This is a genomic window from Paenarthrobacter sp. TAF1, from assembly GCF_052113825.1.
GTDB lineage: Bacteria > Actinomycetota > Actinomycetes > Actinomycetales > Micrococcaceae > Arthrobacter > Arthrobacter nicotinovorans.
Genome location: NZ_JBFRDO010000008.1, coordinates 1 through 57,094, shown reverse-complemented (window position 1 = coordinate 57,094; position 57,094 = coordinate 1). Strand labels below are relative to the sequence as shown.

At 64.1% G+C, this 57,094-nt stretch carries 49 protein-coding genes, 3 tRNA genes, 1 pseudogene and 1 riboswitch (1 of these 54 cut by a window edge); of the genes and pseudogenes, 30 read left to right on the top strand and 23 right to left on the bottom strand.

The window, feature by feature from the left end:
- Window positions 1-221, top strand: the end of a protein-coding gene (locus tag AB4Y81_RS12605) for an MFS transporter (protein WP_275777998.1). It extends 1,219 nt beyond the left edge of the window; the window shows 221 of its 1,440 coding nt (coding positions 1,220-1,440); its start codon lies off the left edge, out of view; it ends in the stop codon at window positions 219-221.
- 111 nt (window positions 222-332) lie between these two features.
- Here AB4Y81_RS12605 and AB4Y81_RS12600 read toward each other — a convergent pair.
- A tRNA-Ser gene (locus tag AB4Y81_RS12600) sits at window positions 333-420 on the bottom strand.
- 143 nt (window positions 421-563) lie between these two features.
- Window positions 564-2,831, bottom strand: coding sequence for a prolyl oligopeptidase family serine peptidase (locus AB4Y81_RS12595; protein ID WP_441996013.1), 2,268 nt, complete (start codon window positions 2,829-2,831; stop codon window positions 564-566).
- A 60-nt stretch (window positions 2,832-2,891) separates the two neighbouring features.
- On the opposite strand from AB4Y81_RS12595, the gene AB4Y81_RS12590 reads away from it, so the two are divergent.
- Both AB4Y81_RS12590 and cycA read left to right on the top strand, forming a co-directional pair.
- Window positions 2,892-4,829 (top strand): FAD/NAD(P)-binding protein, encoded by a 1,938-nt coding sequence (locus tag AB4Y81_RS12590; protein WP_441996012.1) that lies wholly within the window; start codon window positions 2,892-2,894, stop codon window positions 4,827-4,829.
- Between the two features lie 75 nt (window positions 4,830-4,904).
- Window positions 4,905-5,003: riboswitch (glycine riboswitch) on the top strand.
- Window positions 5,004-5,149: 146 nt separating this feature from the next.
- Window positions 5,150-6,610, top strand: coding sequence for a D-serine/D-alanine/glycine transporter (gene cycA, locus AB4Y81_RS12585; protein WP_441996011.1), 1,461 nt, complete (start codon window positions 5,150-5,152; stop codon window positions 6,608-6,610).
- A 78-nt stretch (window positions 6,611-6,688) separates the two neighbouring features.
- Here the strand turns inward: cycA and AB4Y81_RS12580 are convergent, their stop codons facing one another.
- The 4 genes from AB4Y81_RS12580 to AB4Y81_RS12565 all read right to left on the bottom strand — a co-directional run bounded on the left by AB4Y81_RS12580 (window position 6,689) and on the right by AB4Y81_RS12565 (window position 13,141).
- Window positions 6,689-11,221: an ExeM/NucH family extracellular endonuclease gene (locus AB4Y81_RS12580; protein ID WP_441996010.1), complete on the bottom strand. Its 4,533-nt coding sequence runs from the start codon at window positions 11,219-11,221 to the stop codon at window positions 6,689-6,691.
- Between the two features lie 183 nt (window positions 11,222-11,404).
- A complete protein-coding gene (locus tag AB4Y81_RS12575; protein ID WP_018777932.1) occupies window positions 11,405-11,896 on the bottom strand; it encodes a septum formation family protein in 492 nt (163 codons plus the stop codon).
- A 178-nt stretch (window positions 11,897-12,074) separates the two neighbouring features.
- Window positions 12,075-12,860: a VOC family protein gene (locus AB4Y81_RS12570; RefSeq protein ID WP_018777931.1), complete on the bottom strand. Its 786-nt coding sequence runs from the start codon at window positions 12,858-12,860 to the stop codon at window positions 12,075-12,077.
- Between the two features lie 190 nt (window positions 12,861-13,050).
- Window positions 13,051-13,141: transfer RNA gene (locus AB4Y81_RS12565), tRNA-Ser, on the bottom strand.
- Window positions 13,142-13,242: 101 nt separating this feature from the next.
- Here AB4Y81_RS12565 and AB4Y81_RS12560 point away from each other — a divergent pair.
- The 7 genes from AB4Y81_RS12560 (at window position 13,243) to AB4Y81_RS12530 (ending at window position 19,613) form a co-directional block, all read left to right on the top strand.
- Window positions 13,243-14,226 carry an NAD(P)H-quinone oxidoreductase gene (locus AB4Y81_RS12560; protein ID WP_039239742.1) on the top strand — a complete coding sequence of 328 codons (984 nt, stop codon included), beginning with the start codon at window positions 13,243-13,245 and terminating at the stop codon, window positions 14,224-14,226.
- Between the two features lie 30 nt (window positions 14,227-14,256).
- Window positions 14,257-14,814, top strand: coding sequence for a PadR family transcriptional regulator (locus AB4Y81_RS12555; protein ID WP_055973252.1), 558 nt, complete (start codon window positions 14,257-14,259; stop codon window positions 14,812-14,814).
- 158 nt (window positions 14,815-14,972) lie between these two features.
- Window positions 14,973-17,243: a carbon starvation CstA family protein gene (locus AB4Y81_RS12550; protein ID WP_039239745.1), complete on the top strand. Its 2,271-nt coding sequence runs from the start codon at window positions 14,973-14,975 to the stop codon at window positions 17,241-17,243.
- Window positions 17,243-17,434 (top strand): YbdD/YjiX family protein, encoded by a 192-nt coding sequence (locus AB4Y81_RS12545; protein ID WP_018777927.1) that lies wholly within the window; start codon window positions 17,243-17,245, stop codon window positions 17,432-17,434. The genes AB4Y81_RS12550 and AB4Y81_RS12545 overlap by 1 nt, the downstream gene beginning before the upstream one ends.
- Window positions 17,435-17,513: 79 nt before the next feature.
- Entirely contained in the window at window positions 17,514-18,167 is a 654-nt protein-coding gene (locus AB4Y81_RS12540; RefSeq protein ID WP_039239748.1) for a bacterial proteasome activator family protein, read from the top strand.
- Between the two features lie 8 nt (window positions 18,168-18,175).
- The gene (locus tag AB4Y81_RS12535) at window positions 18,176-18,616 is read left to right on the top strand and encodes a hypothetical protein (protein ID WP_416429541.1); all 441 of its coding nucleotides are present in this window, start codon (window positions 18,176-18,178) and stop codon (window positions 18,614-18,616) included.
- Window positions 18,617-18,773: 157 nt separating this feature from the next.
- On the top strand, window positions 18,774-19,613 hold the full coding sequence (locus AB4Y81_RS12530; protein ID WP_055973260.1) for an aldo/keto reductase: 840 nt from the start codon (window positions 18,774-18,776) through the stop codon (window positions 19,611-19,613).
- Between the two features lie 56 nt (window positions 19,614-19,669).
- On the opposite strand, the gene AB4Y81_RS12525 is transcribed toward AB4Y81_RS12530, so the two are convergent.
- The 7 genes from AB4Y81_RS12525 to AB4Y81_RS12495 form a co-directional block, all read right to left on the bottom strand.
- Complete coding sequence (locus AB4Y81_RS12525) at window positions 19,670-19,987, bottom strand: putative quinol monooxygenase (protein ID WP_018777923.1); 318 nt, start codon at window positions 19,985-19,987, stop codon at window positions 19,670-19,672.
- Between the two features lie 69 nt (window positions 19,988-20,056).
- Window positions 20,057-21,229, bottom strand: coding sequence for a Gfo/Idh/MocA family protein (locus AB4Y81_RS12520; protein ID WP_441996009.1), 1,173 nt, complete (start codon window positions 21,227-21,229; stop codon window positions 20,057-20,059).
- 28 nt (window positions 21,230-21,257) lie between these two features.
- Window positions 21,258-22,073 (bottom strand): sugar phosphate isomerase/epimerase family protein, encoded by an 816-nt coding sequence (locus AB4Y81_RS12515; RefSeq protein WP_110505053.1) that lies wholly within the window; start codon window positions 22,071-22,073, stop codon window positions 21,258-21,260.
- Complete coding sequence (locus AB4Y81_RS12510) at window positions 22,070-23,221, bottom strand: Gfo/Idh/MocA family protein (RefSeq protein ID WP_413303775.1); 1,152 nt, start codon at window positions 23,219-23,221, stop codon at window positions 22,070-22,072. Before AB4Y81_RS12510 ends, AB4Y81_RS12515 begins: the two co-directional genes overlap by 4 nt.
- Window positions 23,222-23,227: 6 nt before the next feature.
- Window positions 23,228-24,214, bottom strand: a complete 987-nt coding sequence (locus tag AB4Y81_RS12505; RefSeq protein WP_039239756.1) for an ABC transporter permease — start codon at window positions 24,212-24,214, stop codon at window positions 23,228-23,230.
- 3 nt (window positions 24,215-24,217) lie between these two features.
- On the bottom strand, window positions 24,218-25,726 hold the full coding sequence (locus AB4Y81_RS12500; protein WP_018777918.1) for a sugar ABC transporter ATP-binding protein: 1,509 nt from the start codon (window positions 25,724-25,726) through the stop codon (window positions 24,218-24,220).
- A 55-nt stretch (window positions 25,727-25,781) separates the two neighbouring features.
- Window positions 25,782-26,942 (bottom strand): substrate-binding domain-containing protein, encoded by a 1,161-nt coding sequence (locus AB4Y81_RS12495; protein ID WP_441996008.1) that lies wholly within the window; start codon window positions 26,940-26,942, stop codon window positions 25,782-25,784.
- Window positions 26,943-27,271: 329 nt separating this feature from the next.
- On the opposite strand from AB4Y81_RS12495, the gene AB4Y81_RS12490 reads away from it, so the two are divergent.
- The 3 genes from AB4Y81_RS12490 (at window position 27,272) to AB4Y81_RS12480 (ending at window position 31,381) form a co-directional block, all read left to right on the top strand.
- On the top strand, window positions 27,272-28,348 hold the full coding sequence (locus tag AB4Y81_RS12490) for a LacI family DNA-binding transcriptional regulator (protein WP_441996007.1): 1,077 nt from the start codon (window positions 27,272-27,274) through the stop codon (window positions 28,346-28,348).
- 333 nt (window positions 28,349-28,681) lie between these two features.
- Window positions 28,682-30,346: an alkaline phosphatase D family protein gene (locus tag AB4Y81_RS12485; protein ID WP_441996006.1), complete on the top strand. Its 1,665-nt coding sequence runs from the start codon at window positions 28,682-28,684 to the stop codon at window positions 30,344-30,346.
- Window positions 30,347-30,424: 78 nt separating this feature from the next.
- Window positions 30,425-31,381, top strand: coding sequence for an Lrp/AsnC family transcriptional regulator (locus AB4Y81_RS12480; protein WP_079581514.1), 957 nt, complete (start codon window positions 30,425-30,427; stop codon window positions 31,379-31,381).
- Here the strand turns inward: AB4Y81_RS12480 and AB4Y81_RS12475 are convergent.
- Window positions 31,362-32,810 carry an amidase family protein gene (locus AB4Y81_RS12475; RefSeq protein WP_441996005.1) on the bottom strand — a complete coding sequence of 483 codons (1,449 nt, stop codon included), beginning with the start codon at window positions 32,808-32,810 and terminating at the stop codon, window positions 31,362-31,364. The genes AB4Y81_RS12480 and AB4Y81_RS12475 overlap by 20 nt on opposite strands.
- Before the next feature lie 275 nt (window positions 32,811-33,085).
- Here AB4Y81_RS12475 and AB4Y81_RS12470 point away from each other — a divergent pair, with 275 nt between their 5' ends.
- The 5 genes from AB4Y81_RS12470 to AB4Y81_RS12450 are packed head-to-tail and all read left to right on the top strand — an operon-like array spanning window position 33,086 to window position 38,641.
- A complete protein-coding gene (locus tag AB4Y81_RS12470; protein WP_441996004.1) occupies window positions 33,086-33,862 on the top strand; it encodes a DUF5058 family protein in 777 nt (258 codons plus the stop codon).
- Between the two features lie 29 nt (window positions 33,863-33,891).
- Window positions 33,892-34,620 carry a hypothetical protein gene (locus AB4Y81_RS12465; RefSeq protein WP_018777911.1) on the top strand — a complete coding sequence of 243 codons (729 nt, stop codon included), beginning with the start codon at window positions 33,892-33,894 and terminating at the stop codon, window positions 34,618-34,620.
- Between the two features lie 48 nt (window positions 34,621-34,668).
- Window positions 34,669-35,895, top strand: coding sequence for an amidohydrolase (locus AB4Y81_RS12460; protein WP_441996003.1), 1,227 nt, complete (start codon window positions 34,669-34,671; stop codon window positions 35,893-35,895).
- A gap of 18 nt (window positions 35,896-35,913) precedes the next feature.
- Window positions 35,914-37,140, top strand: coding sequence for a CaiB/BaiF CoA transferase family protein (locus AB4Y81_RS12455; RefSeq protein ID WP_441996002.1), 1,227 nt, complete (start codon window positions 35,914-35,916; stop codon window positions 37,138-37,140).
- Complete coding sequence (locus AB4Y81_RS12450; RefSeq protein WP_441996001.1) at window positions 37,133-38,641, top strand: carboxyl transferase domain-containing protein; 1,509 nt, start codon at window positions 37,133-37,135, stop codon at window positions 38,639-38,641. The genes AB4Y81_RS12455 and AB4Y81_RS12450 overlap by 8 nt, the downstream gene beginning before the upstream one ends.
- 10 nt (window positions 38,642-38,651) lie before the next feature.
- Here AB4Y81_RS12450 and AB4Y81_RS12445 read toward each other — a convergent pair whose 3' ends face one another.
- The 3 genes from AB4Y81_RS12445 to AB4Y81_RS12435 all read right to left on the bottom strand — a co-directional run bounded on the left by AB4Y81_RS12445 (window position 38,652) and on the right by AB4Y81_RS12435 (window position 40,377).
- Window positions 38,652-39,896 (bottom strand): type II toxin-antitoxin system HipA family toxin, encoded by a 1,245-nt coding sequence (locus AB4Y81_RS12445; RefSeq protein WP_052247107.1) that lies wholly within the window; start codon window positions 39,894-39,896, stop codon window positions 38,652-38,654.
- Window positions 39,893-40,150 carry a helix-turn-helix transcriptional regulator gene (locus tag AB4Y81_RS12440; protein ID WP_079581508.1) on the bottom strand — a complete coding sequence of 86 codons (258 nt, stop codon included), beginning with the start codon at window positions 40,148-40,150 and terminating at the stop codon, window positions 39,893-39,895. The genes AB4Y81_RS12445 and AB4Y81_RS12440 overlap by 4 nt, the downstream gene beginning before the upstream one ends.
- A gap of 154 nt (window positions 40,151-40,304) precedes the next feature.
- Window positions 40,305-40,377 (bottom strand) — tRNA-Thr (locus AB4Y81_RS12435).
- Window positions 40,378-40,593: 216 nt separating this feature from the next.
- Here AB4Y81_RS12435 and AB4Y81_RS12430 point away from each other — a divergent pair.
- On the top strand, window positions 40,594-41,325 hold the full coding sequence (locus tag AB4Y81_RS12430; RefSeq protein WP_441996000.1) for an HAD family hydrolase: 732 nt from the start codon (window positions 40,594-40,596) through the stop codon (window positions 41,323-41,325).
- Here the strand turns inward: AB4Y81_RS12430 and AB4Y81_RS12425 are convergent.
- From AB4Y81_RS12425 to tmk, 3 genes are read right to left on the bottom strand one after another with little or no spacing between them, the layout of a single operon-like run.
- Window positions 41,322-42,959, bottom strand: a complete 1,638-nt coding sequence (locus AB4Y81_RS12425) for an alpha/beta hydrolase (RefSeq protein ID WP_039239774.1) — start codon at window positions 42,957-42,959, stop codon at window positions 41,322-41,324. The two genes, AB4Y81_RS12430 and AB4Y81_RS12425, sit on opposite strands and share 4 nt — an antisense overlap.
- Window positions 42,960-42,967: 8 nt before the next feature.
- Window positions 42,968-44,119, bottom strand: a complete 1,152-nt coding sequence (locus tag AB4Y81_RS12420) for a DNA polymerase III subunit delta' (protein ID WP_055973292.1) — start codon at window positions 44,117-44,119, stop codon at window positions 42,968-42,970.
- Window positions 44,116-44,775, bottom strand: a complete 660-nt coding sequence (gene tmk / locus AB4Y81_RS12415; RefSeq protein ID WP_039239777.1) for a dTMP kinase — start codon at window positions 44,773-44,775, stop codon at window positions 44,116-44,118. Before tmk ends, AB4Y81_RS12420 begins: the two co-directional genes overlap by 4 nt.
- Before the next feature lie 83 nt (window positions 44,776-44,858).
- Between tmk and AB4Y81_RS12410 the strand changes: the two genes are divergently transcribed.
- Window positions 44,859-46,043, top strand: a complete 1,185-nt coding sequence (locus tag AB4Y81_RS12410; protein WP_441995999.1) for a trans-sulfuration enzyme family protein — start codon at window positions 44,859-44,861, stop codon at window positions 46,041-46,043.
- 10 nt (window positions 46,044-46,053) lie between these two features.
- The gene (locus AB4Y81_RS12405) at window positions 46,054-46,395 is read left to right on the top strand and encodes a DUF2516 family protein (protein WP_018777902.1); all 342 of its coding nucleotides are present in this window, start codon (window positions 46,054-46,056) and stop codon (window positions 46,393-46,395) included.
- A gap of 17 nt (window positions 46,396-46,412) precedes the next feature.
- Here AB4Y81_RS12405 and AB4Y81_RS12400 read toward each other — a convergent pair whose 3' ends face one another.
- Window positions 46,413-47,252: a class I SAM-dependent methyltransferase gene (locus AB4Y81_RS12400; RefSeq protein ID WP_441995998.1), complete on the bottom strand. Its 840-nt coding sequence runs from the start codon at window positions 47,250-47,252 to the stop codon at window positions 46,413-46,415.
- A gap of 131 nt (window positions 47,253-47,383) precedes the next feature.
- Here AB4Y81_RS12400 and AB4Y81_RS12395 point away from each other — a divergent pair.
- Window positions 47,384-47,956: pseudogene (locus AB4Y81_RS12395) on the top strand (2,3-bisphosphoglycerate-dependent phosphoglycerate mutase); the annotation flags it as partial.
- 49 nt (window positions 47,957-48,005) lie between these two features.
- Here AB4Y81_RS12395 and phoU read toward each other — a convergent pair.
- Entirely contained in the window at window positions 48,006-48,659 is a 654-nt protein-coding gene (gene phoU / locus AB4Y81_RS12390) for a phosphate signaling complex protein PhoU (RefSeq protein ID WP_018777899.1), read from the bottom strand.
- Window positions 48,660-48,858: 199 nt separating this feature from the next.
- Between phoU and AB4Y81_RS12385 the strand changes: the two genes are divergently transcribed.
- Together AB4Y81_RS12385 and AB4Y81_RS12380 are read left to right on the top strand one after the other, a co-directional pair.
- Entirely contained in the window at window positions 48,859-50,142 is a 1,284-nt protein-coding gene (locus tag AB4Y81_RS12385; protein WP_231375235.1) for a sensor histidine kinase, read from the top strand.
- On the top strand, window positions 50,139-50,819 hold the full coding sequence (locus AB4Y81_RS12380) for a response regulator transcription factor (protein ID WP_020608526.1): 681 nt from the start codon (window positions 50,139-50,141) through the stop codon (window positions 50,817-50,819). Before AB4Y81_RS12385 ends, AB4Y81_RS12380 begins: the two co-directional genes overlap by 4 nt.
- A 139-nt stretch (window positions 50,820-50,958) precedes the next feature.
- Here AB4Y81_RS12380 and AB4Y81_RS12375 read toward each other — a convergent pair whose 3' ends face one another.
- The gene (locus tag AB4Y81_RS12375) at window positions 50,959-51,537 is read right to left on the bottom strand and encodes a hypothetical protein (protein WP_441996047.1); all 579 of its coding nucleotides are present in this window, start codon (window positions 51,535-51,537) and stop codon (window positions 50,959-50,961) included.
- Between the two features lie 291 nt (window positions 51,538-51,828).
- Here AB4Y81_RS12375 and AB4Y81_RS12370 point away from each other — a divergent pair, with 291 nt between their 5' ends.
- From AB4Y81_RS12370 to rlmB, 6 genes are all read left to right on the top strand, one after another.
- The gene (locus AB4Y81_RS12370) at window positions 51,829-52,311 is read left to right on the top strand and encodes a CarD family transcriptional regulator (RefSeq protein ID WP_011690592.1); all 483 of its coding nucleotides are present in this window, start codon (window positions 51,829-51,831) and stop codon (window positions 52,309-52,311) included.
- Window positions 52,312-52,396: 85 nt separating this feature from the next.
- Window positions 52,397-53,179 (top strand): 2-C-methyl-D-erythritol 4-phosphate cytidylyltransferase, encoded by a 783-nt coding sequence (gene ispD, locus AB4Y81_RS12365; RefSeq protein WP_055973335.1) that lies wholly within the window; start codon window positions 52,397-52,399, stop codon window positions 53,177-53,179.
- A 14-nt stretch (window positions 53,180-53,193) separates the two neighbouring features.
- Window positions 53,194-53,733, top strand: coding sequence for a 2-C-methyl-D-erythritol 2,4-cyclodiphosphate synthase (gene ispF / locus AB4Y81_RS12360; RefSeq protein ID WP_441996046.1), 540 nt, complete (start codon window positions 53,194-53,196; stop codon window positions 53,731-53,733).
- Window positions 53,726-54,082 (top strand): hypothetical protein, encoded by a 357-nt coding sequence (locus tag AB4Y81_RS12355; RefSeq protein ID WP_055973300.1) that lies wholly within the window; start codon window positions 53,726-53,728, stop codon window positions 54,080-54,082. Before ispF ends, AB4Y81_RS12355 begins: the two co-directional genes overlap by 8 nt.
- 35 nt (window positions 54,083-54,117) lie before the next feature.
- Window positions 54,118-55,584: a cysteine--tRNA ligase gene (gene cysS / locus AB4Y81_RS12350; protein WP_441995997.1), complete on the top strand. Its 1,467-nt coding sequence runs from the start codon at window positions 54,118-54,120 to the stop codon at window positions 55,582-55,584.
- An 80-nt stretch (window positions 55,585-55,664) separates the two neighbouring features.
- On the top strand, window positions 55,665-56,654 hold the full coding sequence (rlmB, locus tag AB4Y81_RS12345) for a 23S rRNA (guanosine(2251)-2'-O)-methyltransferase RlmB (RefSeq protein ID WP_018777891.1): 990 nt from the start codon (window positions 55,665-55,667) through the stop codon (window positions 56,652-56,654).
- The last annotated feature ends 440 nt before the right edge of the window (window positions 56,655-57,094 follow it).

The window sequence follows — 57,094 nt, the reverse complement described above, 5'->3', positions numbered from 1 at the left end:
TCGTTCAGTTGGCAGCCGCGGCCGGGATCGCGGTGGGAGCTTTGTTCCTGCGCCTCTTCGAAGCCACGGGTCTTTTCGGGACGGACCAGGTGGGGGCATACAAGGGTGCTTTCATCGCCATGGCCGTCCTGATGCTCATCAGTACGGTGGACAGCCTGACCCTCCACCGTCACGCAGGAGCCGAGGTCAGCGGTACCTCAGCCGGGGCAAAGCGCGCCTGAACCCTGCCGGCGGGCGTCCCGGCTTGGTCGCTGGCGCTGCCACGGGCGCTGCCACGGCCATTGGCTCGCTTAAACGCAAAAGGCCCCGGTTCGAAAACCGGGGCCTGTTCGCGGAGACGGGGGGATTTGAACCCCCGGTGGAGTTGTGCCCCACACTTCATTAGCAGTGAAGCCCATTCGGCCGCTCTGGCACGTCTCCCTTTGCTATTGCTAGCCCACCAAGGATACGCAGAACCTGCCGTCCAGCGCAAAACACGCCAGAGCCGGGTGTCCGTTTCGATGTTCCGCTGCTATTCGTGCCGTGCGCGTGGCCTTGTGCGCAGGGAACCATCGAAACAGGCGTCAGTTGCTTCCGGCCAGGGAAACCCACAGGAAGTGGTTGCTCCGTGCCTGCAGTGCTGCAGCCTGCCGGTTGTCCGAGGCTCCCGCGTGCCCACCTTCGAGGGCTTCGTGGAACCAGACGTTCGGAATCCCCATGGCCTGCATCCGTGCCGCCATCTTCCGGGCCTGCACCGGCCCCACCCGGTCGTCAGAGGTTGCCGTCCAGATGAAGGTTTCGGGGTACTCCACGCCGTCCCGAAGCAGGTGGTACGGCGAGAACGTCCGGATGAAATCCCATTGTTCCGGCACATCCGGGTCACCGTACTCGGCAATCCAGGAGTAGCCCGCCGAGAGCTTGGTGTACCGGCGCATGTCCAGGAGGGGCACACCACAGGAGACAGCGCCAAACAGTTCCGGGTACTGGGTCAGCATGTTGCCCACCAGCAGGCCACCATTGGAGCCGCCGACGCAGCCCAGGCGACGACGACTGGTCACGCCACGCGAGATCAGGTCCTTGGCTACTGCGGCGAAGTCCTCGTAGGCACGGTGACGGTTCTCCTGGAGTGCTGCACGGTGCCACGAGGGGCCATACTCCCCGCCGCCGCGGATGTTGGCAACCACGTACACGCCGCCGCGTGAGTGGGCGGCAGCCCCGTCGTCGGACGCTATGCCCGCAGTACGGCGCTCCAGCCAGGCGCGCCCGATCGTCCCGCTGTACGCCGGGGTACGGGAAACTTCGAACCCGCCGTAGCCGGAGAGCTGGGTGGGGTTCTCCCCGTCCAGTACCAGGTCCTTGGAGGCCACCTGGAAGTACGGAACCTTGGTGCCATCCAAGGAAACCGCGAAGTGCTGCTGGACCTCGTAGGCGGCTTCGTTGAAGAACGACGGCGACCGCTTCACCTCGGTGTGCCGGCTCACCACGCCACCGTCGGCCACGCCACCGTCGGCCGCGTCCTGCGCTGCTGCAGGCGAAAGCGTACCCCGGGTCAAAGTGGTGGGTGTCGTGAAGCCTGTGGCCACCAACCAGAAGTCGTTCCCGGCTCCGGAGTCGGAGACGTCCTCATCATCCACGGCGTAGGCATTGACGTCATGCAGGGGAGGGCAGGCGTCCAGGACGGTGGAGGCCCACGAGCCTGAGGCGTCAACAGCCGACGGATCCAGGACCCTGATCTCGGAGGAGACGTCCCGGAGGAGGTTCAGCAGCAGGTAATCCTTGGTCCAGCTCCAGGACTGCAATGACGTGTGCGCATCAGGGGTGAACAGGACCAGCAACTCAGCCGGGCCAGCCAGGTAGCTTTCGAAATCTGCGGCCAGCAGGGAGCCGGCCGGGTACGTGACCCCCGCTGCTTCCCAGTCGCCCTGGGGGCGGAAAAGCAGCCAATCGCGGTGGACGCTGATGTTGACATCGGTGGGCACGTCAATGGCCACCCACGAGTCGTCGCGCAGCAGCCACGTACTGCGGTTGTAGAAATCGATGTAGTCAACGGCGAAGGTTCGCTCGAAACCGGGGGTGGAATCGTGCGCCACCGTGGCCAGCATGTGGTTCTCCGGAATTTCGAACAGGCGCTCAGCGTCCGCGAGCGACTGCCCGCGGCGAAGCTTGACGCCGGTCCGTGCATAGGAGGACGACGTGGCGGGCAAGCCTTCAGCTGTGCTGGACACGAGAAGGGTGTCGGCATCCAACCAGCTGATGTTGCCTTTGGCTGTGGGAATGTCGAAGCCACCTGCTGCCGGGTCCACGAAGGTTCGCGTTTCGACGTCGAACTCGCGGTGGCGGTCGGCGTCGCCCCCGTCGGGGGAGAGCGAAACCATGGCAAAGCGGTACTCTGCGCCGTCCGAAGGACGGAGGAAACCGGCACCGTGGAACACCCACTCAACACCTTCAGCAGCGGCAAGGGCATCGACGTCGAGCAGTACATCCCACTCGGGATCCTCGGTGAGGTAGCTCTCCCAGGTGGTGCGGCGCCAAAGGCCCTTGGGGTGCTCCTGGTCCTTCCAGAAGTTGTAGTAGAAATCGCCGCGTTTGTTGACCATGGCAATCCGGTCCGTGGAGTCCAGGACTTCCAGGATGCCGGACTCGACCGCCGCGTAATCGGCGTCTTCGAGCAGTTCCTCGGTGCGGGCGTTCTGTTCCCTGACCCAGGCCAACTGCTCTTCGCCGTGGATGTCCTCAAGCCAGGCGTTTTCATCCGTGGGCTCAGGTGCGGACTCCGCCGCGTGGCGCGGTCCGGAGGCCGGCGCGGTGTCATTCCCGGAAAGTGGCGACGGATCAGCTTCTGTGGTGGTCATCGCCCCATCCAAGCAACACACTTCGACGGTAAGCAAGTCACGCAGAAGTTAGGCTGGAGCGTGGCTAAATCCCAAATCAACCGTGTTGCCCTTGTGGGGGCAGGCCCTCGGGGCACCAGTGTCCTCGAACGGTTGCTCGCGAATTGGGCTGCGAAGAGAGCTGAAGGCGCCGCCCTGCAGGTCCATGTGGTGGATCCGTACCCCGCCGGCTCCGGACACGTGTGGCAGCCGGAACAGTCGCGCCTCTACCTGATGAACACCCAGTCGTTCTATCCCACCCTCATCCCCGAGGATTCCGGATTGGCGGCACCGTTGGCGGGTGGTTCCTTCGACCAGTGGCGCGAGGCCCGGCGTCGCGACGGTGCCGGGCTGAACGACGCCGAAATGGCAGAGCTGGCCACGCTCGAGTCCCACGATTTCCCCAGCCGTGCGCTGTACGGGCGGTACCTGCGCCAAACCCTGGCCGGGTTGCTGGAGCGGAAGCCCGACGGCGTGGAAGTCACCTTCCATGAAACGCTCGCCGTTGCGGCGCGGCCCGTGGACGGGATGTTCGACGTCGAACTGGCCGACGGCGGCACGCTCACCGTCGATTCGGTGGTGCTGGCTCTGGGGCACATCGAATCACGGCTGAATCCGGAGCAGAAATCATTCAAGCGCGCAGCTGACGAGTTGGGCCTGCTGTACTTCCCGCCGGCACCGCCCGCCGACGTTGACTGGCAGGTTGTGCCGGACAATGAGCCGGTTCTTGTCCGCGGCATGGGCTTGAACTTCTTTGATGTGATGGGCCAGCTGACCGAAGGCCGCGGCGGCAAGTTCCTTGAAGCCGGAGCGCCCGGTGCCGGGGTGTTGGAGTACCGGGCCTCGGGCCGGGAGCCCAGGATCATCGCCGCGTCACGCAGGGGAACGCCGTACCGGGCGAAGGCCGGTTTGGAGGGCTATTACCCGCGCAGCATCACCATGCGCTACCTGACCGAGGACGCAGTGGACCGGTTCCGGGCCGCAGGCATCCAGCCCGGCTTCGACCATGACCTGTGGCCCTTGCTGCACCGGGACGCGCTGTGGGCCTACTACTCGACGCTGGCCCGGTCCCAGCCGGCCGCGATCAAGGACCCGGCGCAGTTCCTGGCCGACCTCGAAGACGCGCTCCAACCGCATGCCCACACCACGGCAAACTGGGAAAGCGACGTGGAGGTCCTGGTTGAAAAGCATGTGGCGGCATCACGGCGTTTGAACCTGCGCGGGCTCGCGGCGCCGTTGGCAGGCCGGACGTTCGCGTCACGGCGTGACCTGGATGCTGCGATCACCGCGTACCTGGACGACGACGCGCGGCGTTCGGCGCTGGGCGAATCGGACCCCGTGAAGATGGCCATCGGCGCGCTCCACACCGGCCGTGCCATCCTCAAGACCGTTGTAGCCGACGGCGGCATCACCGACGAGTCCTGGCTGGCAGGGCTGCGCGGCTGGTTCGAGTCGTTTGTCGAAGGGTTGGCCAGCGGACCTCCTGCGCTGCGTTCGGAGCAGCTGGCCGCCTTGGCGCGTGCCGGCGTCGTGAGTTTTGTGGGACCGGACCCCAAGTTCAGCGTCGATCGTGGCGCCAAAGTGTTCCGGGCGGCGTCACCCTGGGTCCACGAGGGACCCGCTGAAGCACGCACCCTGATCGAAGCGATGTCACCCGCCAACAGGGTGGGCATCAACATTTCTCCGCTGCTCGAGCAGCTCATGGCCGACGGCCTGGTGCGGACCAAGATCATGATGAGTGTGGAGGGGACGCCCATGCAAACCACCGGCCTGGACGTTGAGCCGCACCCTTACCGTCCCATTGCCGCCAACGGATCCATCACGGAAAACATGTACGTTCTGGGCTTGCAGTTGTCCGCGTCGCAGTGGGGCAATGCCATTGCCGCCGAAGCCCGTCCCCGCTCCGGGCGGGCCTATGCCAGCGGCCAGCGGACCTTGCGCGACGCTGACGAGATCGCCCGCAGCATCCTGGGCCTCTAGCCGTCACAGGCTTGCGTTGCCTGCCAGCCTTCGTTACTGTGTGAGCTGCATCACCCGCAAGGGTGTGCGCGCTTTTGATCTGCGGCGGGAGAGTCCTGCCGGTACATCCCGTCAGGCGCCGTAGGAGCAAACCCTCCCCAGGAATCTCTCAGGCCCATGTACCGCCGCGGCGAGGCAACTCTGGAAAGCAGTCCGGCCACACCGGACTCACCGAAGGTGCAAGCAGGCCCATGCCCGCGGAAACTCTCAGGTCCACGTACAGAGCGGGGAGGAACCCGAATCAATGCGGCACCTTGTGCCGCCTGAACGACGGAGTTCCTTTGACGATTCATCCTTCCGCGAGTGCCGGTTCACCCCATCTCGAACGCCAGCTCAGCAACCGCCACATCCAGCTCATAGCCATCGGTGGAGCGATTGGCACCGGCCTTTTCATGGGCTCGGGAAAGACCATTTCCGCAGCCGGCCCATCCGTCATTTTTGTATACATGATCATCGGCTTCATGCTGTTCTTCGTCATGCGTGCCATGGGCGAACTGCTCCTCAGCAACCTGAACTACAAGTCCTTCAGCGATTTCGCCGCCGACCTCCTGGGCCCTTGGGCCGGGTTCTTCACCGGCTGGACCTACTGGTTCTGCTGGGTCATCACCGGGATCGCCGACGTGATCGCCATCGCCGGCTACTCCAAGGAATTGTGGCCTTCCCTGCCCTTGTGGGTTCCGGGACTCATCACCATCGGCATTCTCCTGCTCCTGAACCTGGCCACCGTGAAGGCCTTCGGTGAGACGGAGTTCTGGTTCGCGCTCATCAAGATCGTGGCCATCGCTGCGCTCATCATTGTTGGCCTGTTCATGATCTTCAGCGGCTTCGAGTCCGACGCCGGTCCGGCCGGTTTCTCCAACCTGTGGAGCTATGGCGGCTTCTTCCCGAACGAGTTCATGGGCTTCGTGGCCGGTTTCCAGATCGCCGTGTTCGCGTTCGTGGGCATCGAACTGGTGGGCACCACCGCTGCCGAAGCCAAGGACCCGGAGAAGAACCTCCCCAAGGCCATCAACTCGATCCCCATCCGGGTTCTGCTGTTCTACGTCGGTGCCCTCATCATCCTCATGTCCGTCACACCGTGGACGCAGTTCGCCGCCGGCCACAGCCCGTTTATCGCGATGTTTTCCCTGGCAGGCCTCGGCGCAGCGGCCACCATCGTCAACCTCGTGGTGCTGACATCGGCCATGTCCTCTGCCAACTCCGGCATCTATTCCACGTCCCGCATGGTGTTTGGTCTCGCCCAGGAGGGCGACGCGCCTAAGGTGTTTGGCGCCCTCTCCGGACGCAAAGTACCCCGCAACGCCCTGTTCCTGTCCTGCGTCCTGCTGCTGTCCGGCGTCGTGCTCATGTACGCCGGCCAGGACGTTGGCAAGGCCTTCGACATGGTGACCACAGTGTCCGCGGTGTGCTTCGTGTTCGTTTGGTCGATCATCCTGGCCAGCTACCTTGCCTTCAGGAAGCGCCGGCCACACCTGCACGAGTCGTCAGCGTTCAAGATGCCCGGTGGCGTGGTGATGGTGTGGGTGGTGTTCGCGTTCTTCGCTTTCGTGCTGTGGGCCCTTACCACCCAGCCGGACACCCTGATTGCCTTGCTCGCCACCCCAGTGTGGTTTGTGATTCTGGGGGTCGCGTGGATCATCCTTCGGCGCCGGCCCGCGCACCTGGCACGCTACGCGGCGTTCCAGGCCGAATTGCAGCGGGATGCTGAGAGGACGGCCGAGCCGGAGCCGGCCACCAAGTAGGCTTCCCGAACGCAAAAGCAGGGCCCTTCACGCTGGCTGCGTGAAGGGCCCTGCTTATGTTGCTTTTGCCGGGAGTGGTCAGCCCCTCAAGCACTTCTGGTAGTCCAACCAAGCGAAGGCATACCGCAGCCAGCCCACGATGTCGTACCACTTGGACGGCTTGGTGGGTGGGGTGCACTGGGGCGGTTGCGGTCCGCTGTCCGCCACAGTGATCAGAGCCTTCACCACCGTTCCACTTTCGACGGCGGTCAGCACCAGGGTGCCGGTACCTGCAGCTGCCGCCGCGGGAACCTTGAGGTTCACCGTGGCCGCGCCTGCCGTCACCGGCACGGAACCGAGCGCCACAGCGGCGCCCTTGCTGTCCACGAAGACGGCGTTCAGCGAGGCGTTGGCCGGGCTGCCGATCGACGTCAGGTTCAGCTTGGAAACAGCCAGGGTGATTGGCTCACCGGACTTCACCTGGGCCGCCGTCGAGTTGGCGACGGCAACCGAACGGCGCCCGAAGTCCGGGGACACCGGGTTGTGTTCGCGCAGGTACTTGATCCACGCATCACGGTCCACCAGGCCGGTGTCCTTGGTGTTGCTGCCTTCCTTGAAGACCCGGAAGTTGTCACCGCCGGTTGCCAGGAAGCTGAAGGTGCCGATCCTGTACTGCTTGGCGGGGTCGATCACGGCGCCGTTCACCCAGATGCCGGTGATGCGGTCACCTGCAGGGCGGGCGGCGTCATAGGTGTAGTTGACGTTCTTGGACAGACCCAGCTGCTGGTACGGGCGGCTGGGAACAGTGCCGTCCGGGTTGGTCTGCCACTGCTGTTCAAGAAGTGTCTTGAACTGCGTGCCGGTCAGGGACGTAGTCCAGAGGTTGTTCACGAACGGCAACACCGCGTTGGCCTCGGCGTAGGTGATGGTGCCGTCCGGTGCGTAATAGAGCTCGTTGCGCAGGCCGCCGGGATTTACGACGCCGATCTCCGCCGAGCCCAGTTCAGGCGCCTTGAGCGTGTCCACCAGTGAGTCCGCCACCAGGTTTCCCAGCGTGGACTCGCTCGCGCGGTCGTCACGCTTGGGAGCCCCGCCGGCGGGGTCCGGGGTGAAGGCGGTGGTGATATCAGCGGTCACTGCACCCACGGGCTGGTTGCCGATCTCGGCAGCCTGGGCAAGGGCCTTGTCCACGATGGTCTTCACTGCCGCCACCCGCGGGTAGTTGGCCACGAGGCTCTCGGCGGTATCGGTCGTCCGGTCCACCACGGCGGCCTTGTAGGCGGTGACGGACTTGCTTGCGGTGTCTACCGTGAGCGTCACGCTGCCCACGTTTTCGCCGTAGTTGCCGGTCTGCACGATCGGCCGGGTCTTGCCTGTGGGCTGGCCGTTGGCGTCCAGGACCGGTGCGTCCCAGGCGTACTCCTTGTGCGTGTGGCCGGTGAAGATGGCAGCGACGTCAGGAGTGGTTTCGTTGACCAGTTTGGCGAACGGTCCGCCTGCTGCGACTTCCTGTTCCAAAGTGGCGCCTTCGGGCGTGCCGGAAGCGGCGCCGTCGTGGTTCTCCACAATGATCAGGTCTGCTTGGTTCTCAGCCTTGATTTTTGCCGCCACCCGGTTGATGGCTTCCACGGGGTCCCCGAACTCAAGATCGGCAATTCCGGCCGGAGTTACCAAGGAGGGAACTTCCTGGGTGACGGTGCCGATCACGGCCACGCGCATCCCGTTCATGTCCAGTACCTTGTACTCCGGCAGGACCGGGGTGGTGGTGCCCTTCTGGTAGACGTTCGCACCCAAGTAGGCGAACTTCGCGTTGGTTCCTCCGGCGATGACTCGATCGCGCAAGTCCTGCCAACCGCCGTCGAACTCGTGGTTGCCCACAGCGGAAGCCTGCAGCTCCAGCGCGTTGAGGACGTCGATGGTGGGCTGGTCCTTCGCCACTGACGACGCGAACAAGGAAGCGCCGATGTTGTCACCAGCGGAGATGAACGCCGTTGCGCCCGGTGCTGCAGCGGCACGGAGTTTCTCCACGGTTCCTGCGAAGAGCACGGTGTTGGTGTCGATGCGGCCGTGGAAGTCGTTGATGCCCAGGAACTGCAGGTCAACGGTGGCCGGTGCGTCGGGAGTCAGGTTCAGTCCAACCACCACGGGGTCGTGGTCGCTGGCCCGGAATTCGTCCGCGGCGTAGTAGTTGGTCACGTTGTTGTTATACCTGCTGTATTCCAGCGCGACGGACTCTACGGAGTTGATGTTCCAGATGTCGGTCCCGGTGACTTTTTCCGCAGCCGCCGGGGAAGCGAGGATGTGGTCAAGCGAACCCACCAAGCCACCGAACAGGTAGGAGTGTTTGCCGGTGCCGGCCTCAAGGTCGGTGTAGCCGGCGCCCGTCAGGACGTTGATGGGATCTTCCTTGGCGTAGGCGTTGAAGTCACCGATGAGGAAGACCTTATCCGTGCCCTTGGAAGCCTGCAGGTCCTTGGAGAATGCGAGCAACGATTCGGCCTGCCTGGTGCGGGCGATGTTTGAGGCACCCTGGCCCTTGTCGGTATCGTCCGGGGTGGCCGCGGAACCCTTGGACTTGAAGTGGTTCACGATTGCTATGAACTTCTTGTCGTCGGCAGCGCCCACCGGCTTGAATACCTGTGCCAGCGGCTTGCGGGCACTTGCGAAAGCCACGGTGTCGTTGTGGATGATGGACTCGCCCACGGGCTCGGCAGCGGCCTTCTTGTAGATGAACGCGGTGCGGATCATGTCCTCATCGCTCAGCGGGGGAGCGTTGGCCGGAGTCCGCACGTAGTCCCAAACACCCGGAGTCTTGACGTTGAGCGCGTCAACCAGCTTGGACAGGGCATCGTCGCGGTTCTTGCCGAACTGTGCCGAGTTCTCGATCTCTTCAAGGGATATGACGTCCGCGCCGGACTTGGTGATGGCTGCTACGATCTTGGCCTGCTGGCGCTCGAAGTTCTCCGCGTTGGCGGCTCCGCGGGCGTTGCAGCCTTCCTTGACCGTAATCGGGTTGCCCTCGCGGTCGGTGTAGAAGACGCAGCCGCTCAGCTGGTCACCGGTGGTGGGGAAGTAATTGAGCACGTTGAAGGACGCCAGTTTAAGGTTTCCACCAACGTTGGCCGGACCGTCGGGCCGGGTGGAGGTGAACGACGCAGGCTGGACTGAGTCCGCGTTGGCCGGGGTCAGCGCGGTCAGCGGCTGGAATTTCCAGGAGTTGTTGCCGTAGCCCAGGATCACGTCGGTGCGGAACTGTGCCGGCGATCCCACCCGCACCGGATCAGAGGTGCTCAGGTAGGGCAGTTGTTGTGCCTTGGTGGTGGCGTCCTTGAGGAAGTTCGTGGACGCGCCGTCGTCGAGCTTGATGGCCCGCAGGGCGTTATCGGCAACCACAGCGGCATACTCCGGCGAACCGTAAGTTGCCACTGCCGTCGGCTGCACCAGTGGTGATGTGCCGGCCGCCAGGCCGACCTCGCCGTACTGGTTGAGGGAGTAGTTGTCCGTGACGGTGAACTCGCCCTGCGGAGCGACGAGCATGCCCTCCAGGCTCTCACGGGCGGCTTCATTGGCCGGCAGGGAGAACGGGGTGGACTTGACCTCGGGCGCAGCCTCGCTGAGCTTCTTCAAGCCTGCGGCTTCGACCGTGATCTGCGTCTGGTTGGCGAATTCGCTCACCGCTCCGGTGAGTTCCAGGTAGTCACCCGGCTGTACCGTTGCCGCCGTCGTAGGCGAGTAGACGAACAAAGCGTCCGACGCCGTCCTGGCCGCCCCGCCGGCGTCGCCGCCGGTTCCGGGGGTCTGGACGTAGTAGCCGTTGAATCCGCCGGTTGCGTAGACGGCCGTGACCTTGCCGCGCGTCGTGACGGTGCTGCCTACGAACGGGCTTGCCGTGCCGGTGCCTTGGATCTCTGCGATGGTCTTGACGCCGGGCTGCGGACCGGGGTCCGTGGGCGGGGTTCCGCCGTTGGAACCTGTCGGGGTGATGGTGGTGCTGAGGCTGAAATCGGCGGCGTTGGAGTCGGTGTCCACACCGTTGGTTCGATTCAGGCTCTTGACGTCTGCGTTGCCGGCAGGTGCGCTGGCTGCGGCGGTCTCGAAGGTGTTGGAGGTGCCGTAGCCAAGGAGGTCGGCAATGGCGGGGTTTCCGGTGACCGAGCCGGCAGGGAGCGGTGAGACCGCGTTGGCTTGCTTGGCCAGGACCAGGGTTCCCGTGGTGCCACTGGGATTCATAGTGCCGGTTGCCTGCACATCGGGCGTTGGGAGGTTCGGGGCCGTGGAACTGCCGTTGTTCGTGGCTCCCTGAACCAGGTAGTAGCCCTTGGCCGGGATGCTGCCCGTCAAGGGAGTGATGCCGGTAGGTGCCGTAGTGGCGGTGGCTGATCTGTACTGCAGGGACCATCCGGCCAGGCTGACGGGAGTGTCCGAGGAGTTGTAGAGCTCCACGAACTTGTTCTTGAAGGCGGCGCCGGTACTGCCGCCGCTGAGGTACGCCTCATTGATTACCACTGGCGAAGTGCCGGTGGGTGCTGCCGGATCGTCCGCCGCGAAGGCGGGTGCCGCGGTCAGCGGGGCTGCAAGCAACCCGACTGACAGGACCGTTCCCGCAGCTGATTTCCAATATTGATGTTGCATCCGCTCTAACTTTCATTAGGGAGCCCTGTGGGGCCCTGTGGACGACGCCCGCTGTCTTGTGAAGTGGGCGATATGCCCGGAAGTTACTCCGGGGTAAAGCTGCCTCGGGCATAGCTGAACACGAACGGATGAATGGGAGGTGGCGCATCGGTGGCCGGAAGGTTCTCCCGGCCACCGAGGCTCCTACTTGGCCGCGCCCTTGAGGGTTCCGGTGGTTGCGGCTCCAGCAGCAGCGCCGATCAGGCAGACGATCTCACGATCGCCGGTCTTCCAGGAATCGCTGGTGGGGTGGAGGAAAGTGACATCCAGGGCGGACTCTTCGAAGGGTACGCCTACGAAAGTTGCGAACTGGGCACCGCAGAACTCCTCTGCCTTGGTGCCCACTTCGGTGTCACCGGGGAACGCGGACGTGTCCATTTTGGTGACGGCGTAGGCCTCGAGGTCGTGGCTCTGGTCGCACGGAATGATGGTGACGTCCACGACTTCCTGGGTATCAGGGTTGGCGATGCAGTCGCCCAGTTTCACTTTGAAGGCGTCAGCTTTGGACGATTCCGTTGCTTTGCCGGATTCATCCCGCTTGGCGTCCCCGCTGCTGATGAGCGAACATCCCGCCAGTGCCAGCGATGCCATGGTCAGCACGGCAGCAGCCCTGAGGGTCTTTGAAAGGTGGAGCATTCTGGTCCTCATTCCAGAAGGAGCACAGGATTCCTGATCGGAAAGGCCCTGTGGTCAACGATGAGGGACCCAACAAGGTATTCCCACGCCGGTCGATCCCCCAAGGCCGACGATGAGAGGCTCCAGCCGGACTGCCCCTGGGTAGGAGGCAGACCGGCCGGACCCGAATTTTCATAGTCTAGGCCGTCTGGCCCTGCTCCTGGATCACCTTGAAGACTGCACCCGTGGGATCGGACAACGTTGCCAGGCGGCCGAAGGGCGTCTCTTCGGCGGGTTCCATGACGGTGGCGCCCAAGGCCGCAGCCTGCTCAACGGTGGCATCGGTGTCCGCCACCGCGAAATACACGCTCCACATGGAAGGGACCTGCGGGGGGAGGAAGCCGGAGGCATCCATGATGCCGGCCTGCGCGTTGTCTCCCGAGCCGAGGGTGGTGTACCGGAACTCAGGGGTGTCGCTCATGACGTCCGTTTCCCAGCCGAACACCTTCTGGTAAAAGGCGACCGCGGAGTCGTAATCCTTGGAGAGGAGCTCATGCCAAGCCGGAGCGCCGGCCTCGGCTGCGATCTCATAGCCCTTCATCTCCCCGAATTGCCAAGCACCGATCGAGGCACCCGAAGAGTCACCGTACATGGCCATGCTGCCTTGCTCGGGAACCTCCATCGGTTCCAGGTACACCTGGCCGCCGTTGGCAGCTGCGGCTTCCGTGGTTGCCTTGATGTCATCGGTGCGCAGGTAAGTGGACCACACATCCGGCATGGCTCCCATGTCCTCCTGCTTCTGCATGATCCCTGCAACCATCCGGCCGTCCTTGGACGCTGTGATGTAGCCGCCGTACTTCTCCTGGTCGCCGGTCTCGAACGTCCAACCGAAAAGGGTGCCGTAGAAAGACTTCGCCTGTTCGGTATCGGAGGTCATCAGGTCGATCCAGCAAGGTGCTCCCGGAGCGATGTCAGGGGTTGGCATAGGTGAGGCTCCTGTTGTTGTTCCGCGATGAAAACCGCGTCTGATGTCGGTCGTGTGGAGACAGTCAGAACACTATGCCGGGGGTCTGACACTTTCAATGATCTGCCGGAAGACGGTTCCCGGAGCGGGGTGGCGAGCAGGTAGCGGAAGCAACAAAAATGCCCCGGGTTGAAGAACCCGGGGCATTCGTTGGCGGAAGGTAAGGGATTTGAACCCTTGGTACGGGGTTACCGCACACTGGTTTTCAAGACCAGCTCCTTAGGCCGCTCGGACAACCTTCCTCGCCTAGTAGTGTTTCATAGGGAGTTGGCTGTTCCAAAACATCACGTCCACCAGTCCCCGTCCCGGGGCCGGCGGACAAGCAAGAAACCGGGAGTTCGTCATGAAAGCCGTCTTTATCCCAGAGCCGGGCGGGCCCGAAGTCCTCGAGGTCCGCGAGGTCCCCTCTCCGGTGCCGGGCGATGGCGAGGTACTGATCGACGTCGTTGCTGCGGGCCTGAACCGTGCGGACGTCCAGCAGCGCCGCGGCTTCTATCCACCGCCGCCCGGGGCATCGGAAATCCCCGGACTCGAGGTTTCCGGTCGGATCTCCGCCTTCGGCCCCGGCGTTACCAAGGCCTTCTCCGTGGGGGACAAGGTAGTGGCGCTGCTTTCCGGCGGCGGCTACGCCCAACAGGTGGCGGTTCCTGCCGAACAGGTACTCCGCGTTCCTGAAGGCGTGGACCTGATCACCGCAGCTGCCCTGCCGGAGGTTGCCGCGACCGTGTACTCGAACCTCATCATGACGGCCCAGCTGCAACCCGGCGAGACGGTGCTCATCCACGGCGCCACCGGCGGAATCGGCACCATGGCCATCCAGCTCGCGAAAGCCTACGGTGCCACAGTTGCGGCAACTGCGGGGTCGGATGAAAAAGTCGGCACGGCCAAGGCGTTCCTCGGGGCCGACATCGCCATCAACTACACCGAAGAAGACTTCGTTGAAAGCCTCAAGGCACAAAACGGCGGCAAAGGCGCGGACGTTATCCTCGACGTCGTGGGTGCCAAGTACCTCCAGCAGAACGTCGACGCGCTCGCTGAGTACGGCAGGCTCATCATCATCGGGCTGCAGGGCGGCGCCAAGGCGGAGATCAACCTGGGCCAGCTCCTCAGCAAGCGTGCAGCCGTGATCGGCACAGCCCTCAGGCCCCGTTCGGTTGCCGAAAAAGGCATCATCATGACGGCGGTGCGCGAGTCCGTGTGGCCCATGGTCACCGACGGTCGTATCACGCCGCTCGTCGCCAAGACTTTCCCGCTGGACCAGGTCCGCGAAGCGCATGAGTACTTCGACTCGGGGGAGCACGTGGGCAAGGTCCTCTTGCTCCTCTGACATTCCAGCCAACCCGCAGCAAGGAGCTCCATGTCCATCCGGCACAGCCTTCTGGCCCTGCTCCAGGACCAGCCCAGGTATGGCTATGAGTTGCGTGTCGAATTCGAGGACCGGACCGGCGCCGCCTGGCCGCTGAACATCGGCCAGGTTTACACCACCTTGGACCGGCTTGAGCGCGACGGCCTGGTCAGCAAGGACGGCGACGACGGCGGCGGGCACGTCATCTACAGCATCACTGAAGCTGGGGTCGCGGAAGTCGCGGCGTGGTTTTCCGGGGCTGTCGACCGGGGAAATCCGCCGCGGAACGAGATCGCCATCAAACTCGCGCTCGCCGTGACCATGCCCGGGGTGGATGCCGCTGCGGTGATCCAGTCCCAGCGCGAAGTTTCCGTCAAGGCGCTGCAGGAGCACACCCAGGCGCGCAAAGCGGTCTCGGCCAACCAGCGCTCAGCAGACACGGCGTTCCTGCTGGTGCTCGATTCCCTGGTGTTCCAGGCAGAGGCCGAAGTCCGGTGGCTGGACCTGTGCGAAGCCCGCATGGTGCAGAGCCTGGGCAAGGGCGGGTCAAGCACCGCTGGTGCCAGCTAGCTGTACAACCGGCCCACCGTTTGCCGCAGGCAGGCTACCGCTCAGCGCAGCCAACGGATCCGGCGGTGAGTACGGCCACTTCCCGGGGAACCTTATTGCTAACTTGCCCGTGACGCACGTCCGAGCCAAGGCAGCGCAGCAGTTCTCAAGGAGGAGATATGGGCAAGAATCCTGACCAGACCGGACTCATGGAAGGACTTGATCCTACGCTGCCTGCACCCGCGGTGGACCATTCCGCCCGGGACGCCGAGGAACGCAAATGGACTCCGGCGAAAATCGGTCTTTGGGTGGCGATTTCGCTGCTCGGTGCAGTGGCGTGGTTCATGCTCGCCCTGGTTCGCGGCGAGACGGTGAATGCCATCTGGTTTGTCTTCGCCGCAGTCTGTACCTACCTCATCGGCTACCGCTTCTATTCGAAGGTCATTGAACGCTACCTGCTGAAGCCGGATGACCGAAGGGCTACGCCCGCCGAGTACAAGGCCGACGGCAAGGACTACGTCCGCACGGACCGGAACGTCCTGTTCGGGCACCACTTCGCGGCGATCGCCGGTGCAGGCCCCTTGGTGGGTCCGGTCATCGCGGCGCAGATGGGTTACCTTCCAGGCACCATCTGGATCATCATCGGCGTCGTGTTTGCCGGTGCCGTGCAGGACTATCTGGTGATGTTCTTCTCGATGCGTCGAGGCGGCCGGTCCCTGGGCCAGATGGCCCGTGAGGAACTGGGAGTCATTGGCGGTACAGCGGCCTTGATCGCAACGTTGCTGATCATGATCATCATCGTGGCCATCCTTGCGCTGGTAGTGGTCAATGCCCTGGGTGAGAGCCCGTGGGGCGTCTTCTCCGTTGGAATGACCATCCCGATTGCGCTGTTCATGGGCGTGTACCTTCGGTTCATCCGGCCCGGCAAGGTGATGGAGGTTTCCATCATTGGTTTCGTGCTGCTCATGGCGGCCATCATCGGCGGCGGTGCGGTGGCTGGTACCGAGTGGGGTGCGGCATTCTTCCACCTGGACAAGGTGACCATCGCCTGGGGCCTGATCATCTACGGATTCATTGCCGCGATCCTGCCCGTGTGGCTGCTGCTCGCGCCGCGCGACTACCTTTCCACGTTCATGAAAATCGGCGTGATCGTGATGCTGGCCCTCGCCATCATCGTTGTGCGGCCGGAAATCACCGTCCCTGCCTTCAGCGAGTTCGCGGGCCGCGAGAACGGCCCGGTGTTCTCCGGCGCGCTGTTCCCGTTCCTGTTTGTCACGATTGCCTGTGGTGCCTTGTCCGGTTTCCACGCCCTCATTTCCTCGGGGACCACGCCCAAGTTGATCGAGAAGGAACGACAGACCCGTTTCATCGGGTACGGCGGCATGCTGATGGAGTCGTTCGTGGCCATCATGGCGCTCGTGGCTGCAATCTCGATTGACCGCGGCATCTACTTCGCCATGAACGCGCCCCTGGCACTGACCGGCGGCACGGTGGAGTCAGCCGCCACCTGGGTGAACAGCCTGGGCCTGGCCAACGTGAACATCACCCCGGACGTGCTGGCCCAGACGGCCAAGGACGTGGGCGAGGAAAGCATCATCTCCCGCTCCGGCGGTGCCCCGACGCTGGCAGTTGGCTTGGCGCACATCATGCAGCAGTTCATCGGCGGTCCCGCCATGATGGCGTTCTGGTACCACTTCGCCATCATGTTCGAGGCGCTCTTCATACTTACCGCCGTGGACGCCGGAACCCGCGTTGCCCGGTTCATGCTGCAGGATTCCATCGGCAACTTTGTTCCCAAGTTCAAGGAAGCTTCATGGCGCCCCGGTGCCTGGCTCTGCACGGCCATCATGGTGGGTGCCTGGGGCGCTGTGCTGTTGATGGGTGTGACGGATCCGCTGGGCGGCATCAATACGCTGTTCCCGCTGTTCGGCATCGCCAACCAACTGCTGGCAGCCATCGCCCTGGCGGTGTGCCTGGCCATCGTGGCCAAGCGGGGCACGTTCAAGTGGCTGTGGATCGTGGCCGTCCCGCTGGCTTTCGCGGCTGTCGTCACCATCACTGCCAGCTTCCACAAGATCTTCTCCCCGGTACCGGCCGTAGGCTATTTCGCCAACAACCAGGCATTCTCCAAGGCACTTGCTGATGGCAAGACGGAGTTCGGCACGGCCAAGAGCGTCGCGGCCATGGAAGCTGTCGTCCGGAATACGGCCATTCAGGGATGGTTGTCGGTGATCTTTGTGGTCTTGAGCATCATCGTGATCCTCACGGCCCTGATCGCCACCGTCAAGGCCATCCGGGCCGGTGGGGGACAGGATCATGAAGATCCTGCCGTGCCGTCCAAGGTGTTTGCTCCTGCAGGACTCCTTCCCACCCCGGCTGAGAAAGCGCTGCTCGCCGAATGGAACGCGTTGCCTGCTGACAAGCGCACCCACAAGGCGGGGCATCACTGATGAACGCGGTCACCAGGGGCTTTCGGGGCTTTGCCGCATACATGGGTTCGCTTATGGGCGCTGACGCGTACACGAAATACCTTGAGCACTTCACCGCCTCCGGCCACGCCGGTCCCGCCATGACCGAACGCGAGTTTTGGCGGGACCGGATGGACCGGCAGGACAGCAATCCCCAGGGCCGCTGCTGCTGAGCTGTAGTTTCGCTACGAACGAAGTCCAAAATCCGGCTGTGGCCGGAGGTTCACGGGAAGCACATGAGAGTATGAACGAATGAGCGATCTGAACGACATTCAGCCCACGGATGAGGCTTCGGACGACACTCCCGTGGAAGGAACCACACTGGACGGGGATGCGGCTGCGCCCAATGGCGGGCAATCCCCGCAGGGCGAGGCAGCGAACGACGTCAAGCCCAAGCCCAGCAACCTTCAGGAACTGGTGGACGAGCCTGCCAAGGTGATGCGGATCGGCACGATGATCCGTCAGCTTCTGGAAGAAGTTAAGAGCGCCCCGCTTGATGATGCAGCGCGCGGTCGCCTCGCCGAGATCCACGAGCGGTCCATCAAGGAGCTCGAAGATGGGTTGGCACCTGAGCTCATTGATGAGTTGGAACGCATCAGCCTCCCGTTTCCCGAGGACAAGGCCCCCTCGGACGCTGAGCTTCGCATCGCACAGGCCCAGCTGGTGGGCTGGTTGGAAGGGCTGTTCCATGGCATCCAGGCAGCCATTGCCGCCCAGCAGGCAGCGAAAGAACACGCTGCCGCGCAAATGCAGCTTCGGCAGCTGCCCCCGGGTACGGTCATCGCGCCGGGCATCATCATTGGCGAAAACGGGCAACCTCAGCGGGCTGCTGCGCCCGGGGCTTCGGGTGCTGCTTCCAATGGACGCCCGGAAGATCCCGACCACGGCCCGGGCCAGTACCTCTGAGTTCGCGGGTGGGTTTCTTTGGGGCCGTCCGGCAGGGACGGAAGGACGATCTTGAGCTCGGCAAGGGCCTGTGGCGCCGCGCCCACGACCGCTTCCATCGCGGGCTGGACCGTTATCACCAGGTCCTTGAAGGCGTGGACGACGAGCAGCTCTACAACGAGCTTGTGGAGATCGCCAATGAACTGGCGGGGTTGTCCCCACGGGTGCGGAGCATCTGCGTAGAGGCCCAAAAGCGCTCGCCCAGCGATGGGCTGGACGTGCCAGGAGCGCTCGCGGGCGTGCACCGGGCGCTGTCCAAAGCCGGCAACTCGCTCGCCACCACGGCTGAGGCTGCGGCGATGTTGCGTCTGGCTGTAGGTCCTGTACCGGTCGGTGCATTATCCGTGCGGCGCCGTGCTGAGTCCGTCTTCGAGCAGGTGGCCGACGCGGAGCGCCAACTCAATCCCTGATGCGGAAACCAAGTAATCGGAAGTGATCCGGAAATAAGGCAGGCGTTGACAACTACACGCGTGCGCCCCTATTCCCTGCATGCAAGAAGTTAAGCGGATAGCTGATCTTCGTCATAATCGGCCCATGACCCAGGCGGTAGCTGGCAGGATGACAACCATGACTTCGTCACCAGAACTTACTTTTAACGACGGCAACACCATCCCCCAGCTCGGCTACGGGGTATGGCAGGTTGAAGACGATGTAGCCGAAAAGGTAGTACGCCAGGCTTTCGACGCCGGGTTCCGCCACATCGATACCGCAAAGATCTACGGCAACGAGGCCGGCGTTGGCCGTGCCATCGCCTCTTCGGGCCTCTCCGCCGAAGAAATTTTCATCACCACCAAGCTGTGGAACGCGGACCAGGGCTACGAATCCACCCTGGAGGCCTTCGAGAAGTCACTCGACCGCCTTGGCCTGGAAACCCTGGACCTCTACCTCATCCACTGGCAGCAGCCCAAGCAGGAGAAGTACGTCGATACGTGGAAGGCCCTCATCGAGCTCAAGAAGCGCGGACGGGTGAAGTCCATTGGTGTCTCCAACTTCACCAAGGAAGGCCTGCAGCACATCATCGATGAAACCGGCGTCGTTCCGGCCATCAACCAGGTTGAACTGCACCCCTTCTTCAACCAGGCCGAATTGCGCGAATTCAACGCCTCCAAGGGCATCCTCACGCAGGCATGGTCCCCGCTGGGCCAGGGTGGCGAGCTCCTGGAGAGCGCCACGATTGCTGAGATCGCAGCCAAGCATGGTGCCACGCCGGCGCAGGTTGTCATCGCATGGCACCTGGCCATCGGCAACGTCGTGATCCCCAAGTCGGTCACGGAGTCCCGCATCCAGGAGAACTTCGCAGCCCTGGACGTCACGCTGGACGCCACCGACGTCGAGGCCATCAACAGCCTGGACCGCGGCGCTGAAGGCCGCATCGGCCCGGACCCGGCAGTCTCCGACTTCGCCTAGGCCCCGCGCCTTACTCAGGTGCCCCGCTCCCTTCCGGGGGCGGGGCACCTGGCGTTTCACCTGATGGGCGCGAGGGTGGTCACTGAGAAGGGCACTTCCAGCAATGTCTTTACCGCTTCCACAAAGTCCTTCACATGCTGTTGCCGGTTGTGGGCTTCGAGATCCTCGGCACTTGCCCAGCCTTCAAACATGACGAAGGTGCCGGGCTGCTGCCCATCGGCGAAAACGGTGTACTCCAGGCAGCCCTGGTCCTTGCGGCTGTTCGTCTGCAGTGAGCTGAGGACTCCTTGCAGCTCGCTTTCGCGTCCTGCTTTGGCGATAAATACCGGCATGAGCCACACTTCTGCGGGCTCTTTGTGGGTTGGGCTGGTCATTCTTGTTTCCTTGATGATGGGCCGGAGGGGCCGGGAGGGACGGAACTTCGCCGTCCCTCCCGAAAGGGATCAATCGGTGATTTGTGGAACCTCAACCCAGGACTCTTTGGCCGCGGATTCGACGATCGCGTCATCGATGAGGGCGACTTGGTAGCCGTCGGCGAAGTTGGGGCTAACGCTTCCGCCTTCGGCGATGGCTTTGAAGAAGTCATGGGCCTCGATGATCTTGGTCTCTCCATAGCCGATGCCCAGGGCCGGAATGGGCCACAGCCCCTCACCGTAGGGGTGGGCCGGGCCTGTGTAGATGGTCCGGAACCCGCGACGGTCTGCTTGGTCTGAAGCGAAGCAAACCTGGAGCTCGTCGCGCCGCTCGTAGTTGAAGACGATGCTGCCTTCGGTTCCATGGATTTCGAAGGTGATGTAGTTGTTCCTGCCGTGCGCGTTGCGTGTGGCTTCGACCGATCCAACCGCTCCATTTGCGAAACGGATCATGGTCATCACTTCGTCGTCGACGTCAACCGGGCCCTTCGGGCCCTCTCCGCCGCGCACGGTGCCGAGGGCATCGGCCCCGCCGGATTGGAGCGGCCGCTCGGGGATCCACGTCGACAGGACTGCGTTGACGGCGCTGAACTCTCCCACGAGGTACCGCGCCATGTCTATGACGTGGGTCGCGATATCGCCAAGCGCGCCGGAACCTGCGATGGACTTCTGGAACCGCCATGACAGCGGCGAGTCCGGGTCGGCGCTCCAGTCCTGGAGATAGGTTCCGCGGAAGCTGAGGATCTGGCCAATGGCACCTTCTTCGATGTACTTCTTTGCCAGTGCAACGGCTGGGGTGCGCCGGTAGTTGAAGGCGACCATGTGGACGATGTCCTTGTCCTTGACGGCGTCATACATGGCCTTGGACTCTTCGCCGGTGCGTGCGAGGGGCTTCTCGCAAATGATGTGCTTGCCCGCCTCGGCGGCGGCGATGGCGATTTCGGCGTGAAGGTGGTTCGGCGTCGCGATGTCGACGACGTGAATGTCGGGATCGTCGATGATGGACCGCCAGTCCGAGGTCGAGTTCTCGAAACCGAAGCGCCTGGCGGCTTCTGCGGCCAGCTCGGGGTTCGCCTCGGCGATGACTTTGCGGACCGGCAATGCCGGGGCAGGCCAGAAGAACATGGGCATGGCGGCATAGGCCAAGGAGTGGGCCTTGCCCATGAAGCCTCCACCAATGAGGCCAACGTTGAGGTGTTGCATGTGGATCAGGTCCTTCCGTAAGGATTGCTTAGAGGAGTGTCTCGAGGTATTTCTTGCTGATTTTTGCTGCTTCGGCGGGGTCGCCGTCGTAGTTGTCGAGTTCGACCATGAGCCAGCTGTCGTAGGCGCTCTCCCGGATCGCAGCGATGATGTCCGGGAAATCGAGCTCACCTTCGCCCAGGGGGAGGAAGTTGAACGGGTCTTGTTGGAAGTCCTTGAGGTGGACATGCTGGATTCTGTCGGAGTACTTGCGGATAACCGCGGCCGGGTCCGCCCCGCCTGCCGCAAGGTGCGCCGTGTCCGGGCAGAACCCGATCCTGGTCAGCGGCATGAGCTTTTCCAGCTCGTCCGGGCTCTCCACGATGGTGCTGAGGTGCGGGTGGTAGCTCGCGGACAGGCCGAAGCTCTCCGCGATGTCCGCTACGCGGTCCAGCGCCTGGCCCAGCAGGTAATAGTCCTGTTCGGTGGTTCCAGCAGCCCGGCGCGCGCCGCCGCCAACCACCAGCCGTTCAGCTCCGAAGTTCGCAGCCAGTTCTGCGGCCTTGTGGATTCGGTGCATCTCGTCGGGAAGGATGTCGGCGTAGATGAAGTTGGCCCCCGTGTAGACACTCGTCAGCACGACTCCGTTGCTGCTGAGGATCTCTTTGAGTTCCTCCGGCTTGTCGGCATATTCGACCAGGTTTCCGTCGAACATCTCCACGCCCTCATAGCCGACGGCGGCGATGTCACGCACGGCGTCGCGCATGGATCCGTGGGTCATGTAGAAAAGGTCCTTGACGCTGGTCACGCCTTGCGGGTGTCCGACGACCCCGCCCCAGGTGATGGAACAGTAACCGAGTTTCATTGCATTTGCCTTTCAACTGCCGGAGAAGAGCTGGGAAAATCGAAGAGGTTGCCGGTGGGAACGTCCACCCATGACTGTCGTGCCGCGGAGGTAACCACTGCGTCCGTGAGGAGTGCTGCCCGGAGGCCATCCCGGAAGGTGGGGAGGCCCTCGGGTTCGTGTCCTTGGACAGCTGCATAGGTGTCAGCGACGAAAGCGTTGAAGCTGTCCTGGTACCCCTGGGGGTGGCCCGCCGGGAGCTTGGCGTAGCGCCCGCCGCCCGGGGTGGAAAGGGTCTCCGGCCCCACAGGAATGTGCGAAGTGGAATCCACGCGTCCGATGTGCAGGGTGTCCGGTGTTTCCTGGTTGAAGCTGAACGATGCCACAGTTCCATCGAAAGAGAACCAGAGGCGGTTTTTTCTTCCTGGACTAACTTGGCTCACCACCAACGAACCGGTGGCCCCCTTGTCGGTTTCGAAGAGCAGTGTTGCCCCGTCCTCAGTTGATACCGGGGACAACTGGCCAAGGCTTTCGCGTTGTTCATGGGCCCGGCTGGTACTGGCCATGATCCTGGAGATGCGGTGTCCCGTGGTGAACTCCATCAGGTCGCACCAGTGCACTCCGATGTCACCGAAGGCCCTGGACGCTCCTCCGAGCTTGGAGTCGACCCGCCAGTTTGTTGCCGCTGCACCTGCCAGCCAGTCCTGCAGATAGGATCCGTGCAGCAGCCAGAGCCGGCCTGCCTCCCCGTTGTGGATGCGCTCGCGGGCCTCCCGGACTGCCGGATAGAACCTGTAGACGAAGGGCACGGCGGTGACCACATTTGCCTGTTCTGCAAGGTCCGTCAGTTCCTTGGCGTCCTCAATGGTGGTGGCCAGGGGTTTCTCGCAGATGACGGCCTTGCCGGCGGCGATGGCCAAGCGTGCAAGGTCCGCATGGGTGGCGTTTGGGGTGCAGATGTGGACGACGTCCACGTCATCGCGGGCAATCAGGGCTTCGGGGGAGACGGCCGCGGCCTGTGCACCCAATCGGGCCACAGCGGCCTCGGCACTGGCCAAACTACTGCCGGCTACTGCACTGACCGTGCTTCCTGCGGCCCGGACAGCATGGGAGTGGACTGTGCCCATGAATCCTGTGCCGATAATCCCGGCACGTGGTGTGGAGGCCATGGACTGTCACTTCTTCCGGGCGAGGGCGACTGCAAGGATGATGATGGCTCCGCGCACTACTTGCTGCTGGCTGCTGTCGAGGCCTGCAAGGATCAGTCCGTTGTTGATCAGGCCGATCAACAGGGCGCCGAAAAGGGTTCCGATGATGGAGCCGAATCCGCCGAAGAGGCTGGTCCCGCCCAGGATGACCGCAGCGATGGCTGAGAGTTCGTCACCGGCGCCCCACTGGAACCGTCCGGACTGGAGGCGACCGGCGTAGAGCATTCCGGCAACACTGGCAACCATGCCGGAGATCAGCAGCACCTGGAACTTGATGCGCTTTGTATTGATGCCAGTGAATTCGGAGGCGTTGCGGTTGCCACCCGTTGCCAGGACCTGCCGGCCGAATTTGGTCCGGTTCAGCACGACGGCGCCGATGGCTACGAAGATGCCGCTCCACACCACAAGGCCCGGAATGGGTCCGAAGTTCCCGGATCCGAACACCGTGTTGAAGGTGTCGTCCAGGATGGGCTGGGGCGCTGAGGCGGTGATCCACTGCGCGACGCCCACGGCAATGCCGAGCATGCCGAGTGTCACGAGGAAGGAAGGGATGCCCAGGAGGCTGACCAGTGCGCCGTTGACCGATCCGACCACGAGGCCCACGGCCAGTCCGGCAAGTATGCCCGGGACCAGGCCCCATTGGGACAGGGCCATAGCGGTGCAAACGCTGGAGAGGCCGGCGACGGATCCCACGCTCAGGTCGATCTCGGCGCAGGCGATGACGTAGGTCATGCCCACTGCGATGACGGTGATGGTGGCCGTCTGCCGGAAGATGTTCAGCAGGTTGTTCGGTGACATGAATCCCTGGTCGCGCAGCAGGACCGCGAAGATCAGGAAGACGACGACGAAGCCGATGTAAATGACGTAGCGCCGCCAGTCGAGGTCCTTCAGGATGGTGCCGACGTTGCGGGGTGCCCCGGTGTCCCGTGGCGCGATGGTGTTTGTCTTGCTCACTGTTCAGACTCCCTGGACTGCAAGTTGTAGATATTCCTCGTCAGCAATGTCGCTGCGGGGGATGTCGCGGATGATGGAGCCGTCCTTGAGGACGAGGACGCGGTCGCTGACCGCGAGTAGTTCGGGATACTCGGAGGAGATGACGATGATGGCTTTGCCATCGCTTGCCAGTTCGCGGATCATGTCCAGGATTTCGCTCTTGGTGCCAATGTCGACGCCGGCCGTCGGCTCATCGAGGATCAGGATGTCGGGATCGGTGCCCAGCCACTTGGCGATGACCACCTTTTGTTGGTTGCCGCCCGAGAGCAGCCGCACGGGCCGGTGGGGGTGGGCGACCTTGACTGCGAACCTCTTGATCAACGACGCGGACAACTCGTTGCCCTTGGCGCCATCAAGAAGGGGGCCACGCTGAATGTGCTTCAGGAGCGGCAGCAGCAGGTTGTCCTGGACCGAGTGTTCCAGGACGAGGCCTTGTGCCCTGCGATCCTCCGGGACAAGGGCGATACCGGCGTTGATGGCCTGCTGCGGAGATGCCAGGGTAACTTTCCTGCCCCGGATGAGGACCTGCCCGCTGTCCAGTTTGTCGATGCCGAAAAGTGCCCGCGCGAGTTCTGTCCGCCCGCTGCCCATGAGCCCGGCCAGGCCGAGGATTTCGCCGGGCCGCAGTGCGAAAGAAACGTCCCGGACCCGTAGGCCCGCGTTCAGCCCGCGCACTTCCAGCAGTGGCTCGACGTCGGTGCCCACATCGTTCCGCGCCCGATAGGAAAGTTGGCCCTCGACCTTCTTGCCCACGATTCCTTCGACGATTTGTTCGGGAGTGACCTTCGTCAGTGGCTCGGTGAAGAGGTGCCTTCCATCGCGCAGGATGGTGATCCGGTCCGCCAACCTGTACACCTCATCCATGCGGTGGGAGATGTAGATGATGGAGATTCCGCGCTGCTTGAGGCGGTCGATCAATTCGAAGAGCGCCTCGGACTCGTGCCGGGCCAAACTTGCCGTGGGCTCATCCATGATCAGCACTTGTGCGTTCTGCGCGAGGGCTTTGGCGATTTCGGTCAGCTGCCAATAGGCGGTGCCAAGCCGCGAGACCTGGGCGCCGGCGTCGACGTCGACCTCCATCTCGGCGAAGACTTCCTTGGCCCGTCGCACCGCGGCGCGGTCATCGATGAGGCCGCCCCGGCCGAGCGGCTCTGCGCCAAGGAAGATGTTCTGGGCAACGGTAAGGCTGGGTACGAGGCTGAATTCCTGGAAAACCATCCCGATTCCGGCGGACTTCGCATCCTGGATCGAGTTGATGGCGGCCGGTTTGCCGCCAATGAGGATTTCTCCGGCATCCGTCTGGTAGACGCCCTGGAGGATCTTCATGAGGGTGGACTTGCCGGCCCCGTTGCCCCCGGCCAGTGCGTGGACCTCGCCCTTGCGGACATCGAAGCCGACATCCTTCAGAACGGACACGCCGTTGAAGGCCTTGGATATCGAGCGCATCTCGACGACATTGTCTGCGGTGTTCATTTCCCGCCCTTTCGGCGCGGTGCGGGGGCCTGGGCCCCCGCACCGTAGGATCTGGCTACTTCTTGTAGGAGTCCTGGATGTCCTTGGGAGCGTCCTCGTGGTAGACCTGCTTCCAGGCTTCAAGGACGTTCGAGTGGTCAACAGGGAGGGCGCTCAGGGCCACGTACGGAGGTGCTTGCTTGCCGAGAAGTGCTCCTGCCGCGAGCCGGGCTTCGGTGACACCCTGGTCGAACGGAACCTGGGCGCCGAGGCCGACGACGAGTTCGTCCTTGGCCAGGGCGATGGCCACGTTCTTGCCGAGGTCTTCCGTGGCGATTTTCAGGTCCTGCCGGCCGGCCGCGCGGGCCGCCGCCATGACGCCTTCAGCCGGGACGTCCCACACGGCCCAGATGCCGGCCAGGTCAGGGTACTTGCTGATCATCGCGTTGGCAGCAGCCTGTGCGTCTCCAGCGAAGTCCGGGCCCGCGATGCCCTTTTCTTCGACGATCTGGATGTCGGGGTATTCCTTGACGATAGTCTCCTTGAACCCTTCGTGTCGCTGCTTGGTCACGAAGAAGTCGGCTTGGTGAAACACGAGGCCGATCTTTCCCTTGCCGCCCAGGGCTTTGGCCATCTGGTGAGCGGAGACGACGCCGTTGCCGTAGTTGTCAGCCGAAACAACTGAAACGTAGTCCGTGCCGGGAGTCAGACCCTGGGGGACGTTGTCCATGAAGACGAGCTTTGTGCCGGCAGCCGCAGCCTTTTTGTACGCGGAGGCCGTGGCCACCGGGTCCGTGGGGATGGAGACGATGACATCCGGGTCCTGCGTCATGACGGTCTCGATATCCGAAACCTGCTTGTCCGGCTTGAAATTCGCGTCCGTTGTCGCGATGACCTTGATGCCGAGCTTTTCGAATTCACTCTTGAGGCCGTTGACCTGGGCCGTTGCCCAGTCGTTGCCGCCGTAGTGCATCACGATTGCGGCCTTGGCGTTGAGTGCCTTGATCTTCTCGATCTCCTCCGGCGTCAGATCTGACACGGATGCCGGGGAGGGGGATTCGCCGTTGGGGCCCTTGCTCAGGACCTGGCCCTTGATCTTGTCGAGGGCCTGCTGGGCCTTTTCGGACACGCCGGCGTCGGGTGCGTTCGACGTGCTCGCCGCCGAGCTGCTGCACGAGGCTACGGAAAGTGACAGGACAGCGGCCAAAGCCACGAGGGGAAGCCTGCGGATCATCATTGTTCTCCAGTGCTTATGAGGGGATGTGGTGGTGGAGGGCGGGAACGAGCGCGCCTGCAACCGGTGTTAGGGCGGACGGACCCTTCTCGGCGGAACCGTCGATGGTGGACGCCGAAGAGTCTGCGGGGGCGGTCCGCTTCATCCTTGGTGAACTCGGACCGTAATCGCTTACGGGAGTTCCGTGAACGTTTACGGAACCGATCGTAAACGTTTACGGTGATGAGTGTCAAACATCACGCCCCGCCCATTTCGAAGTAACCGGATGGGACGGGCGCACGTAGTATTGGTACGCATCGGCCCGGTTGGACGGTGTGGGGACAGGAGAGAGCGTGTCAGGCATAACGGTTCCACGTGGAGCGAACGGGCAAACAGGAGCCACGTTGCGGCGGAAGCCGACCATCAACGATGTGGCGGGGATTGCGGGCGTGTCCTTTGGTACTGTCTCCCGCGTCCTGAACAACGCCCCGGACGTGAGTGCGGCCACCCGGGAACGCGTCCTGCAGGCCATAAAGGACATCGGCTACCGCAGGAACCGGGCAGCCACTGCCCTTGTCACCAACCGGTCAACATCCATCGGGCTGCTCTCTGATGGCTCCCCGCGGTTCGGTCCGGTAGGGACACTCATGGCCCTGGAAACCGTTGCACGGAAGAAGGGGTATGCCACAACAGTCATCAGCGTGGATAAACCCTACGACGAGTCCGTGCAGGCGGCCTTGGACACTCTGGACGACACCGGCGTTGGGGGCATCATCGTCGTCGCACCCTTGGTCGACATGGCGTCGGCTGTCTGGAATGCCTCCTGCCGGGTACCCGTGGAAATGATCGCGGCAGGAGCGTCATCAACTCCGAATGTCTTCACCTACTCGGAAAACCAGGAACTCGGAGCCCGGCTCGCCACCCAGCACCTCATCGACCTCGGCCACACCGACATCGCGCACTTGGCAGGCTCCATGGACTGGTTTGACGGGCGCGTGCGCAAGCGCGGCTGGGAGGCGGCCCTGGGCGACGCCGGACTTCCGCCGGGGCTGTGCCTGGAGGGCGATTGGAGTCCCCGATGGGCCTATGAAACCGGCCTCCGCCTTGTCCGGGAGGGAAAGGTTCCCCAAGCTGTTTTTGCAGCCAGCGACCATACGGCACTCGGACTCATACGGGCCTTGACCGAAAATGGAATCCGTGTCCCGGAGGACGTCAGTGTGGTGGGATTCGACGACATCGAAGGTTCAGACTATTTCCTGCCCCCGCTGACCACTGTGCGTCAGGACTTCACAGCCCTGGCGCACATGAGCATGGAGGTCCTCCTGGGCGCCATGGAGGGGCGTGAGGTTGACCGCACCCCGATCGCGCCCACCCTTGTTGTGCGCGAAAGTTCCACGCGGGCAACACGCCATTCAGGAAGAGATACCTAGCCTGCAGGGTCCTGCTGGCAGGTCAGCTTGAGCGGACCTTCCGTTGGGACCTGAGCACGACGACGGCGCCTGCAACGAGCAGCAGCCAGTGGACGATCCGGCCTTCGCTTCCCGGGGCCATTTCTCAGGCTGGCGCTCGGGGAAGTCCCAGTGCGCGCCAGTCTCGATGCCTGGCTGTTCGCGGGGGTAGGAGGGGTGGTCGGCGGGGTCGAGATCGGCACCCCACCCCGGGATCCGGGCCCGTAAAGTGTGCTCCCCTCAGGACTGGCAACCCACGAAAACCTTCACCCCACCCTCACCTTCCGTTCATGACGGCCGGAAAGGGTGGATGCCATGACCGACTTTTCACGCCGCACCCTCGTCAAGTCCTCCCTCGCCGGCTTTACGCTGGCCGGCCTCACGGTAGGGGCCGCCGGCCCGGCCGGCGCAGCACCTGCAGCCATCCCGCTGGTCCGCAAGCGACTCACCCTCCCCACGGGCATTGCCACCGGGGACGTCACCACGGATTCGGCCGTCCTGTGGTCGCGCGCCTCAGGACCCGGACGTCTCACCGCCACCCTCAACGCCATCGACGACGCCGGGGAGCTCCTGCGTGGACGCTACGGGTTCAGCCGAACCATTCGTGGACCCCTGGCCACGGAAGCCAGTGACTTCACCGCGAAAATCCACGCCAAGGGACTGCCTGCGGGCACCAGGTTCAGGCTGGAGCTGAACTTTGAGGATGAGAACGGCATGGGCGAAGCCGGGCAAGGCACTTTCAGCACGGCCCCAGGAAACAAGGAACCCAACGACGGCGGCACTCCGGGCGGCCGCGGAGGCGGCAGGCCGGCGTCGTCCTCCCAGTCCTTCGTCTGGACCGGCGATACCGCCGGCCAAGGCTGGGGCATCAACGAGGAGATCGGCGGCATGCGCGGTTACAAGGCCATGCATGACGTCCGCCCGGACTTCTTCATCCATTCGGGAGATACCATCTACGCCGACGGCCCCATCGCGGAATCAGTAACCGAGAAGGACGGCCAGGTCTGGCGCAACATCGTCACCGAGGAAGTCTCCAAAGTAGCCGAAACCCTCAAGGAATTCCGGGGCCGGCACCGCTACAACTCCCTCGACGCCAACATGCGTTCCTTGTTCGCCGACGTGCCGGTCATCGCCCAGTGGGACGACCACGAAACGCACAACAACTGGTACCCGGACCAGGTCCTGGACGACGCGCGCTATACCGAACGCAACGTCAACGTCCTCGCCGCGCGCGGGCGGCAGGCGTGGCAGGAGAACATGCCGATCGCGGACTCGGCGGCACTGTGGCGCCCCGGAACCTACGACGCCGGCCAGTACCAGCCCGCACGCATCTACCGCAAGATTCCACGCGGCCCGCAACTGGACATCTTCTGCCTGGACATGCGGACGTACAAGTCGCCGAACACCGACGGCAAGGAGCCCTACACCACCAACATCCTGGGCCAGGAGCAGGTGGACTGGCTGATCAAGGAAGTCCGGCAGTCCAAGGCCACCTGGAAGGTCATCGCCGCGGACCTGCCCTTGGGCATCGTGGTGCCTGACGGTCCCGTGAACCAGGAGAGCCTGTCCAACCGGGACAATGGTGCGCCACTGGGCCGGGAACTGGAGATCGCCGGGGTTTTGAGCGCCTTCAAGAAGTATGGCGTGAAGAACACGGTGTGGCTCACCGCCGACGTCCACTACTGCGCCGCCCACCATTATTCTCCGGAGCGGGCATCCTTCAAGGACTTCCAGCCATTCTGGGAGTTCGTTGCGGGGCCCATCAACGCCGGCTCTTTCGGCCCGAACGACATGGACGGGACCTTCGGGCCGGACGTCGTGTTTTCCAAGGCGGGCCGGTTCCCGGGTGAGTCCCCGCGCAACGGGGAGAACCAGTTCTTCGGGCATGTGGAACTCGGTTCGGATGATTCGTTCACAGTGAGTCTGCGCAACGCCAATGGAGCTGCGGTGTTCTCGAAGGTGCTCAGCCCCGAACGCTGACCGTCGCCGCGCTCCGCCGCTCCGGGAGTCCGTGGTCAAATTGACCCGTACCCATGAACCGGAGCGGACGGAGCGCGCATGGTGCTGTTTGACCCCCTGGAACGGCAGATCGTTGCCGCCTTGCAGTTGGACCCCCGCTGCCCGTGGCGCAAGATGGCCGCGGTGCTGGGTGAAGCCGAGCGGACAGTGGCGCGCCGTGGATCGCAGCTGCTGGAATCCGGTGCGGTGGCCGTTGTCGGGATTCGCCCCAGGCCCGCTGTAGTGCTGGTGCAGATGCGATGCATGCCTGGAACGGTCCGTGCCGCCGCTCAGGCCTTGTCGCAGCGCAATGACACTACGTTCGTCTACACCACCACGGGAACCGGCGACTGTGTGGCCGAGATCCTCACCGAACCGTCCCGTATGGGCACCGTCCTGTCCGATGAGTTGCCGTCCACTATTGGTTTACGCGATTCCACCAGCTATCCCGTTCTTCGGTACTTCCGCACTATCCGAGGTTGGCGGCCTGAGATCCTCACCGCTGACCGGGTAGAGGCATTCCGTTCAGCCCTGACCCCTGATTCGGGCGTCCTGGTTCCGCGGCAGGAGCTCAGCCGCCAGGACAACGAGCTCATCGATGCGCTGTGTGCCGACGGCCGGATGAGTTTCGAAGCGCTGGGGCGCCGGGTTGGTGTTTCCGAGGCTACGGCGCGTCGGCGCAGCGAATGGCTGCTGACCAACAACCAGGTCCACTTGCGGGCGATCGTTGAGCCCGCCGCTTTCGGTCTTGGTGTCGAGGCCCTGCTGTGGATCCGGGCGTCGCCGCACCAGGTCGAGCCGGTGGGAAAGAGCCTCGCGGAGCTCCCCACTGTCCGCTATGCTGCGGCAATTGCCGGCGACTATCAGATCATGGCCGACGTCACTGTGGAGGACATGTCGTCCCTCTATCGCTTCATCACCGATTCGGAATGGGCCCGGAACGCCGCTGGCGTGGACGTTTCCATCCTGCTCGATGCCCGCAAGCGCGGTGGTCGGCTCATGCGCTCACCGTCGTAAGCCGTGCCGGTTCTGCTGTGACAACAGGGGCGACGGCGGCGTACCCCGTCTGCTGCTCGAAGGCGCGCCCATAGCGGAGAAGCTGCATATCGGTGTAGTGGTTGGAAGCGAGTTGAAGCCCGATGGGCAGCCCGGCGGAGCTGAACCCGGCGGGGACGCTGAGGAGGGGGAGCCCAGTAGCGGACAACAGGCACGCCGAGCGCATCCAGTCCAGGTAGGTTTCGGAGGCAACCCCCGCGACGTCGTCGGGATAACGGAGCGTAGCGTCGAAGGGAAGCACCTGGGCGCAGGGGCTCGCGAAGAGATCGAAGCGGCCGAAGAACTCCTGCACGCTGCGTTCCAGGCGAGTCCTGGCAGCCGTGGTTTCGATGAGGTCCCGGGCAGTCAGCGCGAACCCCTTGTTCACGTTCCAATGCACTTCCGGCTTGATGACGTCGCCGGAACGCTCCAGGATCGGGCCCAGTCCTGCGGCGAAGTCCATGGCCCGGGTGTTCCCGAAAACGAGGTCAGCCTCGCTGAAGTCCGGCGTTGCTTCCTCGACGATGGCCCCCAGGTCAGCGAACACTGACAACTGTCGTTCCAGGTGCTCCAGGATCTCCGGTTCCACCGGCACGCCGATGCCAAAGTCGCGCGACCAGCCGATCCGCACACCCCGCATATCCGTCTCCAAGCTGGAGCGGAAAACCTTGGGATCCAGCCCCTCGGGGTGCGGTACCCGGGGATCGCTGCCTGCGGTCACGGACATGAACAACGCAATGTCCTCCACGCTGCGGGCCATAGGCCCTGTCCTTCCCAGCCACGCATAGGCGTTGACATCGGACGGCATGGGGATCACCGCCGTCGACGGCCGGAAGCCCACCACGTTGCAGAACGAAGCCGGGATCCGGAGCGAACCGCCCATGTCGCTGCCGTCGCCGATCGCCTGGATCCGGGAGGCGACGACGGCGGCCACCCCGCCACTGCTGCCCCCGGCGCTCAGGGCGGGCGCGTACGGGTTGGTGGTGGTTCCGAAGAGGTCGTTGAACGTGTGTGATCCGGCTCCGAACTCGGGAACGTTGGACTTGCCGGTGCTGACGACGCCCGCCGACTTGAGCCGCGCAATGATGAGGTCGTCGGCGTCGGGCACGAAGTCGCGCAACGCCAGGGAGCCTTGGGTGGTGCGCATGCCCGCAGTGTTGTTCGTGTCCTTATGGGTCATGGGCAGGCCATGCAGGGGAGGCAGTTCGGCCCCGGACGCCGTCAGCTGATCGGCATTGAGCGCCAGGGCACGTGCGCCTTCGGCATCCAACGTCACCACGGCGTTGATCACCGGGTTCACATCCGAAATCCGCTGGAGATGATCGTCCAGGGCTTCGCGCGCCGAGATTTCCTTGCTGCGGATCGCGGCGGTGAGTTCGACGGCGGACAGCTCGCCAATGGTGCTGGACATGGTGCTCCTTTGCTGGATATTCGCTTGCTGAAAGTGTGCCGAGTCACATCGCACCCCGGAAGGGCGCCCCGCCCAAGCGGCATCGTTTGACTGTTTCGGCCAGATATTTGGCGGATTCCGTCAGCTATTGTGTGTGATCCGGCTCATAGCGGAAGGTGTTGCTAACCCACTGGCCGATCCGGTCGATGGGCATGGACCCGCCCCAAGCTGTAGCCCGCGCCGCACAACGTCGTCCGGTTGGGAACTGCAGGAGGGGCTTTCACGCGGAGGTTTCCATGTTCCAACCCCAGGCATTTCAGCCCCTGACAGCGCATCCGTTGGCTGCCGGCAGCTCCAGCGACATCCTGGCCATAGCCAACAACCCGGTTCTCTGGATCTGCGTTGCAGGCGTGTTCGGTGTCATCATCATCCAGTCCATCATCTTCATGAAGGCGGCCCGCCGCGCTGCACCGTCAGTGGAGATGAGCAGCCAAGACATCCGGACGTCGTTCCGGTCCGGTGCCGTCTCGGCCATCGGCCCTTCTCTCGCCGTCTCCCTCGTAGCCATCGCCCTCCTGGGTCTGTTCGGCGCACCGGCGGTCCTCTCCAGGATCGGCCTCATCGGCTCCGCAGCTTACGACGTCTCGGCCGCGGGCATCGCTGCCGGGTCCATGGGGGCCAAACTCGGCGATGCCAGCTACACCCAAAGCGTCTTCGCGGTGGCCTTCTTCGCCATGAGCATCGGCGGAGCCATGTGGATGCTGGCCACCCTCATCCTCACTCCAATCCTCCGTAAGGGTGACGCCAAGATCCGTTCGGTGAATCCGGCCGCCATGGCGATTGTCCCGGCAGCCGCATTGATCGGTGCGTTCTCCTGCCTTGGCCTGACGGAACTTCCCAAGTCCGGCATCCATGTCCTCTCCTTCGTCGTCTCTGCCGCCGTCATGGGGCTCTGCTTGCTGCTGGCCAAGCGGCTCGGCAAGAGCTGGTTGCGCGAATGGGGTCTGGGCTTCTCAATCGTCATTGGCCTAGGTGCCGCTTTCCTGGCCGCCGCGCCCGGACTGGCCGCCTGAGACCGTCAGGACACGAAAGGAACAACATCATGACCTCCACCCTCACCACCTCAGCCACCACAAATGCCATGGCGGACTTCAACCGGACCACGTCCCGCTGGGGGCAGATCACCATGATCGCCGGACTCCTCATCTCAGTGGCCGGTCCCTTGTACCTGGTCTTCGCCGGCGGCTTGGACATCGCGCCGGCCCAGCTCTGGATCGCCTTTGCCGCGGTCGCCGCGACATTCGGCATCATCTGGATCGTCGAGCCGCTGACCTACTTCCCGATCCTCGGCCCTGCAGCTATGTACCAAGCATTCATGATCGGAAATATTTCCAACAAGCTCCTGCCCGCGGCGTTGATTGCCCAAACCAACATCGGCGCAAAGCCGGGAAGCAAGCGGGCCGAACTGGCCGCCGTTGTTGCCATCTGCGGAGCCGCAGTGGTGCACCTGGTCTCGCTCGCCATCTTCGTCGGCCTCCTGGGCAGCTGGCTCATCAGCGTCATTCCGCCGTCGGTGCTGACCGTTACCCGGCTGTACGTCCTGCCCACTGTCCTCGGCGCGGTGCTGGTCCAGGCCATCGTCTCCATGAAGCAGCCCCGCACCACCGTGTTCGCACTGGTGGTGTCCGCCGTCGTCGTCTTCGTGGTGCTGCCCCTGGTGCCCTCGCTTGCCATGGTGTCCACCGCGATCGCCGTGCTGGGGACCATCCTGCTGGCGTGGTTCTTCCGCGGAAAGCAGGTTGCAGCTGCCACACCGATCCACATCGAGTAGCCGCCGCCGCCCTCCACACCGTCAGCACGCAGCAGAAAGAAGAAGACCATGACCCAAACAGCCACTGTCCTCCAGCTCGATACCGAACAGACCACGGCGCTCCACGAGCTGTACCGCAGGCTCCACGCACACCCCGAACTCTCTATGCAGGAGCACTCCACGGCTGCCCTTATCGAGGAACAGCTGGACCGGCTCGGTGCGGACCACTTCCGCTGCGGCGGGACAGGGGTGGTCGGCATCCTGCGCAACGGTGAGGGGCGCGTAGTCGCGTTCCGCGCGGACACGGATGGGCTGCCCATCGAAGAGGCCACGGACCTGGACTACGCCAGCACGGACACGGGAATGCTGGACGGTTCCGAGGTTCCGGTGATGCACGGCTGCGGCCACGACACCCACGTGGCCAGCCTGTTGGGAGCTGCGGAAATCCTCGCCGGAAACCAGGACGCCTGGTCAGGGACGCTGGTGCTGATTTTCCAGCCCGGTGAAGAAACGGCCGCCGGGGCGCTGGCCATGCTGGAGGACGGGCTCTGGGACAGGGCTCCCCGCCCGGAGGTCGTGTTCGGGCAGCACGTCATGCCACGGCCCGTGGGCACAGTATCGATTTCCAGCGGTCCGGTGGCAGCCATGGCCGATTCCCTCCGCGTGACGGTCCATGGACAGCAGTCGCACGGCTCGCAGCCCCAGGACTCCATCGATCCCATCGTCATGGCAGCCCACATGGTTACCCGGCTGCAGACCATCGTGTCCCGCGAGCTGGATCCCCGGAAGTCCGCCGTCGTAACGGTTGGAACCTTCCACGCCGGCCTGAAGGAGAACATCATCCCGGCTTCGGCTGAGTTCACCCTCAACATCCGCACCTTCGACGAAGAGGTCCGAGGCCAGGTCCTGACCGCCGTCCGACGCATCATTAAGGCCGAGGCAGCTGCCTCCGGAGCACCGGGCCCGAAGATCGAAGAGCTGTACCGCTTCCCGCAGTGCTACAACGACCCCGACGCCGTTCCTGCTGTTTTGGAGGCCCTGCGAGATGCGTTGGGGGCTGAGTCTGTCGAGGTGACCCCGCCCATGATGGGCAGCGAAGACTTTGGACACCTGGGTACGGCCATTGGCGTCCCTTCCGTGTTCTGGATGTTCGGCGGTACGCCGCGTGCTGTGTTCGACGGTCCCGGACCAGTCCCGGTCAACCATTCGCCCTTCTTCGCCCCCGAGCTGGAAGGTTCCCTGGCCGGGGGAGTCTCTGCCGCCGTCGCCGTCCTCCTGTCCCGCCTGGGCAACTGAGCTGCAAGGAGCGTCCCCATGACTTCAGCATTGACCGAACCGGCACCTGCGCTTCAGGACACCGGCGGCCCGCTTTCCGGCAGGCTCGTGGTGGACCTCAGCCGGGCGCTCGCAGGCCCGCAGGCGGCCATGATGATGGGCGACCTGGGAGCACGGGTCATCAAGATCGAGAATCCTGGCACGGGGGATGACACCCGCGGGTGGGGTCCGCCTTTCGTCGGCCCCGAGGACGATCCACAGGCCACCTACTTCCTCTCCTGCAACCGCAACAAAGAGTCCCTGGCCCTTGACCTCAAGAGCGACGACGGCGAGACAGTCCTGCGCCAACTCCTGGAACGTGCGGACGTGGTGGTGGAGAACTTCCGGCCCGGGGTCCTGGACCGGTTGGGCTTCAGCACCGACGCCATGCACCGCATCAACCCGCGCCTGGTGATCCTGTCCATCACCGGATTTGGCCACGATGGTCCCGAATCACAGCGCAGCGGTTACGACCAGATCCTCCAGGGCGAGGCCGGGCTCATGTCGCTGACGGGCTCGGGACCCGATGATCCACAACGCGTGGGGGTGCCCATCGCGGACCTGCTCTCCGGCATGTACGGGGCATACGGGGTCGTCGCCGCCCTGCTGGAGCGTGAACAAACCGGCCGTGGGCAGGTGGTGCGGACGTCGCTACTGGCCTCGCTCGTGGGGGTCCATGCTTTCCAAGGGACCAAGGTGACGGTTGCGGGGGAGTCGCCTGAAGCGCAGGGCAACCACCATCCTTCCATCGCCCCGTACGGCCTGTTCCGGTGCCGTAACGGAAGTGTGCAGATCAGCGTCGGCAGCCAGAAGCTGTGGGCGGCCTTCACCTCCGCCTTTGGCCTTGATCCCACGGCCGACGGCGTTGCCACCAACGCTGATCGGGTGCGGAACCGCACGCACGTGATCGACGTAGTCGAAACAGCGTTTGCCGACTACGACGCCGAACCGTTGCTGGCGAAACTTGCCGGCGCGGGAATTCCCGCCGGGAAGGTGCGCTCCTTGAAAGAGGTCTATGAGTGGCCGCAACTGGCTTCGCAAGGCCTGCTGATCGACGTTGACCACCCGGTGCTCGGAGCTGTCACGCTGCCCGGACCGCCGCTGCGTTTCTTCGACAACGTCTCCGGGGCGGAAGCCACCCGGCGAGCCCATTGTGCGCCTCCGGTGCTCAACCAGCACAACGAGGAGATCCGGGGCTGGCTCGCGGGGGAGGACATTGATGACTGAAACGGCTACGCGACGGCGCCTCGGCGCGCGCGAACTGCTGGAGACAATGCTCGACGCCGGGAGCTACCTTTCGTGGGACGCCCCGGTTCGCGGGGTGGCAGGCGACGGGACCGGAAACACCGGGTATGCGGCCGACCTGGCAGCGGCCCGGGGCAAGTCCGGCAGCGACGAATCCGTTCTCACCGGGGAGGGCCGAATAGGCAATCATCGCGTCGCCATCGTGGTGTCCGACTTCGCCTTCCTGGCCGGGTCCATCGGGCGGGATGCGGCACAAAGGTTGGTGTCCGCCGTCGAACGCGCCACCAAACAGGGCTTGCCTCTCATCGCCATGCCGGCGTCTGGAGGGACCCGCATGCAGGAAGGTACCAGCGCGTTCCTGGCGATGGTGGAAATCGTCGCCGCGGTCCAGGCACATCGAACCGCGGGCCTGCCGTACTTGGTGTACCTCCGGCATCCGACCACGGGGGGAGTCATGGCATCGTGGGGTTCGCTCGGGCACGTGACTGCTGCCGAGCCGGGTGCGCTCCTGGGTTTCCTGGGCCCGCGCGTCTATGAGGCACTGCATGGAGAGGCTTTCCCCTCAGGTGTCCAAACGGCGGAGAACCTCTTCGACCACGGATTGGTGGACGCCGTGGTTCCGCCTGAAGGGTTGGGGGACTACTTTGGGCGGGTGCTGGATCTGCTCCAGCCCGGGCACGTGGTGGCCGGCGGTGCGCTGCCGTCCACCAGGTCCGCCGCGGCCGGAGCTGCCGGGCAGACTGCTTGGGAGTCGGTCCTCCGTTCCCGGGATCCCCTGCGGCCATCCACTGCGGAACTCCTGCGGCATGCCGCGGGCAGTGTTGTGTTGCTGCGTGGGGCGGGTGATGGCACCAAAGACCACGGCATGCTGGTGGCCCTTGCCCGCTTCGGCGCCACCTCGTGCGTGCTGGTGGGGCATCAACGGAACAACGCGATGGGACCGGCCTCGCTGCGGGATGCACGGCGCGGGATGCGTCTGGCCAAGGAACTGCGGCTGCCGCTGGTCACCGTTATCGACACACCGGGGGCCTCCCTCTCCCGGGAGGCCGAAGAAGGCGGGCTCGCCGCCGAGATCGCCCGCTCATTGTACGACCTCCTCGGAGTGGGAACAGCTACGTTGTCAGTCCTGCTGGGTCAAGGAACCGGGGGAGGGGCGCTGGCCCTCCTGCCCGCGGACCGCACCATCGCAGCCCAGCATGCGTGGCTGGCACCCCTGCCCCCGGAAGGGGCGTCAGCGATCGTGCACAGGACCACGTCACAGGCTCCCGCGCTCGCCGAGAGCCAAGGCATCACTGCCTCTGTGCTTGCAGGCCGGGGAATAGTGGACGTGGTGGTGGAGGAAGTCCCGGATGCGGCGGCCGCCCCGGTGGAGTTCTGCCGCCGGGTAGGTGCGATGATCGCCGTCGAGCTTCAAGGCCTGGCGGGGCGGGGTGCGCCCGGTTGGCAGGAACGGCGGTCCAAGTACCGGGCGCTGATCGGCTAGGTTGCGAGCGTCACTGCCGTCTGGCTGTACCGCCGTTCAATAGATCATGCACTCGTGCCGGAACCAGTTTTCGCAGGAATTCCAAGCGTTCCGGTGTGTGGAAAGTGGAGGCCACGGACCCCAGTGCCTCCAAGACCGATACGGCGGTCTGTCGGGCGTCCCCATCATCCATGCCCCAAGCCACACCCTCACGAACCAAATGTTCCAAGGTGATGTAGCCCAATCGGATCTGTCCGCCGACGCTGTGGCCTGCGTTGTTGCTGGGTGCGTACAGCAGCAAAGTAGGAGCCACGTCGTAGAGCGGGGCGAGGCGCAACTCGCCGCCGTCAAGAAGCGTGAGGGAATAGTTTTTTGAGTGAGCGTCTCCGTTTCCGATTGCCACATTGAAGGTAACCGCCGTCAGCAATGCCCTTCGGAATGCGGCGTCATCCCGTGCATGGGGAGCCGCCGCGTTGGCCAGTCGGGTCAGTCGAGAAGGTGGGGCCGACGTGCCTTCGTATTTGGCCTCACTTCCAAGGGCCAAGGCCTGGGTGAAATCTTCCTGGTGGATTCGCATGCCGTCGGGTGCCCGATCGAACCGGTCCACAACGAGGGCTTCCCGGGCCCCAAACGTATGCAGGCGGGTCCTCGCGGCCGGGATCCCGGCGGCTGCCGCAATTTTCAGAGCCCAGTCTTCCGATGCCAGAAGATCCGGGATGGTGGACTCCAAAGGCGCCGGTTTGATGATGTGGGTTGAGACTGCTCCGCGGCCGGGCCATGCCCAGCCGTCACCCTGGCTGGTGAGGAGCACCTTGGATTGGATGCCGCCCAAGGACGCGGTGACCAGAAAGTCACCCGGCAAATCCCACGTGGGGAGTGATTCCACCACTGTTGTGACCTCGTGGTCGGCCATCGGGATGGCGGCGCCCGGGACTTCAGGTGCTTCGCCGGGCGGGAGAATCTGGACTGCCCCGGCGCAATCTGCCCCAAGTATGCGCAGCAGGCCGAAGGCGTCGGGGGTCGAGAGGCCGTTTTCCTTCGCAAGGTGAGAGCGCACCTGCCCTTCGGGAAGGAGTCCGTCGAAGTAGTTGTAGACAACGGGGCCTTCAAACTTCCTTCGGCTCAGGGGCATCGACAGTGAAAGCAATATGGAGCCCGCACCGTATTCCGCCACAGTTTCCGGGTCGTACCTGAAGGCGAGATTAAGCCCGCTTCCCGTGAGCTCGCCAATCTTCCTTGAGCGAAGAAAAACGTCGAGCGTCTTCCGGCGGCTCATGGGCGAACCTGAAGCTTGGAAAAGCGCGGTACCAGTGCCACGTCACGCCCGAGCGTCCGGATGGCATTCATGGCGACTACGAGGGAGACGGCTTCTCCGCGCTCCAGCCGGACAATCGTTCCCCGCGTAACTCTGAGCCGGGTAGCAAGCTCCTGTTGGGTCAACCCGGCTTCCTTGCGCGACTCGCTGATCGCGCGGCCCAAGGATGGCCCATCGACGGCGCGGTAGAAGGGAGTCTCGTCAGGATGTTCCATATATTGATCATATGGCCAAAACGCCCCTTTGGTCAATATTTCGAACATATCGACCCGTTGGCGGATATGTTCGATATTTCGACCATCGCCGAGGTGTCTCAGGGCAAAAGAAAAACCCCCGGAAATCACATGATTTCCGGGGGTTCCTTGTCTGAGCTTCCTATCAGAATCGAACTGATGACCTTTTCATTACGAGTGAAACGCTCTACCGACTGAGCTAAGGAAGCACCGCGTTCATCCCCGGTTTCCCGGGCGATCACGCAAGACATAACTGTAATAGAGGCACCGCGCCCGGGTCAAAACGAGCACGGTGGCGGCCGTTGCGGGGATGTTCACCCGGGCGTCGGGCCCGGTTCAGGCTGCGGTTTCCCGCTCGCCGGAAGCTGGGGAATCAACTGTGGCGGGGTCCACTCGCCGCGAAGCACAGCCGAAGGAGCCGCTCAATGACCGGGGACGCAATGACCAGGGACGCCAACCAGACACCCAACCGGCTGAAGCTGGCGGTCGTGGACATGGTGGGGACTACCATCACCGACGATGGCCGGACCGGGCAGGCTATGTCCCGGGCGCTGGTGGAACACGGGATTGAACCGGGCAGCAGCCGTTTCGAGAGCATGCTCGGCTATGCCCGGGACACCATGGGCTTCTCCAAGATGACGGTTTTCAGCCACTTGTTCGAGGACCCTGCCGTGGCCCGGAGTGCCAACAACGTCTTCGAACGGGCGTACGACGACATGATTGCCGACGGCGGCATCCGCCCCATTCCCGGAGCGGAAGACGCCATCTTGTGGATGCGTGAGGCCGGGATGCAGGTCTGCCTGGCCACCGGCTTCGGACGCCACACCCAGAACATGGTGCTCGAATCATTGGGGTGGATGGGCCTGGCCGATCTCAGTCTGTGCCCGGCGGATGCCGGACGCGGACGACCCTACCCGGACATGATCCTCACCGCAGTGCTTGCACTCGACCTCGATGACGTGCGCGAAGTCGCCGTGGTGGGCGACACCAGCTCGGACATGCTCTCGGGCGTCCGTTCGGGGGCCTCACTCGTCGCAGGGGTGCTGACCGGCTCACACTCAGAGGCAACCCTGCGCGCGGCCGGCGCCACCGCCGTCGTCGATTCGATCAAGCAGCTCCCGCTCCTGGTGGAGAAACGCGAAGCCAGGCACCTCTAGCAGGTGAGGCCGTCCTGCGGCAGCTTTCCGTCAACAAAGTAGTCGTCGACGGCGGAGCTGACGCATGAGTTCGAGCGGCCGTAGGCGGTGTGCCCCTCGCCTTCCCACGTGACGAGGGAAGCGTTCTCGAGCTGCTTGCGCAGCGACTGCGACCACGCCAGGGGAGTGGCGGGGTCTCCCGTGGTGCCCACCACCACGATGGGAGCTTCACCGCTGTACTTGACGGGCGCCGGTGTCCGGGTGTTCGGGTACGGCCAGTCCTTGCAGTTCACGCCGCCGTAGGCAAAGAATGCACCGAACGTGGGGGAGTCCTGGATGAGCCTGGCCTCCTCCGCACGCATGCCTGCGGTGTCCATGACCATGGGGTAGTCCAGGCAGTTGATGGCTTGGAAAGCGAAAGCGGAGTTGGAGCTGTACGTTCCGTTGGGTTCGCGGTCCGCGCCAAGGTCGGCGAGCCGCATCATCTGCGAAACGTCGCCGGAGAAGGCACTGTCCAGGGCCTGGGTCAGTGCCGGCCAGCTCTGATCGTTGTAGAGGGGCAGGATGAGGCCGTTGACGAAGTCGTTGCCGGTAACCAACCGGCCGTCCTTGGCGGTTTGCGGGTTCTCGTCCACGGCGCTGATGAGGTCCCTGATTTCCTGCACACCGTTTTCCACCGACCCGCTCATAGGGCACTGGTTCTGCTTCTGGCAGCTGGCTACGTAGGTGTGGATTGCCTTTTCGAACGCCTTGGCCTGGCCTGCGGTCAGCTCCTCATTGCTGATGGACGGGTCCACCGCTCCGTCGAGGACCAGCCGGCCAACGTTGTCCGGGAAGAGCGAAGCATAGGTGGACCCAAGGAACGTCCCATAGGAAAAACCCAGGTAGTTGAGCTTGGCGTCGTTCACCACGGCACGCAGGATGTCGAGGTCCTTGGCCGCGCTGACGGTATCAATGTGTCCCAGGACAGGCCCTGTCTGCTGGGCGCACTGCTCGGCAAAAGATTTGTTGAACGCTATGGCCGCTGCCAGGCCTTCGTCGGTGTTCTTGCGGAACACCTTTGCCCTGGCGGCATCACGCTCGGCGTCGGTCATGCACTTGACCGGCGCGGAGTCCTTCACGCCGCGGGGGTCGAAGCCCACGACGTCGTAATTCGCCCGGAGTTTTTCTGTGAAGTGCGTGGTGCCTGCATCTTTGATGAAGTCCACCCCCGAGCCCCCGGGACCCCCGGGGTTGACCAGGATGGAGCCCTTTTTGTCTCCGGTGCTGGGCAGCTTGATGGCCGCGAGGGTTATCTCCGCGGAACCCGGCTGCGCGTAATCCATGGGGACCTGGATCTTGCCGCACTGCAGTCCGTCTCCGCAAGAGCTCCATTCCACGGACTGCGAGTAGAACTTCTCCAGGCCCTTGGGGGCCGAGGCCGCGATGGAGGGATCCACAGTGCTGGTGGAGGGCTTCGCGGTGGGCGCCGGCAGGAACGGCACCGTGCAGGCGCTGAGGACCAGCATTGACGCCAATGCCACGCACATCGCCGCGAACCCGCGGCTGCGGGTTCCACGTCGTGCAGCCCCCCGAGGAACAGCACCACCCGCAGACAGCCGGGCAGACCGGTCCCTTGAAGGGTTACCGGCGGGCCGGCGGGGTGCGGACGTCATGCGTTCTCCTATTGCTGGATGAGGCTGGTTGCCATGGACTCGACCGCCAACAGCGGGGCCACGTTGGTGGTGGTGATACGGACCCGGGCTTTGTTGATGGCGTCCATCCGGGCCAGGGTGGTTTCCGGCGTTGAACGGCCTGCGTATTCTTCCAGATCACCCTTCAGCTCAACGTTGACCAGTTCAACGGCGTTCCCCAATTGGATGATCAGTACGTCCCGGTAAAAGGACAACAGATCCGTCAGGGTACGGTCCAGGGAGTCCGTGATGGAGCGTTTGGCGCGACGCTTCTGGTCATCCTCAAGCTGCTTGACCTGGCTGCGCATGGAGGGCGGCAGAGTCCCGGACTCGGGGGCGCCAAGACTCGCGAGCAGCGCTATTTTCTCAGCGGCGTCCCGTTCATCGTTGGAGCTGTTGGCTTCCTCCGTGGCGATCTTGACCAGCTTCTCGGCCATCATCACAGCGGCCGTGACTCCCCGCAGGCCCAAGGGGATCCGAACGGTCTCCAGGCGGCGCTCCCGGGCATCCGCGTCGCGGGCGAGGCGGCGGGCAATGCCGATATGGCTCTGGGCCGCCCGCGCCGCCCGCTCCGCAAGCTGGCGCTCGACGCCGTCGCGCCTCACCAAGAGGTCCGCGACGTCGGCAGCCGGCGGAAGCCGCAGGCTCACCGGACGGCAGCGCGAACGGATGGTGACCAGGACGTCGGCCGGCGAAGGGGCACACAGCATCCAGATGGTGCGCGGGGTCGGTTCTTCGATGGCCTTCAACAGGACATTGGTGGTGCGCTCGGCCATGCGGTCCGCGTCCTCCACCACGATGATCCGCCAGCGGCCCGTGGCCGGACGGTCTCCGGCCTTGGAAACAAGCTCGCGGGCTTCATCGATGGTGATGGTGACTTTTTCCGTCCGCACGAAGGTCACATCGGAGTGGGTCTCGCCGAGGATGGTGTGGCACGCTGCGCAGACACCACAGCCACGCTGCGTGACATCATCCTGCTCACAGTTCAGTGCCGCGGCGAACGCTTTTGCCGCATTTGAACGGCCGGAGCCGGGGGGACCGGTGAAGAGCCACGCGTGGGTGAGGCCCGTGTCGCCCTGCGCCGCTTGCTTCAGTTGTGCGACAACCGGGGCCTGGCCCTGGAGGTCGTCCCAGACGCTCACTGGCGTGAACCGGGAACCCGGTCACCCAACAGTGACTCCACGCGCTCCAGGATCCGGGCAGCCAAGGCCTCGATTTCCTCGCCGGCCGGCAGGACCAGATAGCTCGATGGTGCGGCCTCGGCCAGATCCAGGAAAGCGTGGCGGATGGCTGAATGGAACTCGTCGGGCTCGGATTCCAGCCGGTCCTCGGCGGTGTCCCCTGCGGTGCGGCGTCGGCGGCCATGGGCGGGGTCGACGTCGAGCAGTACCGTCAGGTGCGGATGGAGGCCTTCGGTGGCCCATTCGTTGAGGGACAAAACGCCTTCAGCGCCCAGGCCGCGGCCAACACCCTGATAGGCGACGGAGGAATCAACATAGCGGTCCGTGATGACCACCGTTCCCTGAGCCAAAGCCGGGCGGATGACCTGGTGCGCGTGGGCCGCGCGGGCAGCGGCAAACATCAGGGCCTCGGTACGGGCATCGATGGTGCCGTGGCCATGGTCAAGCACAAGGGAGCGCAGTTTCTCGCCAATGGGGGTGCCGCCCGGTTCCCGGGTGCGCAGTACGGTGAGCCCCCGGGATTCGAGGGCGTCGGAGAGCCGGGCGGCCTGTGTGGACTTGCCCGCTCCGTCCCCGCCTTCGAACGCGATGAAAAGACCTGTGCTCTGAATACTCACGCGTCTAGCCTACCGAGCTTCCCTGACAGCAAAGGCGCGTAATGCCTTTCATCCACAGCATTCCCCGCGACTACGCTGAAAGCATGAGCCTTTCCGATCAGCACGCCGCCGAATTGTCGCCTGAAACCGTTGTGGTTGCTGCCGGTCGTCCTGAACGCGCCCACGACGAACCGGTGAATCCACCCATCGTCCTGTCCTCCACATACTTCGGTACAGGCAGCCTGGGCGACGGCGACCGGGGCTATGGCCGCTACGCCAACCCCACCTGGGACCCCTTCGAGGACGCGCTGGCCAAACTTGAAGGCGCCACCCTGCCGGGACTGCTTTACGCATCCGGGCTGGCCGCAGTGAGCTCGGCGCTCTCCCTGGTTCCCGCCGGGGGCGTCGTGGTGATGCCGTCCCACAGCTACGCAGGTTCGCTTGTCATGGCCACGGAGCTGGCGGAGAAAGGCTTCCTGGAACTCCGCACCGTGGACATCACGGACACGGAGGCGGTGAAGGCCCTGATCAGCCCTGAGTACGGCAAAAAAGCTGACCTGCTGTGGCTGGAAAGCCCCACCAATCCCATGCTCGGAATCGCAGATATCCGCGCGCTCACTGATGCCGCCCACGCCGTGGGCGCCCTCGTGGTCACGGACAATACCTTCTCCACGCCCTTGGTGCAGCAGCCCCTCAGCCTGGGCTCCGACGTCGTGCTTCACTCGGTGACCAAATACCTGGCGGGGCATTCGGACGTCGTCCTCGGGGCTCTGGTGACGTCCAACCCTGAGCTGCGCGCCACGCTCCTTCACCACCGCATCATCCACGGTGGAATCGCCGGGCCGTTCGAGGCCTGGCTGGCTCTTCGCGGCCTGCGCACGCTGGCGTTGAGGATCGAGCGCTCGCAGGCCTCCGCAGCCACGCTCGCTGAAAGGCTCAGCACCCATCCACGCGTGGAAGCCATCCGGTTCCCCGGCCTCCCCACGGATCCAGGCCATGAGCGCGCGAAGGCCCAGATGAAGGGTTCCGGCTCGATCCTGTGCATCCAGATCGCCGGCGACAACCAACGCAGCGGTGCCGAAGCTGCTGACGAACTGGTCCGCGCGTTGCAGCTTTGGCTCCCGGCAACATCACTGGGCGGAGTTGAGTCGCTGATTGAGCGACGACGCCGGCACACCGCCGAGCCGCTGAGCGTTCCGGAGAACCTGGTCCGCTTGAGCGTCGGAATTGAGAACGTGGAAGACCTCTGGTCCGACCTTGAGCAAGCACTGAAGGCGTTGGACAGCTAGGCTGGAGGACGTGGACGGAAAAATCTTGATCGCGTACGTCACCTCCGGGGTCTACATAATCCTGGGACTGGTGGCCCTTGCCTTGGAACTGTGGGCATTCGTTGATTGCCTGCGCCACCGACCCACCCTGTTTGTGGCCGCTTCCAAGCGGACCAAGACGTTCTGGTTGGCCCTCACCGGCGTGGCTCTCGCCATCGGTGGTCTGACGATGCTTACCGGCGGCGGCAGCCTTGGCCTCTTCGGCATCGCTGCAGTCACAGCCTCCTGCGTCTACCTCGCCGATGTCCGGCCGGCAGTCCGCGAGGCTGGCAGCGGCGGAAACCGCAACGTCGGCCCGTACGGACCCTGGTAGACCCAGCCCCTGCTGTATCAGCGCTGGCCGGGCGCCACCGCGTCCCAGGCCACCGTCATTTCTCCAAGGCGCCACCGCGAAGGGCCTTCCTGAAGCGGCCACCCGGCGTCGCGCAGTGAACGGCACATCCCGGTCCAGCGCTGCTTGTTGCCGAACGAAGCCAACGGCGCCGCCTCCAGCCAGGCCTTGTCCATTGCCTGCAGGAACGCGTGGATCGGCTCACCCGGTACGTTCCGGTGAATGAGCGCCTTGGGCAACCGCTCGGCAACTTCGGAAGGCAGCTCGAAGCTTCCGAACCGGACAGAAATACTCAGGCTCAGCGGACGCTCCGGATCCAGGGCCACCCAGGTGACACGGCGGCCGATTTCGTCGCACGTGCCGTCAATGAACAGTCCGTTCGGCGCCAGGCGGGACTGCACCAGGGCCCAGATCGCGGCGACGTCCGCTTCTTCATATTGCCGGAGCACGTTGAATGCCCGGACCAGCACGGGATTGCCCGGCACCGGAACTTCGAAACCGCCTACCGAGAAGCTGAGTCCGGGTCTTTCCAGGGCCTTGGCGCTGCGGACACGCTCCGGTTCAATCTCGATTCCACGGACCTGTACATCCGGGCGGACGGCCTGCAGCCGTTCGAAAAGCTCGACGGCGGTGGCCGGCGAGGCGCCATAGCCCAGGTCCACTACCAAAGGCTCGACGGCGGTGCGCAGCCGCCACGCCTGCGGGCCGGCCAGCCAGCGGTCCAGCCGCCGCATCCGGTTGGGGTTGGTGGTGCCGCGGGTAATATTGCCGATCGGTTTGCGTAACGGGTTGCCGCCCCGACTGCGGGGAGAGCCCACCCGTTCCGCCTTTTGCACCACGGCCCCACTTTATCCTGCAACCCGGGGTCTCTTATGGCCCGTTCGATGGCGCCTGATGGGCCGTGACTGAGCCCACGTTGCTGTTCGTAACGCCGGGCAGGGCACCGGAGCCCTCGGCTAGGATGAAAACCATGACTTACAAGCTGATTCTGCTGCGCCATGGCCACAGCGAATGGAACGCCAAGAACCTGTTCACCGGTTGGGTGGACGTTGACCTGAACGACCAAGGCCGCAAAGAAGCAGTACGCGGCGGGGAGCTCCTGGTAGAGAACAACATCCTCCCGGATATCCTCTACACCTCCCTGCTGAAGCGTGCCATCAACACGGCCAACATGGCTTTGGACAAGGCCGACCGTGGCTGGATCCCCGTCAAGCGCGACTGGCGCCTCAATGAACGCCACTACGGTGCGTTGCAGGGCAAGGACAAGGCCCAGACCCTCGCCGAATTCGGCGAAGAGCAGTTCATGGAATGGCGCCGCAGCTACGACACACCGCCGCCGCCGCTGTCCGATGACAGCGAGTTCTCCCAGGCGCACGATGTCCGTTACAAGGACCTCGGCGACGCCTTGCCCCGCACCGAATGCCTCAAGGACGTCCTGGTCCGCCTCCTCCCTTACTGGGAATCGGACATCAAGGAAGACCTCAAGGCTGGCAAGACCGTTCTGGTCACGGCCCACGGCAACTCCCTGCGCGCCCTGGTCAAGCAGTCACCTSAGGTGACCGGCCGCCGTCGTATGTTCTGCGGATGGAGCGTTAGAAGCCCTCAGGCTGCCATTCGCCCGTCACCAGGTAGGTGACCTTGCGGGCAACCGAGACGCCGTGGTCGGCGAAGCGCTCGAAGTAGCGGCTGGCCAAGGCAACATCCACCGTGGTGGCGGGGTTCTCGTTCCATTCGGGGGAGGCAATGGCCTTGAAGACGCTGAGGTGGAGGTCGTCCACGGCGATGTTGATCTTGAGGATGTCGCGGGCGACTTCAAGGTCGCGCGTCTCGAGGAGCTCGATGACCTTCGCGGTGATGTCGATGTCGTGCTGGGCCATGGCCTTGAAGGTCTGGGTCAGCGAAGCAGGAATCACGGTTGCCGGGTAGCGCAAGCGGGCCAGCTGGGCCACGTGGCGGGCGAGGTCGCCCATGCGCTCCAGGGAAGCGCTCATGCGGAGCGAACCCACGATCATGCGGAGGTCGCTGGCCACGGGACCCTGCAATGCCAGGATGTCGATGGCGCGCTCATCAAGGCTGTTCTGCAGGAAATCGATCCTGGCATCTGCCGCAATGACATCCTGTGCAAGGTCCACATCGGCGCCTTCGAAGGACGTCGTGGCCTTCGTGATCGCTTCGTGAACCAGCTTGGAGATCTCGATGAGGTCGTCACCTACCTGGGTGAGCTCCTCCTGAAAAACCTTGCGCACTAAGGCGTCCTTTCCTTGGAAATCCCGGGCCCCCTGAAGGGACAGGACTTCAAAAACATTGGCAGTCCAACCAGTAACTGTGTCAGGGCCCCGTGAACTGTTTGGCACCTTTAGATGAACGTTAGTTGAACCGTCGGCATTTGGCGCCGGATCAATGCTCCGCCCTGATTCCACAGCATAAGCTGGACACGTGGATCCGTTGCTCATAGGTGTCATTGCAGGCCTCGTTGGCTTGTCGCTGGGCGTCTTTGGCATGCTCGCTTTCAGGATCAGCGAACGGCAGCGCAGCATCGTGGACCTCGACGTCGCCGAGCCCCTCCTCCCTGAGGGGGCAGCGGAAGTCCTTGCCGTCGTCGGGCGTGCGTTCGTCGTGGTGGACGCGATCGACGGCGTGGTCCGTGCGAGCCCCGCCGCTTACGCCTACGGGCTGGTCCGCGGCCACACGGTAGTGCATAAGCAGCTCCTGGACATGACCGCCAAGGTCCGCCGCGACGGTGTGATCCTGGAGGAACAATACGAACTTCCCCGGGGGCCGCTCGGCAAAGGCACCATCGTGGTGCAGGTACGGGCCGCCATGCTCGGCTGGGAATATATCGTCCTCCTGGCCGATGACCGGACCGAGATCACTCGCACCGAGGAGATCCGCAACGACTTCGTGGCCAACGTGTCCCACGAACTCAAAACCCCCGTCGGCGCGATCTCGCTCCTGGCCGAGGCCTTGGAAGCATCGCCCGACGACGAAGAAGCGGTGCGCCGCTTCGCCAAGCGCATGCACAAGGAGTCCGGCCGGCTGGCGGCCCTGGTCCAGGACATCATCGAACTCTCTCGGCTCCAGGGCGCCAACGTCGCCCAGCAGGGCCACGCTGTGGACATCAACACGGTGATCACCGAAGCCGTGGACCGTTCGCAGCTTCCCGCCGAGAGCAAGAACATCCAGATCGTGGTGGGCGGCCACTCCGATTCCCTGGTCTTCGGTGACCGCGACCTCCTGGTCACTGCCCTGCGCAACCTGATCGACAACGCCATCCGTTACTCCCCTGAAAACACCCGCGTGGGCGTGGGTGTCCGGACCCGGGAAGGCGTGGTTGCCGTCTCCGTCACGGATCAGGGCGAGGGATTGACGCCCGAGGACCAGGAACGGGTGTTCGAACGCTTCTACCGCGTCGACGCAGCACGTTCGCGGCACACCGGCGGCACCGGCCTTGGCCTCAGCATCGTCAAGCACGTTGTCTCCAACCACGGCGGCGAAGTGACCGTCTGGTCGCAGCCCGGCCAGGGTTCCACCTTCACCATCCGACTGCCCGAGATGGAAGGCCAGGACGACGACGCCGGCCTCCCGCCTTCGGCTGCCACGGCGGCGCTTCCGCCCGGGTCCGCAACGGCTGGTGCCGCCGTCGAACCTGGAATTGCTGCCCGGCAACCCCACCACGTGAACCACCAAGGGGGCGCCACTGGCGCCCGAGAGCAAGGAGCCAGCGCTTGAGCCGGATTTTGATAGTGGAGGACGAAGAGTCCTTCAGCGACCCCCTGTCCTATCTTTTGGGCAAAGAGGGGTTCGACGTCGAGGTAGTGGACAACGGCAGCGATGCCCTGGTTGAGTTCGACCGGAACGGCGCCGACCTCGTCCTCCTCGACCTGCAGCTGCCCGGAACGCCGGGAACAGAGGTGTGCCGCCAGTTGCGCCAACGCTCCAGCGTCCCGGTGATCATGCTGACAGCCAAGGACTCGGAGATCGACAAAGTTGTGGGGCTGGAACTCGGAGCCGACGACTACGTCACCAAGCCGTATTCCTCCCGCGAGTTGGTGGCCCGTGTCCGCGCGGTCCTCCGCCGGCAAGGGGAGCCCGAGGAGCTCATCACCTCCACAGTCCAGGCCGGTCCTGTCCGGATGGACATTGAACGCCATGTGGTCAGTGTGAACGGCGAGCAGGTTTCCTTGCCGTTGAAGGAATTCGAGTTGCTGGAGATGCTGCTCCGGAACTCGGGCCGCGTCCTGACGCGTGGACAGCTCATCGACCGTGTGTGGGGGTCCGACTACGTGGGGGACACCAAGACCCTGGATGTCCACGTGAAGCGCCTGCGCAGCAAGATCGAGCCGGATCCGTCAGCGCCGCGCTACCTGGTGACCGTGCGCGGCCTGGGCTACAAGTTCGAGCCGTAACCCCTGGCGGAGTTTTGTACAGGTAACGCCCTTTAGAAGCCTTCTAAAGGGCGTTACCTGTACAAAAACTCCAGAGGGGGCAAAAAGGAAGGGTCCCGCCGCGGCGGGACCCTTCCTTTGTGTGTTCTTGGCAGGGGCCTTAGTGGCCGGCTGCGGAGCTCGTGGAGGTAGCGGACGGGGTGGCCGAGCTGGTCTCGGTGCCCGTTGCGCCGGGAGTTGCCGAACCGCTCGGGCTGGCCGAAGGGCTGGGGCTCGGGAGGTACTTGGCGTACTCGGGGAGGGTGCCGTCAACCACCGGGACGTTGATCGTGGCGGAGTCGGAGCCGCTGCGGATCGTCACGGGAGTCRGCCCGCCGGGAATGACTCCCGCGCTGCTGAGGATGGCGGGGTCGGCAGCGTCGTTGAGATAAGTCTCGGACATTGCCTTGACCGGGATCTCGGTCTGGGAGCCGTTGGCGCCGCTGATCGACAGCGTGGCGTCGGAGTTCGACTGGTTGAAGACCGCACCGATGACGCGGCCAGGCTGGTTTTCGCCGGAAGCAACAATCAGCATGTTGCGCAGCTGCAGCTTGCCGAGGTCGGCCTTGACCCCGTCTGAAGCCGAATACTGGTGCGAAGTCTGCTGGGCGTTGACGAAGCCACAGCCGGTGACGGACAGAAGGCCGACGCCGATTGCAGCGGCCGCAATTGCCAGCTTGCCGCGCTGGACAGTGTTCATCGCAGAAATGCGCACGACACCTACTCCTAGAGTCATTGGAAACTTTTTCAGCCATAGCCTATCGGCAAACGGTCCAAAACAAGGATTCGGGAGGGCTTTGTGGCGGAGTCGGTGGAGAAGTCCGGCCGCTCACACTGGGTGCCTGATGCATCTTTCGGCGAATACGTCAAGAGGTTGGATGAACCCGTTTAAGGCCTGTTTCCCTGTATTGGCGCGGGTGAGGAGGCCTTTGGGTGCCAGTCGTATGCCTTAATCGTGATAGACTAATCTGCGGGAAAGGGGAAAGTCCACATGGTTTTTGAGGTCGGCGAGACAGTAGTTTACCCTCACCACGGTGCAGCAAAAATTGAGGAAATCAAGATGCGCACCATCAAGGGCGAAGAGAAGATGTATCTCAAGCTCAAGGTGGCTCAGGGTGATCTGACCATTGAAGTTCCAGCAGAGAACGTTGACCTTGTTGGGGTCCGGGACGTAGTGGGCAAAGAAGGCTTGGAGCACGTTTTTGACGTTCTCCGCGCCGAGTTCACTGAAGAGCCTACCAACTGGTCACGTCGTTACAAGGCGAACCTGGAGAAGCTTGCTTCCGGCGATGTCATCAAGGTGGCAGAGGTCGTTCGCGATCTTTGGCGCCGCGATCACGATCGCGGCCTTTCGGCAGGCGAGAAGCGAATGCTGGCCAAGGCACGGCAGATTCTGATTTCAGAACTGGCCCTGGCTGAGAAGACGGACGAAGAGAAGGCTGCAAGCGTTCTTGACGAGGTCTTGGCTTCCTAAGAATTGAGCCCCGGTGGTGCGAAAGCGCCGCCGGGTTTCTTTTTGCCACAAATCACCCCTGATGCCTCGCAGTACTCTGGTGACCATGAGTATTCCTTCCAAGCGCGCCGTCACGGCCGTGATCGTGGTTGCCGCCGGCTCCGGTGAGCGGCTCGGCTATGGCATGCCCAAAGCCCAGGTTCCGCTGGGCGGCGAGACCATCCTGATGCACGCCCTGCGCGGAGTTGTTTCGTCCGACGTCGCACGCCAGATCTGCGTAGCCGTGCCCAAGGGCGACACCGTCCTGCGCGAGTCCATCGCGGACTTCACAGTCGACCTGGTGGATGGTGGCCCTGAGGTCACAGTCGTCGACGGCGGTTCCTCCCGCGCGGATTCCGTCCGCGCTGCCCTGGCTGCCTTGGAAGACGGAACGGAATTCGTCCTCGTCCACGACGCAGCCCGGGCGCTCACCCCTGAACGGGTCTTCCAGCGGGTCGCCGATGCGTTGTCGTCCGGCGCCAAGGCGGTCATACCCGCAATGCCGGTGGTGGACACCATCAAGACCGTCGCAGAAACGGATGGCCAGGACGCCTCCATAGCCCCCGAGGTTGTCACCGGCACGGCACCGCGCGAACAGCTCCGCGCCGTCCAAACCCCCCAGGGCTTCGAACTCGCCACCCTGCGGCGGGCACATGAGGCCGCAGAACTCTTTGACGACAAGCAAGCCGCCGCGGTCACCGACGACGCCATGCTGGTGGAACTCCTTGGCGTCCCGGTCCACGCCGTCCGCGGGGCAAGCCAATCCCTCAAGATCACCACGCCGCTGGACCTCATCATCGCCGAAGGCCTCCTGGAAGGCCCCCTTGGGATTCGTTGGGTGGAGGGATAGTGGCCCCGGAAAACATGATCCTGCCACGCACCGGCATCGGGATGGACGTCCACGCCTTCGCGCCAGAAGACGACCCCCAGCCGCTCTGGTTGGGTGGCCTCTTCTGGGAAGGCGAACAGGGACTCTCCGGCCATTCCGACGGCGATTGCGTCGCCCATGCAGCCGCTGATGCGCTATTCTCCGCCAGCGGCATCGGGGATCTTGGCACGCACTTCGGTACGGACCGTCCCGAGTACGCCGGAGCATCAGGCGTCAAACTCCTCGGAGAGGCAGCGCGGCTTGTCCGTGCTGCCGGCTTCGAGATCGGCAACGTAGCTGTGCAGTTCGTGGCCAACCGCCCCAAGTTTGCTCCGCGTCGGGAAGAATCCCAGCGGGTCCTCTCCGAAGCCGCCAACGCTCCCGTGACCGTCACGGCCACCACCAGCGACGGATTGGGCTTCACCGGACGTGGAGAGGGCATCTCAGCCGTCGCCACAGCCTTGGTCTACCCGATGCCCGGCCATGAGGTACCCGCCGCAGTGCCTGGGCCCGCGAAAGGGGTGCCGCATGCGTAAGCCAGGTGCCGGCGTCGTGCGTTCCGCTGTCCTGCTGCCGGCGGCCCTGGCGGCCGCGCTCCTGCTGGGCGGTTGTGCCGGGACGCCGAAGATGGACGTGAAAGCGAGCTGCGATTTCCTCAACAACGACGCCTTCAAACCGGACGGCAACCAGCAGCAGCAATCCAAGCAGATCGCTGAGCATTACCACCAGATCGCGGACAAGCTGGCTCCGGAGATCGGCGACCCCATCAAGGAGATGGCCGCGATCATGGACAAGGCTGCAGCGTCGTCGCTGGGCGCGGCCACCCAGGAGCAGCAGGAAAAACTCAAGGTGCAGTTCAATAAGATCGGCGAATACTGCAAGTAGGCAGGTCACGCCGCGTCATCGGCTAATCTGGAGCGGTGACCCTGCGCTTTTATGACACCGCTTCCGCCGAAGTCCGCGACTTCGTTCCCCTCGAAGACGGCAAGGCCAGCGTGTACTACTGCGGGGCCACCGTCCAGGGAATGCCTCACGTGGGCCACGTGCGGTCCGCGATCGCCTTCGACCAGCTGACCCGTTGGCTCGAATTCCGTGGCCTCCGTGTCACCGTGGTGCGCAACGTCACCGACATCGACGACAAGATCCTGGCCAAGTCCGCCCAGTCGTTCGGCCCGGACTGGGACGCCGAACCCTCCGCACGGCAGAACGAAGAATGGTGGGCCCTGGCCTACCGCTACGAGCAGGAATTCGAGAACGCCTACGAATCCCTCGGCGTCCAAAGCCCCACCTACGAGCCGCGGGCCACCGGACACATCCCGGAAATGCACGCGCTCATCCAGCGCCTCATCGACCGGGGCCACGCCTACCCCGCGCCGGACGACTCGGGCGATGTCTACTTCGACGTGCGCTCGTGGAGCAAGTACGGCTCCCTGACGCGGCAGAACATCGACGACATGCAGGGCGCCCCCGACGTCGAAGCCCAGTTCGTCAGCCGGAAGCGCGATCCCCGCGACTTCGCACTGTGGAAGGGCTACAAGGAAGGCGAACCGGAGTCCGCGAGCTGGGCGTCGCCGTGGGGTGCGGGCCGTCCGGGCTGGCACCTTGAATGCTCCGCGATGGTCACCAAGTACCTTGGTGCGCGCTTCGACATCCACGGCGGGGGATTGGACCTGCGCTTCCCGCACCACGAGAACGAGATGGCCCAGTCGCAGGCCGCCGGCGACGAATTCGCCAACTTCTGGATGCACAACGGCATGGTCACGTACGAGGGCGAAAAGATGTCCAAGTCCATCGGCAACACCGTGAGCCCGGCAGAGATGCTCGACCTCGCCTCACCCCGGGTCGTCCGCTACTACCTCGGCCAGGCACACTACCGCTCGGTGCTCGATTACCGGCCCACGTCGCTGCAGGAGGCCGCGGCCGCCGTCGAACGTATTGACGGATTCATCTCGAAAGCGTCCGCCAAAGTTCCCGGCAGGTCAGGCGCGGACGTGGCACCGCAGGCCAACATGCCCGCCGCGTTCACTGCTGCCATGGATGACGACCTCAACGTCCCGCAAGCCCTCGGCGTGCTGCACGAAACCGTCCGCGCGGGCAACACAGCCCTCGGCAGCGGTGACCTGGACGGCGCCAAGGCGGCCCTTTACAGCGTGCTGTCCATGACCGAGGTGCTGGGGCTGGACGCAGTGAAGCAACCCGAAGCCGTGCAGGGCCGTGAGCATGCCGCGCTGAAGGTCCTCGTGGACGCACAGCTCCAGGCCCGCGCTGCCGCAAGGGCCAACAAGGACTGGGCAGCCTCCGACGCGATTCGCGACACACTCGCCGCCGCCGGCGTCGTCGTCGAAGATGGTGCGGACGGGGCCACCTGGAGCCTCAAACGCGACTGACAAACGGGCGCTGCGGCCGAATTGCATCGGGTCAGTAGACTTGATTCCAGACTTACTCACAAAATCAAGGATGGAATCTCATGGCCAACAATGGTCGCCGGTCGGTCAAGAACAAGAAGGGCCCCTCCACCGGAACCGGTGGCCATGGCCGCAAGGCCCTGGAAGGCAAGGGTCCCACACCCAAGGCGGAGGACCGCACCTACCACAAGGCGTACAAGAACAAGCAGCTCGCTGAGCGCTCGGCCGCCAAGCGCGGACCGGCACGTCCGGGCGGCGCCGGCGCCCGCTCCGGCCCCAAGGGCCGCGCCACCGAGGAACTGGTCACCGGCCGTAACTCCGTGGTCGAAGCCCTGCGTGCCGGCATCCCTGCCAAGGCACTGCACGTAGCCATCCGGATTGAAATGGATGACCGCGTCAAGGAGTCCCTCAAGCTCGCGGCCGAGCGCGGCATCCCGCTGCTGGAAACCGGCAAGCCCGAGCTGGACCGCATGACAGAGGACGCCGTCCACCAAGGACTCGTGCTGCAGATCCCGCCGTACGAATACGAGGACGCCTACGACCTCGCCGAGCAGACCCTCGCCAAGTGGAAGAAGGGGCACATTTCCAATGCGCCGATCTTCGTGGCTTTGGACGGCATTACCGATCCCCGCAACCTCGGCGCCATCATCCGCTCCGTCTCCGCGTTCAGCGGGCACGGCGTGATCGTACCCGAGCGTCGTTCCGTGGGCGTCACCGCGTCCGCATGGAAGACCAGCGCCGGTGCCGCTGTCCGCGTACCGGTGGCCCGCGCGTCGAACCTCAACAACGCGCTCAAGCAGTTCAAGAACATGGGCATCTACGTCCTGGGACTGGACGGCGACGGCGACGTCTCGCTGCCCGACCTCACGGTCGCCACCGAACCGGTCTGCATCGTGGTTGGTTCCGAAGGCAAGGGCCTCAGCAGGCTCGTGCGCGAAAACTGCGACCAGATCGTCTCCATCCCGATCGACTCCGCCATGGAGTCTCTCAACGCATCCATGGCCGTCGGCATCTCGCTGTACGAAGTGTCGAGGCAACGCTCCGCCCAGTAAGCAGTGCCCAAGGCGGTGGTCGCAGACGCGACCGCCGCCTTTCGCATGCCCGACGCGTGCTCACGTTCCGGGTGTTTGGGCCGGTCGCTTCCTCACGTCCCGCGTGTTTGGGCCGGTCGCTTGCTCACGTTCCGCGTGTTTGGGCCGGTCGCTTGCTCACGTCCCGCGTGCTTGAGCCTGATGCTTCCTCACGTTCCGTGTGTTTGGGCCGGTCGCTTGCTCATGTTCCGTGTGTTTGGGCCTGATGCTTGCTCACGTTCCGTGTGTTTGGGCCTGATGCTTGCTCACGTTCCGTGTGTTTGGGCCTGATGCTTGCTCACGTTCCGCGTGCTTGAGCCTGATGCTTGCTCACGTTCCGCGTGCTTGAGCCTGATGCTTGCTCACGTTCCGCGTGCTTGAGCCTGATGCTTGCTCACGTTCCGCGTGCTTGAGCCTGATGC

Bases quoted from the DNA above. Each gene is read 5' to 3' on its own strand.
- AB4Y81_RS12595 (WP_441996013.1), bottom strand. From the start codon at position 2,831: ATGACCACCACAGAAGCTGATCCGTCGCCACTTTCCGGGAATGACACC.
- AB4Y81_RS12580 (WP_441996010.1), bottom strand. From the start codon at position 11,221: ATGCAACATCAATATTGGAAATCAGCTGCGGGAACGGTCCTGTCAGTC.
- AB4Y81_RS12575 (WP_018777932.1), bottom strand. From the start codon at position 11,896: ATGCTCCACCTTTCAAAGACCCTCAGGGCTGCTGCCGTGCTGACCATG.
- AB4Y81_RS12570 (WP_018777931.1), bottom strand. From the start codon at position 12,860: ATGCCAACCCCTGACATCGCTCCGGGAGCACCTTGCTGGATCGACCTG.
- AB4Y81_RS12560 (WP_039239742.1), top strand. From the start codon at position 13,243: ATGAAAGCCGTCTTTATCCCAGAGCCGGGCGGGCCCGAAGTCCTCGAG.
- AB4Y81_RS12555 (WP_055973252.1), top strand. From the start codon at position 14,257: ATGTCCATCCGGCACAGCCTTCTGGCCCTGCTCCAGGACCAGCCCAGG.
- AB4Y81_RS12550 (WP_039239745.1), top strand. From the start codon at position 14,973: ATGGGCAAGAATCCTGACCAGACCGGACTCATGGAAGGACTTGATCCT.
- AB4Y81_RS12545 (WP_018777927.1), top strand. From the start codon at position 17,243: ATGAACGCGGTCACCAGGGGCTTTCGGGGCTTTGCCGCATACATGGGT.
- AB4Y81_RS12540 (WP_039239748.1), top strand. From the start codon at position 17,514: ATGAGCGATCTGAACGACATTCAGCCCACGGATGAGGCTTCGGACGAC.
- AB4Y81_RS12530 (WP_055973260.1), top strand. From the start codon at position 18,774: ATGACTTCGTCACCAGAACTTACTTTTAACGACGGCAACACCATCCCC.
- AB4Y81_RS12525 (WP_018777923.1), bottom strand. From the start codon at position 19,987: ATGACCAGCCCAACCCACAAAGAGCCCGCAGAAGTGTGGCTCATGCCG.
- AB4Y81_RS12520 (WP_441996009.1), bottom strand. From the start codon at position 21,229: ATGCAACACCTCAACGTTGGCCTCATTGGTGGAGGCTTCATGGGCAAG.
- AB4Y81_RS12515 (WP_110505053.1), bottom strand. From the start codon at position 22,073: ATGAAACTCGGTTACTGTTCCATCACCTGGGGCGGGGTCGTCGGACAC.
- AB4Y81_RS12510 (WP_413303775.1), bottom strand. From the start codon at position 23,221: ATGGCCTCCACACCACGTGCCGGGATTATCGGCACAGGATTCATGGGC.
- AB4Y81_RS12500 (WP_018777918.1), bottom strand. From the start codon at position 25,726: ATGAACACCGCAGACAATGTCGTCGAGATGCGCTCGATATCCAAGGCC.
- AB4Y81_RS12495 (WP_441996008.1), bottom strand. From the start codon at position 26,942: ATGATGATCCGCAGGCTTCCCCTCGTGGCTTTGGCCGCTGTCCTGTCA.
- AB4Y81_RS12485 (WP_441996006.1), top strand. From the start codon at position 28,682: ATGACCGACTTTTCACGCCGCACCCTCGTCAAGTCCTCCCTCGCCGGC.
- AB4Y81_RS12480 (WP_079581514.1), top strand. From the start codon at position 30,425: ATGGTGCTGTTTGACCCCCTGGAACGGCAGATCGTTGCCGCCTTGCAG.
- AB4Y81_RS12475 (WP_441996005.1), bottom strand. From the start codon at position 32,810: ATGTCCAGCACCATTGGCGAGCTGTCCGCCGTCGAACTCACCGCCGCG.
- AB4Y81_RS12470 (WP_441996004.1), top strand. From the start codon at position 33,086: ATGTTCCAACCCCAGGCATTTCAGCCCCTGACAGCGCATCCGTTGGCT.
- AB4Y81_RS12465 (WP_018777911.1), top strand. From the start codon at position 33,892: ATGACCTCCACCCTCACCACCTCAGCCACCACAAATGCCATGGCGGAC.
- AB4Y81_RS12460 (WP_441996003.1), top strand. From the start codon at position 34,669: ATGACCCAAACAGCCACTGTCCTCCAGCTCGATACCGAACAGACCACG.
- AB4Y81_RS12455 (WP_441996002.1), top strand. From the start codon at position 35,914: ATGACTTCAGCATTGACCGAACCGGCACCTGCGCTTCAGGACACCGGC.
- AB4Y81_RS12450 (WP_441996001.1), top strand. From the start codon at position 37,133: ATGACTGAAACGGCTACGCGACGGCGCCTCGGCGCGCGCGAACTGCTG.
- AB4Y81_RS12445 (WP_052247107.1), bottom strand. From the start codon at position 39,896: ATGAGCCGCCGGAAGACGCTCGACGTTTTTCTTCGCTCAAGGAAGATT.
- AB4Y81_RS12440 (WP_079581508.1), bottom strand. From the start codon at position 40,150: ATGGAACATCCTGACGAGACTCCCTTCTACCGCGCCGTCGATGGGCCA.
- AB4Y81_RS12430 (WP_441996000.1), top strand. From the start codon at position 40,594: ATGACCGGGGACGCAATGACCAGGGACGCCAACCAGACACCCAACCGG.
- AB4Y81_RS12425 (WP_039239774.1), bottom strand. From the start codon at position 42,959: ATGACGTCCGCACCCCGCCGGCCCGCCGGTAACCCTTCAAGGGACCGG.
- AB4Y81_RS12410 (WP_441995999.1), top strand. From the start codon at position 44,859: ATGAGCCTTTCCGATCAGCACGCCGCCGAATTGTCGCCTGAAACCGTT.
- AB4Y81_RS12370 (WP_011690592.1), top strand. From the start codon at position 51,829: ATGGTTTTTGAGGTCGGCGAGACAGTAGTTTACCCTCACCACGGTGCA.
- ispD (WP_055973335.1), top strand. From the start codon at position 52,397: ATGAGTATTCCTTCCAAGCGCGCCGTCACGGCCGTGATCGTGGTTGCC.
- ispF (WP_441996046.1), top strand. From the start codon at position 53,194: ATGATCCTGCCACGCACCGGCATCGGGATGGACGTCCACGCCTTCGCG.
- AB4Y81_RS12355 (WP_055973300.1), top strand. From the start codon at position 53,726: ATGCGTAAGCCAGGTGCCGGCGTCGTGCGTTCCGCTGTCCTGCTGCCG.
- rlmB (WP_018777891.1), top strand. From the start codon at position 55,665: ATGGCCAACAATGGTCGCCGGTCGGTCAAGAACAAGAAGGGCCCCTCC.